The 57,671-nt window shown below is 39.6% G+C and carries 50 protein-coding genes, 1 other RNA gene and 1 pseudogene (1 of these 52 running past the window's edge); 21 read left to right on the plus strand and 31 right to left on the minus strand.

Annotated features, from left to right (window positions below):
• Window positions 1-127: 127 nt before the first annotated feature.
• Both PL9631_RS13515 and PL9631_RS13520 read right to left on the minus strand, forming a co-directional pair.
• Entirely contained in the window at window positions 128-1,711 is a 1,584-nt protein-coding gene (locus tag PL9631_RS13515; protein ID WP_083621082.1) for a bifunctional metallophosphatase/5'-nucleotidase, read from the minus strand.
• Between the two features lie 97 nt (window positions 1,712-1,808).
• Window positions 1,809-2,180, minus strand: a complete 372-nt coding sequence (locus PL9631_RS13520; protein WP_083621083.1) for a hypothetical protein — start codon at window positions 2,178-2,180, stop codon at window positions 1,809-1,811.
• 13 nt (window positions 2,181-2,193) lie between these two features.
• Between PL9631_RS13520 and PL9631_RS13525 the strand changes: the two genes are divergently transcribed.
• From PL9631_RS13525 to PL9631_RS13550, 6 genes are all read left to right on the plus strand, one after another.
• Window positions 2,194-5,799, plus strand: a complete 3,606-nt coding sequence (locus PL9631_RS13525; RefSeq protein ID WP_231516724.1) for an AAA-like domain-containing protein — start codon at window positions 2,194-2,196, stop codon at window positions 5,797-5,799.
• A 268-nt stretch (window positions 5,800-6,067) separates the two neighbouring features.
• Window positions 6,068-6,358, plus strand: coding sequence for a photosystem II assembly protein Psb34 (gene psb34 / locus PL9631_RS13530; protein WP_083621085.1), 291 nt, complete (start codon window positions 6,068-6,070; stop codon window positions 6,356-6,358).
• Between the two features lie 285 nt (window positions 6,359-6,643).
• The gene (locus PL9631_RS13535) at window positions 6,644-6,892 is read left to right on the plus strand and encodes a hypothetical protein (RefSeq protein ID WP_083621087.1); all 249 of its coding nucleotides are present in this window, start codon (window positions 6,644-6,646) and stop codon (window positions 6,890-6,892) included.
• A 2-nt stretch (window positions 6,893-6,894) separates the two neighbouring features.
• Window positions 6,895-7,068, plus strand: a complete 174-nt coding sequence (locus PL9631_RS13540; protein WP_156090564.1) for a hypothetical protein — start codon at window positions 6,895-6,897, stop codon at window positions 7,066-7,068.
• Window positions 7,069-7,259: 191 nt separating this feature from the next.
• Window positions 7,260-11,771 carry a chemotaxis protein CheB gene (locus PL9631_RS13545; protein ID WP_083621088.1) on the plus strand — a complete coding sequence of 1,504 codons (4,512 nt, stop codon included), beginning with the start codon at window positions 7,260-7,262 and terminating at the stop codon, window positions 11,769-11,771.
• A 76-nt stretch (window positions 11,772-11,847) separates the two neighbouring features.
• Window positions 11,848-12,888: an acyltransferase family protein gene (locus PL9631_RS13550; RefSeq protein ID WP_083621090.1), complete on the plus strand. Its 1,041-nt coding sequence runs from the start codon at window positions 11,848-11,850 to the stop codon at window positions 12,886-12,888.
• A gap of 481 nt (window positions 12,889-13,369) precedes the next feature.
• Here PL9631_RS13550 and cas7c read toward each other — a convergent pair whose 3' ends face one another.
• From cas7c to cas5c, 3 genes are read right to left on the minus strand one after another with little or no spacing between them, the layout of a single operon-like run.
• On the minus strand, window positions 13,370-14,218 hold the full coding sequence (cas7c, locus tag PL9631_RS13555; protein WP_083621092.1) for a type I-C CRISPR-associated protein Cas7/Csd2: 849 nt from the start codon (window positions 14,216-14,218) through the stop codon (window positions 13,370-13,372).
• Window positions 14,219-14,221: 3 nt separating this feature from the next.
• Window positions 14,222-15,916, minus strand: a complete 1,695-nt coding sequence (locus PL9631_RS13560) for a type I-C CRISPR-associated protein Cas8c/Csd1 (protein ID WP_083621093.1) — start codon at window positions 15,914-15,916, stop codon at window positions 14,222-14,224.
• Complete coding sequence (cas5c, locus tag PL9631_RS13565) at window positions 15,910-16,578, minus strand: type I-C CRISPR-associated protein Cas5c (RefSeq protein WP_083621095.1); 669 nt, start codon at window positions 16,576-16,578, stop codon at window positions 15,910-15,912. The genes PL9631_RS13560 and cas5c overlap by 7 nt, the downstream gene beginning before the upstream one ends.
• Before the next feature lie 45 nt (window positions 16,579-16,623).
• On the opposite strand from cas5c, the gene PL9631_RS13570 reads away from it, so the two are divergent.
• The gene (locus PL9631_RS13570) at window positions 16,624-18,603 is read left to right on the plus strand and encodes a CRISPR-associated helicase/endonuclease Cas3 (protein ID WP_083621097.1); all 1,980 of its coding nucleotides are present in this window, start codon (window positions 16,624-16,626) and stop codon (window positions 18,601-18,603) included.
• A gap of 94 nt (window positions 18,604-18,697) precedes the next feature.
• On the opposite strand, the gene proC is transcribed toward PL9631_RS13570, so the two are convergent.
• The 6 genes from proC to der all read right to left on the minus strand — a co-directional run bounded on the left by proC (window position 18,698) and on the right by der (window position 23,701).
• Window positions 18,698-19,504, minus strand: coding sequence for a pyrroline-5-carboxylate reductase (proC, locus tag PL9631_RS13575; RefSeq protein WP_083621098.1), 807 nt, complete (start codon window positions 19,502-19,504; stop codon window positions 18,698-18,700).
• Window positions 19,505-19,647: 143 nt separating this feature from the next.
• On the minus strand, window positions 19,648-20,256 hold the full coding sequence (locus PL9631_RS13580) for a cell division protein SepF (RefSeq protein ID WP_083621100.1): 609 nt from the start codon (window positions 20,254-20,256) through the stop codon (window positions 19,648-19,650).
• A gap of 119 nt (window positions 20,257-20,375) precedes the next feature.
• Complete coding sequence (locus PL9631_RS13585) at window positions 20,376-21,047, minus strand: YggS family pyridoxal phosphate-dependent enzyme (RefSeq protein WP_083621101.1); 672 nt, start codon at window positions 21,045-21,047, stop codon at window positions 20,376-20,378.
• 35 nt (window positions 21,048-21,082) lie between these two features.
• Window positions 21,083-21,352, minus strand: coding sequence for a transcriptional coactivator PipX (gene pipX, locus PL9631_RS13590; protein ID WP_083621103.1), 270 nt, complete (start codon window positions 21,350-21,352; stop codon window positions 21,083-21,085).
• 77 nt (window positions 21,353-21,429) lie between these two features.
• Window positions 21,430-22,335 (minus strand): energy-coupling factor transporter transmembrane component T family protein, encoded by a 906-nt coding sequence (locus tag PL9631_RS13595; protein ID WP_083621104.1) that lies wholly within the window; start codon window positions 22,333-22,335, stop codon window positions 21,430-21,432.
• A 1-nt stretch (window position 22,336) separates the two neighbouring features.
• Window positions 22,337-23,701 (minus strand): ribosome biogenesis GTPase Der, encoded by a 1,365-nt coding sequence (gene der, locus PL9631_RS13600; RefSeq protein ID WP_083621106.1) that lies wholly within the window; start codon window positions 23,699-23,701, stop codon window positions 22,337-22,339.
• A 162-nt stretch (window positions 23,702-23,863) separates the two neighbouring features.
• Here der and PL9631_RS13605 point away from each other — a divergent pair, with 162 nt between their 5' ends.
• From PL9631_RS13605 to PL9631_RS13630, 6 genes are all read left to right on the plus strand, one after another.
• Window positions 23,864-25,114 (plus strand): NupC/NupG family nucleoside CNT transporter, encoded by a 1,251-nt coding sequence (locus PL9631_RS13605; RefSeq protein ID WP_083621108.1) that lies wholly within the window; start codon window positions 23,864-23,866, stop codon window positions 25,112-25,114.
• A 146-nt stretch (window positions 25,115-25,260) separates the two neighbouring features.
• Window positions 25,261-27,024 (plus strand): sensor histidine kinase, encoded by a 1,764-nt coding sequence (locus PL9631_RS13610; RefSeq protein WP_083621110.1) that lies wholly within the window; start codon window positions 25,261-25,263, stop codon window positions 27,022-27,024.
• Between the two features lie 107 nt (window positions 27,025-27,131).
• Entirely contained in the window at window positions 27,132-27,953 is an 822-nt protein-coding gene (locus PL9631_RS13615; RefSeq protein ID WP_083621211.1) for a sulfurtransferase, read from the plus strand.
• A gap of 160 nt (window positions 27,954-28,113) precedes the next feature.
• Window positions 28,114-28,941: a thiazole synthase gene (locus tag PL9631_RS13620; protein WP_083621111.1), complete on the plus strand. Its 828-nt coding sequence runs from the start codon at window positions 28,114-28,116 to the stop codon at window positions 28,939-28,941.
• Window positions 28,942-29,005: 64 nt separating this feature from the next.
• Window positions 29,006-29,176: a photosystem II assembly protein Psb34 gene (psb34, locus tag PL9631_RS13625; protein ID WP_156090565.1), complete on the plus strand. Its 171-nt coding sequence runs from the start codon at window positions 29,006-29,008 to the stop codon at window positions 29,174-29,176.
• Between the two features lie 195 nt (window positions 29,177-29,371).
• On the plus strand, window positions 29,372-31,303 hold the full coding sequence (locus PL9631_RS13630) for a tetratricopeptide repeat protein (protein WP_156090566.1): 1,932 nt from the start codon (window positions 29,372-29,374) through the stop codon (window positions 31,301-31,303).
• Window positions 31,304-31,323: 20 nt separating this feature from the next.
• Here the strand turns inward: PL9631_RS13630 and PL9631_RS13635 are convergent, their stop codons facing one another.
• From PL9631_RS13635 to PL9631_RS13650, 4 genes are all read right to left on the minus strand, one after another.
• The gene (locus PL9631_RS13635) at window positions 31,324-32,316 is read right to left on the minus strand and encodes a permease (protein ID WP_083621115.1); all 993 of its coding nucleotides are present in this window, start codon (window positions 32,314-32,316) and stop codon (window positions 31,324-31,326) included.
• A 138-nt stretch (window positions 32,317-32,454) separates the two neighbouring features.
• Window positions 32,455-32,697: a thioredoxin family protein gene (locus tag PL9631_RS13640; protein ID WP_083621116.1), complete on the minus strand. Its 243-nt coding sequence runs from the start codon at window positions 32,695-32,697 to the stop codon at window positions 32,455-32,457.
• A gap of 93 nt (window positions 32,698-32,790) precedes the next feature.
• The gene (locus tag PL9631_RS13645; protein WP_083621213.1) at window positions 32,791-33,222 is read right to left on the minus strand and encodes a beta-lactamase hydrolase domain-containing protein; all 432 of its coding nucleotides are present in this window, start codon (window positions 33,220-33,222) and stop codon (window positions 32,791-32,793) included.
• A gap of 111 nt (window positions 33,223-33,333) precedes the next feature.
• Window positions 33,334-33,756, minus strand: a complete 423-nt coding sequence (locus PL9631_RS13650) for a heavy metal-responsive transcriptional regulator (RefSeq protein ID WP_083621118.1) — start codon at window positions 33,754-33,756, stop codon at window positions 33,334-33,336.
• Window positions 33,757-33,896: 140 nt separating this feature from the next.
• Here PL9631_RS13650 and PL9631_RS13655 point away from each other — a divergent pair, with 140 nt between their 5' ends.
• The 3 genes from PL9631_RS13655 to PL9631_RS13665 all read left to right on the plus strand — a co-directional run bounded on the left by PL9631_RS13655 (window position 33,897) and on the right by PL9631_RS13665 (window position 37,423).
• A complete protein-coding gene (locus PL9631_RS13655) occupies window positions 33,897-34,589 on the plus strand; it encodes a response regulator transcription factor (RefSeq protein WP_083621120.1) in 693 nt (230 codons plus the stop codon).
• 83 nt (window positions 34,590-34,672) lie between these two features.
• The gene (locus PL9631_RS13660) at window positions 34,673-35,353 is read left to right on the plus strand and encodes a response regulator transcription factor (protein ID WP_083621121.1); all 681 of its coding nucleotides are present in this window, start codon (window positions 34,673-34,675) and stop codon (window positions 35,351-35,353) included.
• A 90-nt stretch (window positions 35,354-35,443) separates the two neighbouring features.
• Entirely contained in the window at window positions 35,444-37,423 is a 1,980-nt protein-coding gene (locus PL9631_RS13665; protein WP_083621123.1) for a sensor histidine kinase, read from the plus strand.
• A 3-nt stretch (window positions 37,424-37,426) separates the two neighbouring features.
• On the opposite strand, the gene PL9631_RS13670 is transcribed toward PL9631_RS13665, so the two are convergent.
• The 3 genes from PL9631_RS13670 to rnpB form a co-directional block, all read right to left on the minus strand.
• Window positions 37,427-38,440: a Gfo/Idh/MocA family protein gene (locus tag PL9631_RS13670; protein WP_083621125.1), complete on the minus strand. Its 1,014-nt coding sequence runs from the start codon at window positions 38,438-38,440 to the stop codon at window positions 37,427-37,429.
• Window positions 38,441-38,677: 237 nt separating this feature from the next.
• Window positions 38,678-39,412: a ribonuclease III gene (gene rnc, locus PL9631_RS13675; RefSeq protein ID WP_083621126.1), complete on the minus strand. Its 735-nt coding sequence runs from the start codon at window positions 39,410-39,412 to the stop codon at window positions 38,678-38,680.
• A gap of 51 nt (window positions 39,413-39,463) precedes the next feature.
• An RNA gene (gene rnpB / locus PL9631_RS13680) (RNase P RNA component class A) lies at window positions 39,464-39,823 on the minus strand.
• 187 nt (window positions 39,824-40,010) lie between these two features.
• Here rnpB and PL9631_RS13685 point away from each other — a divergent pair.
• Window positions 40,011-41,954, plus strand: coding sequence for a CHASE2 domain-containing protein (locus tag PL9631_RS13685; RefSeq protein WP_231516725.1), 1,944 nt, complete (start codon window positions 40,011-40,013; stop codon window positions 41,952-41,954).
• Window positions 41,955-42,081: 127 nt separating this feature from the next.
• On the opposite strand, the gene PL9631_RS13690 is transcribed toward PL9631_RS13685, so the two are convergent.
• Complete coding sequence (locus PL9631_RS13690; protein ID WP_083621130.1) at window positions 42,082-42,702, minus strand: DedA family protein; 621 nt, start codon at window positions 42,700-42,702, stop codon at window positions 42,082-42,084.
• A 328-nt stretch (window positions 42,703-43,030) separates the two neighbouring features.
• On the opposite strand from PL9631_RS13690, the gene PL9631_RS13695 reads away from it, so the two are divergent.
• Complete coding sequence (locus PL9631_RS13695; protein WP_083621132.1) at window positions 43,031-43,375, plus strand: STAS domain-containing protein; 345 nt, start codon at window positions 43,031-43,033, stop codon at window positions 43,373-43,375.
• Between the two features lie 65 nt (window positions 43,376-43,440).
• Here the strand turns inward: PL9631_RS13695 and PL9631_RS13700 are convergent, their stop codons facing one another.
• Window positions 43,441-45,393, minus strand: coding sequence for a diguanylate cyclase domain-containing protein (locus PL9631_RS13700; protein WP_083621133.1), 1,953 nt, complete (start codon window positions 45,391-45,393; stop codon window positions 43,441-43,443).
• A 274-nt stretch (window positions 45,394-45,667) separates the two neighbouring features.
• Between PL9631_RS13700 and PL9631_RS13705 the strand changes: the two genes are divergently transcribed.
• A complete protein-coding gene (locus PL9631_RS13705) occupies window positions 45,668-46,357 on the plus strand; it encodes a matrixin family metalloprotease (protein WP_083621135.1) in 690 nt (229 codons plus the stop codon).
• A 172-nt stretch (window positions 46,358-46,529) separates the two neighbouring features.
• Here PL9631_RS13705 and PL9631_RS13710 read toward each other — a convergent pair.
• The 8 genes and pseudogenes from PL9631_RS13710 to PL9631_RS13745 all read right to left on the minus strand — a co-directional run bounded on the left by PL9631_RS13710 (window position 46,530) and on the right by PL9631_RS13745 (window position 53,645).
• Window positions 46,530-47,573, minus strand: a pseudogene (locus PL9631_RS13710) (RNA-guided endonuclease InsQ/TnpB family protein).
• A gap of 636 nt (window positions 47,574-48,209) precedes the next feature.
• Window positions 48,210-48,413 (minus strand): hypothetical protein, encoded by a 204-nt coding sequence (locus PL9631_RS13715; RefSeq protein WP_083621137.1) that lies wholly within the window; start codon window positions 48,411-48,413, stop codon window positions 48,210-48,212.
• Between the two features lie 113 nt (window positions 48,414-48,526).
• On the minus strand, window positions 48,527-48,847 hold the full coding sequence (locus PL9631_RS13720; RefSeq protein WP_083621139.1) for a hypothetical protein: 321 nt from the start codon (window positions 48,845-48,847) through the stop codon (window positions 48,527-48,529).
• Between the two features lie 414 nt (window positions 48,848-49,261).
• Window positions 49,262-50,308, minus strand: coding sequence for a sulfate/molybdate ABC transporter ATP-binding protein (locus tag PL9631_RS13725; protein WP_083621141.1), 1,047 nt, complete (start codon window positions 50,306-50,308; stop codon window positions 49,262-49,264).
• 74 nt (window positions 50,309-50,382) lie between these two features.
• Window positions 50,383-51,219 (minus strand): sulfate ABC transporter permease subunit CysW, encoded by an 837-nt coding sequence (cysW, locus tag PL9631_RS13730; protein WP_083621142.1) that lies wholly within the window; start codon window positions 51,217-51,219, stop codon window positions 50,383-50,385.
• A gap of 30 nt (window positions 51,220-51,249) precedes the next feature.
• Window positions 51,250-52,122: a sulfate ABC transporter permease subunit CysT gene (gene cysT / locus PL9631_RS13735; RefSeq protein ID WP_083621144.1), complete on the minus strand. Its 873-nt coding sequence runs from the start codon at window positions 52,120-52,122 to the stop codon at window positions 51,250-51,252.
• A gap of 43 nt (window positions 52,123-52,165) precedes the next feature.
• A complete protein-coding gene (locus PL9631_RS13740) occupies window positions 52,166-52,492 on the minus strand; it encodes an NIL domain-containing protein (protein ID WP_083621145.1) in 327 nt (108 codons plus the stop codon).
• 49 nt (window positions 52,493-52,541) lie between these two features.
• Window positions 52,542-53,645 (minus strand): sulfate ABC transporter substrate-binding protein, encoded by a 1,104-nt coding sequence (locus tag PL9631_RS13745; RefSeq protein WP_197046369.1) that lies wholly within the window; start codon window positions 53,643-53,645, stop codon window positions 52,542-52,544.
• Window positions 53,646-53,968: 323 nt separating this feature from the next.
• Here PL9631_RS13745 and PL9631_RS13750 point away from each other — a divergent pair, with 323 nt between their 5' ends.
• Window positions 53,969-54,760, plus strand: coding sequence for a Crp/Fnr family transcriptional regulator (locus PL9631_RS13750; RefSeq protein ID WP_083621148.1), 792 nt, complete (start codon window positions 53,969-53,971; stop codon window positions 54,758-54,760).
• Between the two features lie 48 nt (window positions 54,761-54,808).
• Here PL9631_RS13750 and PL9631_RS13755 read toward each other — a convergent pair whose 3' ends face one another.
• The 3 genes from PL9631_RS13755 to PL9631_RS13765 form a co-directional block, all read right to left on the minus strand.
• The gene (locus PL9631_RS13755) at window positions 54,809-55,051 is read right to left on the minus strand and encodes a lipopolysaccharide assembly protein LapA domain-containing protein (protein WP_083621150.1); all 243 of its coding nucleotides are present in this window, start codon (window positions 55,049-55,051) and stop codon (window positions 54,809-54,811) included.
• A 150-nt stretch (window positions 55,052-55,201) separates the two neighbouring features.
• Window positions 55,202-55,429, minus strand: coding sequence for a heterocyst-inhibiting protein PatX (patX, locus tag PL9631_RS13760; protein ID WP_083621151.1), 228 nt, complete (start codon window positions 55,427-55,429; stop codon window positions 55,202-55,204).
• A gap of 89 nt (window positions 55,430-55,518) precedes the next feature.
• The gene (locus PL9631_RS13765; protein ID WP_083621153.1) at window positions 55,519-57,300 is read right to left on the minus strand and encodes an FAD-dependent oxidoreductase; all 1,782 of its coding nucleotides are present in this window, start codon (window positions 57,298-57,300) and stop codon (window positions 55,519-55,521) included.
• Window positions 57,301-57,521: 221 nt separating this feature from the next.
• On the opposite strand from PL9631_RS13765, the gene PL9631_RS13770 reads away from it, so the two are divergent.
• On the plus strand, window positions 57,522-57,671 hold the beginning of the coding sequence (locus PL9631_RS13770) for an SLBB domain-containing protein (RefSeq protein ID WP_083621154.1). Its footprint extends 1,386 nt past the window's final position; 150 of the gene's 1,536 nt are visible here — the first part of the coding sequence; the start codon lies at window positions 57,522-57,524; its stop codon lies beyond the right edge, outside the window.

A 57,671-nucleotide genomic window follows, 5' to 3' on the forward strand; every position in this document is an offset into this window, starting at 1 on the left:
TCAGGACTTACGCAAAACAACCATATCTAGTAGGGGCGAACGGCCGTTCGCCCCTACAGATGGTGTATAATTGGGTATTCTGCGTAAGTCCTAGGATTGATATTAGGGGTCGTGGCTCAAGTCTCGATCATTGGGCTATAATGCGATCGCCTGATTTTAGATTAATCTCCCCTTGCCGTTTAATATAATCGATCACCACATCTGCTAATAAAAATCCGGTGTCAACTTGATTTTTTCCTGATTTCATCACCTCATAACCATCTCCACCAATGGACATAAAATTATTGGCAACCACTCGATAAATAGCGTTTAAATCTAGGGGTTTTTCTTGTCCTGATTGATCAATAATGGTAACGGAAATAACCCGCGAACCCGCCGGAGCTTTGGGGTCATAAATAAACCTTAATCCTGAGACTTGGGGAAATCTTCCCTCTCCTAATTCCACTTGACTGACACCATGTTCTAAGGCTTGTTTAAGTTGTTCTCCGGTTAAATCTAAGCGAGCAATTGTATTTCCAAAGGGCATGACTTCAATCACTTGACTCACGCTAATATTTCCGGTCGGAATACTAGAACGAATTCCTCCAGCATTTAATAGGGCAATTTGAGCCCCATCGGGTCTTAATTTATTTAACATGGCATCGGTAATTAAGTTGCCTAAATTAGTTTCTTGAGTTCTAACTAAATCTCGACTTCCTTCTAAGGGGGTAAGGGTTTTTCCAATAATAGTTTGGCGTAGGACTTCTAGGGAAGCGGAAAACTTTTCTAACTGTTTGGCAAAGTTGGCATCCGGCGGAATTTGATCATCAATAGGATGGGGTGTTCCTATCCAAGAAGTTACTTCCCCTCGGCGATTAAATTTAACTTGTAAATCCCCTAAATATTTGCCCCATTCCCAAGAGGTTAGGACTAAAACTTTCTGACCTTTCGGGGTGGTTTCCACCATGGGATAGGGTTGTTTAGCATTGGGCATGGAACCTAACGGCGTGTGGCTATGTCCCCCGATAATAATATCAATATCATTGACGGTTTTAGCCAATTCTAAATCCGATTCTAAGCCAATATGAGTTAACCCAATAATTTTATTAACTCCTTGTTTTTTTAACTCAGAAACCGCTTTTTTTGCCGCTTGAATAGCATCGGTAAAACGCACTCCTTCCCCGGGACTCGATAGGTTAGCTGTGGCTTCTGTAGTTAAGCCAAATACCCCGATTTTTTTGCCTTTAACCGATAGAATAACCCAAGGTTTTACTAACCCAGCTAAGGGAGAATTAGGGGCGATTTCCAGATTAGCTGAAAGCAGGGGAAACTTAGCTTTTTTAATAAAATTAGCTAAAACGGTTTGTCCTCGGTCAAATTCATGGTTTCCCAGGGTAACGGCTTGATAATTCATCTGATTATAAAAGGGCAAATCCGCTTGACCCAAATATTGATTAAAATATAAAGTGCCTTGAAAAATATCTCCGGCATCTAGGAGGAGAGTGTCTCGGGGATTTTTGGTTTTTAACCGATCAATTAGGGTTTTCCGTCGGACAATCCCTCCTAATTCTGTGTCTTTAAAGGTGACAGGTTCTAGGTGGGCATGATGATCATTGCTATGGATAATTCTCAGGTCAAATCCAGGATTGAATAGTCCTAAACTCGGAGGGGCGATCGCTAAAATTATGCCGACAAAAAATAGAATAAAACTGTATTTTAATATCCGTTTCATAAGTTTAATAAAAATTGGAATTTCCCTACAGAATGAATACTTTTAAACACTCTGTAGAGAAATATAGCATAATTGTGAGACAGTTTTAGCTAAAATTTTAACCGGGGGTAATTTGAGTTTGATGCTCCTCCTGATTGGGTTGTTCTACTGGGGTTTCTGAGGAGTTTGATTGTTCATGAACCACCTGGGGAACTTCATAACTAATATCGCCAAAAACCGAAATAAAATTACCCATTTCCGGGGTATCATTGACGACAGAAAACTGATCAGGATACAGAATTACATTCTCATATTCAAAACCCGATTCTCCGGTCTCACTGAGAATGGTCAGGTCAACCGCATATCCCTCTTTAGGACGTTCATAACATTCGATTACGGTTCCAATTGTTCCTTTGGGAATTAGGGATTTTCCAAAATCTGCGGGAATGTCCACTAATGTTTTAATCCGATCATAGGCTTGTGCTTTCATTTTAAATCCTAAAATGGAGTTAATCTATCATACCGGATCGGGCTTGACGACCTATAATTTTTCCCTTGTTCCCCATTACCCATTACCCATTACCCATTACCCATTACCCATTACCCATTACCTATTTTCCCTATTCCCTATTTCTATGACCTTATACAAAGTTGGTGGTAGCTTAGAAGATCATGATCCTACCTATGTGATCAGAAGTAGTGATCAACACCTTTATCATGCCCTAAAAGCCGGACAATTCTGCTATGTTTTTAATTCCCGACAAATGGGAAAATCTTCCTTAATGGTGAGAACTAAACATCAACTCGAAGCGGAAGGATATGCTTGTACAGTCATCGATATGACCCTAATTGGTAGCCAAGATACTACTCCTTTACAATGGTATAAAGGAATAGCGATGGATTTATTACGGGGATTTAGATGTTTGGATAAACTTAATTTTAAAGTGTGGTGGCAGGAACAAGAAGGAATTTCTTTATTACAAAAATTAAGTGAATTTTTAGAAATTTTATTAATTCAGCAATTTCCTAAACAGAATCTCTGTATTTTTATTGATGAAATTGATAGTATTCTAAGTTTAGACTTTCCCACGGATGACTTTTTTGCCCTAATTCGAGCCTGCTATAATGAACGGGCGATTAATCCCGAATATAAACGTCTAACCTTTGCCCTATTTGGTGTGGCGACTCCTTCGGATTTAATAGCCGATAAAAACCGAACCCCCTTTAATATTGGTACAGCGATTAATTTAACTGGGTTTACTTTAGAAGAATCTACCCCTTTAGTCCAAGGATTAACCGAAAGTTTTGCCCAACCTGAAGTTATTCTCCAAGAAATTTTAACCTGGACAAACGGACAGCCCTTTTTAACCCAAAAACTATTAAAATTAGTGGTTTTAAATCACCAACAAAAAAAAGATCTAGTTGCTCAAAATAGTCCCAGATTATGGATTAAAAAGATCGTGCGATCGCAGATAATTGAAAAATGGGAATCCCAGGACGAACCCGAACATTTAAGAACCATCCGCGATCGCTTATTTCATAACTCCCAACAGACCGGACGCCTGTTAGGAATTTACCAGACAATTCTCCAAGAAACCAAAATACAGACCGATGAGAGTCCCGAACAAGTAGAGCTTTTATTATCGGGTTTAGTTCTCAAAGATCAGGGATATTTAAAAGTCAGAAATCCAATTTACAAAGAAGTCTTTAATTTAGTTTGGGTACAACAGCAATTAGCAAAACTGCGTCCCTACTCCCAAACCTTTGATGTTTGGATTACGTCTTGTCAACAAGACGAATCCCGTTTATTAAGGGGACAAGCCTTAAAGGATGCTCAAATTTGGTCACAGGGAAAAAGTTTAAGCGATTTAGATTATCAATTTTTAGCAGCTTCAGTAGAAGCGGATAGAAAAGAAGTCCAAATAAGCTTAGAAGCCGAACGTGCTAAAGCCATTGAAGCCCAATTAACGGAGGAAAAACAAAGATTATTACAGGAACAAAAAACGGCTAAATTGCAACGCTTATTGTTAGGGGCGATCACTATGGCTTTTCTACTCGCTTCGGGCTTAGGATTATTCGCCTTCAAACAATACAAAGAAGCTAAAGTGAGTGAAATTAAAGCCTTAACTTCTTCATCGGAAAGCTTGCTCGGTGCTAATCGTCAATTAGATGCCATGATCGCCGCTATTAAAGCCAAACGCAAATTAGAAAGTTTAGGAGATGTCGATTACCAAACCACTAAAAATGTTGAAACTGTTTTAAATCAAGCGGTTTATGGCAGTTATGAATTTAACCGTTTAAACGGACATAAAGACAGTGTGATGGCGGTTGCTATTAGTCCCGATCTTCAGTTAATTGCCACAGGAGGGGAAGATCAAACCGCGAGAATTTGGAAACCCGATGGCAGCATTCTGCATATCTTAAAACATAGCGGAGCAGTCTGGCGGGTTGTATTTAATCCTGATAGTAATTTGATCGTTTCTGCGAGTTTAGATGGCAGTGTCAAACTTTGGCGGGTTGATGGCACATTAATCCAAAGTTTTCAAGCCCATCAAGGGCCAGCTTGGGGCGTTGCTTTTAGCCCGGATGGTCAACTTATCGCCTCAGCCGGTGGAGATTCTAAGGTAAAATTATGGACGTTAGATGGGCAACTTTTAAAAACATTTATTGGTCATCAAAATTTTGTGAGAAGTGTGGCTTTTAGTCCCGATGGCAAGATGATTGCTTCCGGCGGAGGCGATAATACGATTAAATTGTGGAGCGTTGATGGTAGATTACTCAAAACCCTAGAAGGACATCAAAAAAACGTCTGGCATTTAAGTTTTTGCCCCTCTAAAAATTTACTGATTTCTGCCAGTCAGGATCTTACCGCCAAACTGTGGAAACTAGACGGGACTTTAGTTAAAACAATTACCAATGATCGGTCATTTGTTGGAGTTGATTGTCAGGACAAACAGATTGCCACTATTGATGAAGAAAACACAATTAAAACTTGGAATTTTGACGGTACATTCATTGAAGAATTCAATAAGTTTCGCAGTTTTGTGGGATATGTGGCCATCAGTTTAAACGGTTTGATCAAAATTTCTGCTAATAACGAGGGCGTGATTAAACTCTGGCATCTCAAGCACAATTTATTAAAACTCCTCACCGGACATCAGAATACAATTTGGGATGTGGCCACTAGCCGGGATGGTCAATTAATTGCCTCAACCAGTGTGGATCAAACCCTGAAATTATGGCGATCGGATGGCACACTTTTGCAAACCCTCAAAGACTCAGGATCTCCGGTTTTTAGGAGTGTGGTTTTCAGTCAAGATAGTCAGATATTAGTCACGGGTAGCCTAAATCAAAAGGTGCAACTTTGGGATATTAGTAATCCTGAAACATCAAAAATCAAACTTCTAAAAACTCTAGTCGGACATCAAGCTCCGATTAATGCTCTGGCGATCAGTCCCGATGGAAAAATGATTGCTTCTGGAGATCATAAAACTATCAAAATCTGGAATTTTGAAGGGAAATTGCTGCACAGTTTTCCAGCCCATAATGAAATTATTTGGAAGTTAGCCTTTAGTAATGATGGTCAATTTCTCGCCTCTGCCAGTGCCGATCGCACCGCTAAAATTTGGCAACTTGAGGGTCAATTAGTAGCAACACTTCCCCACAATAGTTCAGTTTGGGGAGTGGCTTTTAGTCCTCAAAATAATTTTGTTGTCACTTCTAGCCGAGATGATACCCTCAAATTCTGGCAGTTAGATGGAATATTAATTAATAGTATATCCGGTGAAGGTAAAGGGTTTAACCGCCTCGCCATTAGTCCCGATGGTCAAACCATTGCCACCGCCGGAGTTGATACGAATGTCAAGTTATGGAGTGCTACCGGAGACTTACTCGCCACTTTACCGGGACATCAAAGGATGGTTTTTAGTGTGGCTTTTACTGCTGATGGAAATTCCTTAGTTTCTGGGTCGGATGATCGAACATTAATTATCTGGGATTTAAAAAATATTCGCGCTCTTAATCAACTTAATTATGCTTGTGATTGGGTCAAGGATTACTTACGAACTAATATTAATGTGGAGGAAAGCGATCGCTCTTTATGTAAGTAGGAATTACGAATTACGAATTACGAATTACGAATTACTATTACCCTGTTACTGAGCGAAGTCGAAGTATTACCCATTACCCATTACCCATTACCCATTACCTATTCCCTATTACCCATTACCCATTACCCATTACCCATTACCCATTACCTATTCCCTATTATCTATTCCCTATTCCCTATTACCTATTCCCTATTACCTATCTGATTTTGCAACACATTTATTGTTTAAATATGTTATAATAGTAAATGTAGATTTAATAAGAGGCAACATGACCAACTCCGAAACAACAGGAAAAAGCGTCAGCCCAGAGCATCGCAGCGATGGTAGCGAACTTACTCCCGCCGAAATTCACACACCTGATCCTCAGTCTGCTGATGTTGCCCCTGGAACTGGCTATACCACAGATGATGAAGGTCTGATTAATAACTTCGCTGTTGAACCTGATATTTACCCCTCGGAATATCCCTCACCCCCCCAACAAAAACGATATGTTTTATTAGGAACGGGGGCTGTTTTGTTAATTGTTATTTTGCTAATGATTACCTTTTCTGTTAGCTAAATATTAAGGGGTGATGGTCAATAGATAGTGGGCAATGCGCGATCGAGAATGGGCGGTATTCAATCTCAGAATAGGCAATAGGTAGTCTGTATAATTCTCATATAATTGGACTGTAGCCCACTCAATTGGGATCAAATCATGGAAACTATTACAATATCCACACCCTTAGAGTTAACTATTGAACTAACAGATGAGTAGTTTTTTCGGGTATGTAAAAATAACCAGGATTTGTATTAGATTTAAAAAATATTCTCTAAAATCTTGTATGAGTGAGGAACGCTTACCATGAATACTCAATTAGTAGAATCTTTGGCAACAATTATTAATACTTTGAGCGTAGAAGAACGCCAATTATTACAAAAAAAAGTAAAAATCAACGCTGAAATATCTCCAATTCTAGCTAATATTACTGTAGATAAATCTGCCCAAGATTGGATAGAAAAATTACAGAATTGGAGTATGAGCCATCGGCAAAATACCCCGTTATTATCAGATGAAGCTGTGAGTCGTCAAGGAATTTATGAGGAATATTAGCCGTGAATTGTTTAATTGATACTAATATTATTCTGCGTCTGAGTCAACCTCAACATCCAATGGCGAGTCAATCTTTGAATGCTTTAGCTACTTTAAGAAAACAGCCAGGAAATCTTTTAATACTTCTGATTTTATTCGTTATGCAGAAATTCAAGTTATTCACCCGCAGGAGGTAATAAATTCTGAGTCTGTTTAAGGAAAAAAACAAAACTCTGGCTAAAATAACTAAGAAAAGATTAAATATATTGACAAAACTGTTTATTTGATGTAAAAATTGCGTTCATTTAAAGCCAAATTATCAGCAATTCCTCGATTAACAAATAAATTCTAAGTCCTATACCAATCCTTTTTAATTACCCTCCCTAATATGACAGAAAATACCCAGAATAATAGCCCTGAACAGCCAGAAAAATTTTTTGTGGTAGCCATGGGTGCGTCGGCCGGAGGTTTACAACCTTTAGAAGAATTTTTTACCCATTTACCGAATAATCCCGGTGCGGCTTTTGTAGTTTTGCAGCATCTTTCTCCAGATTTTCCTAGTTTGATGCCCGAATTAATTCAAAGACGCACCTCAATGCAAGTTGAACAGATAAAAGATGGGGTACAGTTACATCCGAATCAGATCTATGTATTGCCCCCGCGTCACACTTTAACACTCGAAAAAGATTGCTTACGATTAGAAGAACATCTTTCTGATCGGGTAAATTATCCGATCAATATTTTCTTCAAATCCCTCGCCGCCGAATGGGGGGAAAAAGTGATCGGAATCTTGCTATCGGGAACAGGAAACGATGGCACAGAAGGATTACAAGCTATTAGTCAAAAAGGCGGAGTTACCCTAGTTCAATCCCCAGAAACCGCCCAATTCACGAGTATGCCAAGTAGTGTGATACCTTGTGATTGCTTGGATGGGATTTTATCCCCTCAAGATTTAGCCCAGGCGGTTTATAGTTTAGTCGGCTATTCCCTGAACTATCCTATTTCTCAAGTCAAAGGCGGAGATTTAATTCCCGTTGAACAATTTGAAGAAATCCTTAGTATTTTATCCAAATACGAAAAGATTGATTTTTGTCAATACAAAATTAGTACCCTGAGTCGTCGGATTCTGAGTCGTTGTGGTGTCACCCAATCGCCGAATTTACCTGAGTATATTGTCTTATTAAATCAATCAGAAACGGAAAGAAAATTACTCCGTCAAGATTTATTAATTAGTGTGACTCAATTTTTTAGAGATCCTCCGGCCTGGGAATTAATGGAACAGCAGGTTTTACCGGAGTTAATCAACTCTTTAGAACCCCAAGAACAATTGCGAGTATGGGTTCCCGCCTGTGCGACCGGAGAAGAAGCCTATTCCTTAGCCATATTAATTGATGAAGCGATTCAGGTGGCAAATAAAGAGATTACTGTCAAAATGTTTGCCACTGATCTCGATGGTAAAGCCCTGGAAGTAGCCTCCCAAGGAATTTATAACGAAAGCATTAAAGATAATATTACTCCTGAACGTTTAGAGAAACACTTTATCTATAAAGCTGGCTGCTATCAAGTCAAACGGCACTTACGCGAGATGTTAATTATTGCGCCGCATGATTTAACTAAAAATGCCGGGTTTTCTAGGATGAATTTGATTAGTTGCCGGAATGTGCTGATTTATATGCAGCCTCTACTTCAGCAACAAGTATTACGTTTACTGCATTTTTCTTTAGCTTCCCAAGGGGTTTTGTTTTTGGGAAATGCCGAAACCTTGGGACAAATCGAAACAGAGTTCATTGAGATTAATCAAAGATGGAAAATCTTCCGCAAACATCGAGAAGTTCAACTGGCTTTAATGCCCATACCCCAGCTACCCCTATTAGCTCCAGTCACCATACCACTCACATCTAAGCGCGAGATTTTTCAGTATGGGATTTTAGATTCACTTTTTAATCTTTGTTTTACAGAACAACGTTTGACCTGTATATTAATCAATCAAGACTGCCAATTACTGCATATTTTTCATAATGGTGCAGATTTGCTATCCTTTTCTACGGGCAAGCCTAAATTAGATATTACGGAACTGGTTCCCACCCCTTTACAATTACCCCTGAGAACAGCTATCCATCGAGCCAAACGGGAAAAACAAAATGTTCTGTATACAGGCATTAATTTGTTGAGGAATGGGGTGAATGAGATCGTAAATTTAAAAATAGCATTTCCCAATAAACAGACAATTTCAAATGAATTTTTATTGGTTTTATTGGAGATAAAAACCACAGTAGAAAATAAATCCCCTCAGATTAAGTTTGAGGTCGATCTTAAGACCGTAAAACAAATCAGTGAACTAGAATATGAACTACAACAAACCAGAGAAAATTTACAAGCGACGATTGAACAATTAGAAACGACCAATGAAGAACAACAGGCTACCAATGAGGAATTACTGGCTTCTAATGAAGAATTGCAAAGTACCAATGAAGAATTGCAGTCCGTGAATGAAGAACTTTATACGGTTAATTCAGAATATCAAATTAAAATTCAACAACTTACCGAACTCACTAGCGATATTGATAATTTACTCCGCAGTACCGATATCGGGGTAATTTTTCTGGATAATGATCTGAATATTAGAAAATTTACCCCCGCTACCAGTCTGATTATTAATATTCTTCCCACGGATATTAACCGACCCCTAAGCCATTTTACCCATAATTTAGACTGTCCTAACTTAGTTGAAATTTTATCGAATTTTGTCCTAACTCAAATTCCCTTAGAATCAGAAGTCTTCAACCACAGGACTCAAGAACAACTGTTGATGCGAGTAAACGCCTATCAAGGGGAAAATAATAACAATGATGGAGTAGTTGTTACCTTTGTCAATATTAACGAGTTAAAAAAAATTCAAAATCAACTCCAAGCTAGTAATAATTGGTTAGAGAATATTTATGTTAATAGTCCCGTGGGATTATGTTTATTGGATCAAAATCTAAAATTTGTGAGAGTTAATGAAAACTTCGCCAAGATTAATGATTTGTCCGTAGTAGAACATATTAGCAAAACTGGACAGGAGTTATTTTCTAAATGGGCAGATATTTATGAACCTTTAATGCGTCAAGTATTAGAAACGGGTGAAACCTTGAGCAATGTAGAATTTCAAACCCTAACCCCGGTCTTTTTACAAACTCGATATTGGGTCGGTAGTCTTTATCCAGTTTTATTAGAAGATGGACAGTCTGGAGTCGGGGGAGTAATTACAGAAATTACCGAACAAAAAGAAACTCAAAAAGAGATAAAAAGAGCAAAAGAGCGCCTGGAAGAAGCTCAAATTATTTCCCATTTAGGAAATTGGGAATTGAATCTCCAAACTCAAAAAATACGCTGTTCAAAGGAACTATTTAAGATTATTGGTTTTGATTTTAATTTAGGAGAACCCACATTATCCCAGTTAATTACTCGCATTCATGTTGAGGATCAATCTATATTTTTAGATGCTTTAGAACAACTCAAAACCCAAGGGACTATTTATGATCTAGATCTAAGAATTATTCGTCATAATGATGGGGTAATTCGATATATTAATACTATGGGTAAGCCGGGTTATAATCAACAGAATCAGATTACCGATATCTATGGCACAATCATGGATATTAGCGATCGCAAACAAGCAGAAATCACCCTATCCCAAGCAAAAAAAGCCGCAGAAGCCGGAACTAAAGCCAAAGGTGATTTTTTGGCTAATATGAGTCACGAAATCCGTACGCCGATGAATGGCGTGGTTGGGATCGCTCAACTTTTATTAATGACCGATCTTTCCCAGGAACAAACAAAATTAGTCAATCTAATTCGAGATAGCGGGAATCTTTTATTAACTATTATTAATGATATTCTCAACTTATCAAAAATTGAATCGGGGAATTTGCAACTAGAAGAACATCCTTTTGTTTTAAGAAGTGTCTTACAGTTGGTCTGTGATCTGCTCCAGAGAGAAATTTCAGATCGAAAAATTGACCTCACCTATTCGATTGATACTGAGCTTCCCAATGGTTTTTTAGGAGATAGTGATCGACTCAGACAAATCCTCTTAAATTTATTAGGAAATGCGGTTAAATTTACTCAGGATAGCAGTGTTTGTATTCAGGTAATGGGTCAACCTATTTCCGAGCAAAAATATGAGTTAATTATCTCGATTCACGATCAAGGAATTGGGATTAATCCCGATAAAATAAATGATCTATTTCAACCCTTTTCCCAAGCAGATACTTCTATTAATCGTAAATATGGCGGTACGGGTTTAGGGTTAGTAATTAGTAAGAGTTTAGTGAATTTAATGGGCGGAAGAATTTGGGTAGTAAGTATGGGTAAGATTGGGGGAAATCCACCCCCGGATTTTTTCTTAGATCCCGAAGAACCTCAAACCCAAGGTTCAACCTTTTATTTTACCCTAAAATTAAAAACGGCTTCTGAAAGTGAAATTAATTTAATCACAAATTCCGCTTTACCTCAAATCGAAAAAAATTATGATCAATCACCCTTAAAAATTTTGATCGCCGATGATGATGAGATTAATCAGGAATTTGGATTATTATTGCTGAAATTATTTGACTATGATGCTGATATTGCTAACAATGGATTAGAAGTATTAGAACTGTTAAAAAAACAATCATATAATATCATTTTAATGGATATGCAAATGCCAGAAATGGATGGTTTAACCACAACAAAAATAATTCGTGAATCCTCTCAAACCCAACCCTGGATTATTGCGGTAACAGCTAATGCTTTGGATCGCGATCGTCAAAGATGTTTAGAAATAGGGATGAATGATTATCTCAGTAAACCGATCATGATTGAAGATTTTAATAATGCTATTTGTAAATATCTGGAAAGTTTAGGGAATAGGGAATAATACTTCTGACTGTTTCATATCAGTATTAAAATGTTACAATCTCCGTCTGGCGCGTCGCGGATTGCTATAGAAAAATATGGAAAATCGATTAGTTGTTTTTGATTGGATGAGAACCGTTGCTATCTTCATGATTCTCATTCATCATTTACCGAAATATTATCTAGGGTTACACATCTTAGACCCAGATAAAATTGATATTAATTTATTGTCTTTTTATGAATTAAATAGATATTTTAGTTTGGGATTATTTGTTTTTATTTCAGGATATTTAATTAATCAAAAAAGACAACGCTTTCTGAACTCAAGGTCGCTGCTAAAGTTTTTATATAAAAAGATAATTAGAGTTTTTCCACTTTATTATCTAGCCTTAATCGCTTTTATCTATATGTATCAGGTTTTTGACCCGGTTTTGATCATTATTCATATTTTGGGATTACAGTTATTATTTGTTTCTGAAACTTTTTCGGCTTTACCCACCCTATGGTTTATTGGGTTAATTGTAATTTATTATAGCTTATTTATGATTTTAAATTATCAACCCATTCAACCCATTTATAAAATATTTTTAATCGTATTTTTCCCGATATTAATGGTAACTTTAGGGCTATATTTCAACATCACCGATCTGAAAATAATGTTATATTATTTCACTTTTTTATTGGGTATATTCTCGGCAGAAACATTATTTTTTGAATCTCAACTGTGGCAAAAAATTAACCTGATCATTCCGATTATATTTGGTTTTGTGTTTTTACTCTCATTTTTTATCTTTCGAGAATATGGCTTAAAAAATATTCATCCCCTTTACGCTTATATTCTGGTTAATATTATTCAATTGGTATTTATTCTATTTATTTATAAAATTTGTAACTCTCTCTCCCGAAAATTCCCATCGGCTAAATTAGTTAATTTAATTGCCTATTCTTCCTATTGTATGTACTTATTCCATCGACCGTTATGGTTTTTGATGGTATCAATTATGCAAAATAAATTACATATTGAAAATCAGAATCTAATCCTATGCGTTTTAATCGTTGTAGGATTTCCATTATTAATTATTTTATCCTATTTTTTACAGCGTTTTCACGATCTAATTTTTAAGATTGAGTTAAAATAACGTGAGTTAGATTATATTAGGAATTAGGAATTATGAATCAACAAATTGTTGAGGTTTCCAATAACAATCCCCATTACTGAGGATTGTTAGTGAGCGATCTGACAAGTAACAATAGCTTCCAAAAATTCGTTGTTTCAATTCTCAATCCCCATTACTAAGGATTGTTGTTTCAATTCTCAAACCCCTTGGAAGGGATTTGTTAGTACAGGCTCCCAGAACCCTTACCCTATTTAATTTTCAAGGTGCAATTTCGTGAACCTAGGTTGATCATAGCAAATATTTCTATTTTTTGTCAACTTTGTATTAAAAAAAAATCCTTGAACCGCCTTCAAGTCAAGGCTTAGACAAATTTCGTCAACCTATTTTTACAAAAACAGCCAGAACTCTTACAGAATAAGGGTTCTGGCATAAACGCCCAAAAACAGCTATAGGTTGTTTCAATTCGCAATCCCTATTTATTAATAGGGATTGTTATTATTATCTATTGATACCACAGATTCACACCATCAGGCATTTTCCCATCAATATTAATCTCGTAATCATCAACGCTTCGAGGTGGATTATCCTTATTTTTTTCAACTGACAGCAAATCAAACAATTTATGGGATGGATAATTACCCCATTTACTATCATGGGTAAAAATATACAACCCTTGACAATTCATTGAAGAACGTGCAGAACTCCGGTCAAATTCCCAACAATTTAATAATGATTCCCAGAACAATTTGAGATCATCACTGGAAACCTTACCACCCAAACCAGGGTTATAATGAATTTCAATCTTAAACAATCCATAGGGAATTAACTCCTTCCGTCCCATAGTTTTATTGTCTTTTTTCTCCTTAGCTTCCGTCGCCGCACACCGGGTAATAGTAGCAGAAATAGGCAAAACTGGATCATAAGAGCGCCCCCAAGAAATTTGTAATGGGCCCCAAACTTGACCCGCATTTAAACCCGTAGAAAGCACCGCCCCAAACATCCGAATATCATAAAAGTTTTCAATCATCCAATTCCGAGCTTTTTCCTGTTGCTCAGAGGTTGATTCCTTTTTCTTAACCTCAATTTTTAACTCCGAATAAGCTTTTTCAATCTTCTCATTCAAGACGCTACCTTCTTCGACAAAAATTTTATAATTTGCCTCTCCCTTTTTCGTAAGTCCCACATAGTTACGAACCTTACGTTTCATGCAGGCATCACTAATTAAACCATGTCGGGTTTCTGGGTCAATTCGCGGTTGATTTCCCGCATCTGGGTCGCCGTTAGGATTACCGTCCAGACAATCAACTAACAGAATCGCATCGTGTTTTTTAGAAGGATCAAAGTGTAACATAGTCTATTCTTCCTCGTTATTTTTAGAATCTGTTTCTGGATTTTTGTCAGCTTTTTTGGTGAAAAATTCAGCCCGTTTTTTAGCAAATCCCACAAAAAATAAAGATTGCTGACGGAGGGTAAAATTGTCGGGTAAATCTTCAGGAGAAATAGTTCGGAACTCCTCATCTAATAGAAATTTAATGTACTTAGTTTCTTCTTCCAAAAGGTGATGGGCATAACACCCTTGATAAAGTCGTCCGAAAACTTGAGAAGGAGTTGTAGAAAGTGTTTTGAGAGAACGGGTAACATTAGTATCTTCCTTGGTCTGTTTTCGGGCTTTCATTTGTGCCATGTGCATTAGGAAAGTTATCCGTCCTAACTGATAGGCAATCAGATCATTTGGGTCTTTCATATTGGGATGTTTGGTATAGAAAAATAAAGCTTTTGCCCGATCAAAAGATTCAAAAGTGTCCTGTTCCGCACAGATTCTATCAATCACTTTCTTTGCATAAATTTGAGGGAGTTCTTTCCCTAATAATGCAAATTGAATCAGGGCGGTGTCAATAACTTCCGTATGTTCTTTATTGGTATCAAAGAACGCCGCCTTACGGAAAACCCAGATCGGTTTTGTCCAGTTATCAAACCACTGTTGGAGTTGACAAAACTGTTCGACATTATCGGCAATTGCATCCGGGGAAATCGAGTCAATTCTATTGATAGCAACCCGCCCCTTATTTCCTTTGAGAATACCTAGATAGAACTTTTTGGAATAATGGCGGGTATCTAAACTTTTTCCAGTGTTAATGCCTTGAATTAACCCCTGTAAACGGCAGGCGGAAACATCTTGCCAAAACTCAGGATTGATGCCTTCTTGGTTCTGATCTCCCCAAAAAATAAACATCTGATTCCCCAACTTATGATGATGTCTGGGATTATTTTGCAGCATCTCCACACCGCCTAAAAACCCTAATGCGGTATCAATCCCAATCGGTGCATTCTGACAGTTATCCCATCCCCAACTTTGATAGGCTGACTTATCAAAACTGGAAATAGCAGAACCCGTTGATTGACCTCCTGGAATGCTTTTAAGTTTGCCGGGTAGGATATGGGTTAAAACTTGCGTTTCTTGACCCGTAATGATGCACTTACCCGCATTTGTCGTCTGTTTGGATAGAAAATATTTACTCCAAAACTCTTGAATTAATGGACGATTGGTTACAAGTTCAGCTTGTTCTGTTTCCGGGTTTTGATAATAGAAAACAAACCGCTCCGACTCACCGGGCTTTTTGCCCTTGGGTGGCTTATTTCCCAGGGTTTCAAGCTGAGAAATAACAGATTCCTGGCTAGATTTCTGAATAAATTTTAGAACCTTTTCCAGAACCGGGTCTGATGTCACTTGCCAGCATTCTTGCAGTAATGCTAAATAGCCAGATACTTTTTTAGGGGTATCTTTATTTGACCCAATCCCAAACAAATATTCCCCCGTATCAGCAATTAATAGAGGAGCTACGCCATTACGATTGAGATTAGGAAGAATCAGTTTTGCACCCGGCTTAAAGAAAACCTGATCTTCTTTCTTCCCAGTTTTAATTATCTTTGTTTGCAGGAGGGAAATTAAGCCCGTTTCCAGGTCAATACTATAAACAGCAGTATTAGTTGAATAACCCACCGCAGGAAGTTGAAGCTGTTTTGAAAACTGATAAAGTTCGGCTAACATCTTACCACCCCATCACGCATAATTGCTTCAAAAAATTCCGGCAAAACCCGACCTTTAACAAGCTTCTGAGATTCGTGATCTTTCCATTCCACATTCCCTTTAGGGTCTTGGACAAAGTGCATTTTCTTCAGGATTTGTCCGAAGTTAAACGTCCCCAAGAGTTCAGGATGAATTTGCTCATCCCCATCAGGAAAACTGAAATTAGCGGTGAATTCCCGCACACCCAAACAAGGTTGTTTAAAGCATTGCCCCCGTTCAATTCTTTTAGCACAAAGGGCGTGATATTTGTCTATAGGTTCTGTCGCTTTTGTTGTTAGGTGTAAACTAAAATCTATAATATAAGCCACATTTTTTAGAACAACATGGTTTCGCTGGGATCTATCTTCATTGATCAAATACCGTCCAGAGGGGTTTTGAGTTGCCCAGGTTTTGACCGTGGAAACAGCTATTTTGCTTTGTCCCATATTGCGGAATAGGGATTGATACCGAATCGGATTCAATACCGTGATCGCTTCGATACTGTAGGTTATTTCCGGTTTCCAGAAAATCGCCTTCAGGATTCCCTCTGCTGCCGAGGGCGTTAGAATTGGATAGGAATACGGCTCTGCTTTCGTTTCGGGGCGAGTAAACAATGCCAAGTCACCCCATACCTTTAATCTCATGTTCTATACTGTCATAGAATAAGTATAAATTATCACAGGATAAAAATGTTTGCAAGGAAGATAGAAGGGACAGAAATCAAACAACCTTTAATTGAACACCTAGAGGGAGTTGCAGCGAAGTCACGGGAACGCCTCCCAGAATTTCTCAAGGAACTTGGATACTATGGGGGACTGCTCCATGATTTAGGTAAAGCTAAGAAATCTTGGCAAAAATACTTATTAGAGGGAGGAAGTACAGTTTTTCATTCCTCTGAAGGAGCAAGAACAGTATATGAACTCACGGGAGAAGATGATACTCACCCCTTGGTCTACATCATTCGGTCACATCATGGGAAGCTAAAAAACAGTGCTGTAGATAGAGACTTTTTTGAAAATTCAAAATACTGGGATAAATGCTTAAAGCGGTTATTTCCTGAGCTAACTAATCTACCTAATATAACTCTTAATCCTTATCAAAAAGAGTTAGCAATCAGAATACTTTTTTCCGTTTTAGTGGATAGTGACAGATTAGATGCGATGGAATTTGAGCGAAAATCCCAAAACTCCCAAAAAGAGCGAGTTCAAGCCAAATCTAGTTTGCTTCAATTCGCAATTTTGCCTCGTTCTCAAAACCCGTCAAAAATTGTTAAGGAGAGAGAAAATTTCCGCTCTTTGGTCATTCAGTATACAACATCTAGTAAAAATATTTATCGGTTAATTGGAGTTACGGGAATTGGGAAAACTCTAACTTCTTTACAGTTTGCAGTTGAGCATTGTAACCATCATAATATGGATGGAATTCTGTACGTTGCACCGTTCAAATCTATCCTTGACCAATCAGCTAAAGTGTATCGGGATGTCTTAGGAGATGAAGCCGTATTAGAACATCATTCCGACTTTATTCCTAAATACGGAGAAGAAATAGCCTATCGTTTATCTTCTCAACGTTGGGATAGCTTGGTGATAGTGACTACTGCAATTCAATTCTTTGAATCCCTATTTTCTAATCATGCTTCCAGATGCAGAAAATTAGCAGGAATTATGAACCGAGTTATCCTGATTGATGAATATCAAACAATACCCCCTGAATTCTTACCTGCTATTGCTGATGTCTTGAATGAATTAGTTAAAAGTTATGGATGTTCAGTTGTATTAATGTCTGCTACAGCACCAAATCTAAAGGGCTTTCAACTCCCCCATATTGACATGATTCCCCAGGAAGAATTAGTTAATCAGTTTAAAACTTTATCCCGTTGTAGCTATCAATTTATCAACAAAAACATATCTTGGGAGGAAATTAGTTTTATTCCGCAGAAAAAATTAGTCATCGTTAATGTTACAAAAACTGCTCAGGAAGCCTTTGAAATATTCAATCATCAACAACCGGATCAATGGGTTCATTTATCCTCTAGGATGTGTGTAGCGCACCGCAAACAGGTTATTAATAGGATCAAGTCTTCTGATATCAATTGTGTTTCTACACAAATTGTAGAGGCAGGAATTGATATTGATTACCCAATTGTATTGAGTGAGGAATGTCCCCTTGATTCCCTGATTCAGAGGGGGGGAAGATGCAATCGAGAAGGGTTATTAGAAAATGGAGAAGTGTTAATCTTGAATTGTGATCATTTCCCTGATCAGATTTATCAATCTCTTGCTAAATATTCGTCTGAATTGATTAAAAAATATGGATTGAACTCTGACAATTATCTGAGTCTACTAAAGGATTATTTTGCCCAAAAAAATAGACAAACAGGTCAAGATGAGATTCAAAGATTAAGGCGAGATTTACAGTTTGAATCCGTAGCAGAAAAGTTTAATTTTATTAACAAAAAGCAACTTTCCGCCGTCTGTAGATGGGGTGAGGGAGCCGATCTAATTGATCATTTAAAAACCAAGGAAAAACTATCTTTGTCTGATTGGAAAAAATTGCAGCAATACACCGCAACCATTCCCCAGAAATGGAAAGACTTAATCAAGGTATTCCCCAATGGTTTATCAGTTTGGGATAGTCAATATTCTGATTATTTCGGTATTTTTTACTGAAATTTTATCATCACAATGACGATACTGATTGGATAATTTCCGTTAAATCTAGTGAGGCGTTCATGCCTCATTCAGCCCTAAAGGGCTTACTACACTAACTTCCTAACTCTTTTGACCGTTGAGTTGCAGCTTTCACCGCTTCAATTAATGCCGAACGAAATCCGGCTTTTTCCAGTTGGGAAACCCCAGCAATTGTTGTTCCCCCCGGACTGGTAACACGGTCTTTTAATTCTGCCGGATGTAACTTTGATTCTGATAGGAGTTGGGCTGTGCCTAATACCGTTGATAATGCTAATTTTGCCGCAATCGGTCGAGGTAGTCCAGAGGCCACTCCGCCATCGGCTAAGGCTTCAATTAAAATCGCCACATAAGCCGGGCCAGAACCCGATAATCCGGTGACGGCATCCATTAAGGTCTCCGCCACCTCTACCACGTCTCCAACGGCCTGAAAAATGCCTCTGGTGAGATCTAAATGGGAGGGTTGCACCAATTTTCCCGAGGCGATCGCACTGATACCCGCCCCAACAGTGGCCGGAGTATTGGGCATAATTCTAATTACAGGATGGTGGGGAAAAGCGGCTTCTAATTTATTTAAGGTAACTCCCGCTAAAATAGACAAAATCACAGTATTTTTTGATAGGGTTTCACCCTCGGCTAATTCCGTTGCGATCGCGCCAAAAATTTGGGGTTTAATGGCTAATAAAAGGGCTGCCGTTGCCTGGGTTGTTTGTTTATTATTATCTGCGATCGCCACGCCATAATGTTGGGCTAAATAATTACGACGCTCTAATTGTGGGTCACTAATAATAATTTCAGTAGGTTGATAAATATTGGCAGAAATTAAGCGCGATATAATAGCTTCTGCCATCACCCCGCCACCAATTACACCCAATTTAAACATAAATATTTATTCAGCAGATAGTATGAGGGAATAGGGAATAGGTAATGGGTAATGGGTAATGGGTTTAGATACTAAAAAAAACAATGGAAAGTCTTTTTTTCAGTTGCAGAGACGTTTGATTTAACGCCTCTACATCGGTTAATTTACTGAATAGCCTGCGCTCTTTCAGGCTGCCAGGGGGGGGCTGCCGGGACGCTGGTGCGGGGGTTGCGGGCTTGAGGGATGCCTTCGTGGACAACGCCGCCGCCTTGAGTTCTGACCTGAACACAACTGGGCGTAAATAGGAAAATGCTTTCGCCAATTCGTTCTTGATGGCCGTCGAGGGCAAAGGTTCCACCCGCGACAAAATCAACGGCTCTTTGGGCCTGATCAGGATCCATTAAAGTTAAATTTAAAACTACAGATTTGCGTTCTTTGAGGGCGCGAATCGCCGTCGGCATTTCCTCAAAAGTGCGGGGTTCCATGACCACGACTTCAGAAATTCCATTCAGAGCGCCAGGCATTCCGATAACATTACTCATTGTTGATCCAATTCCAACTTCAGACATTACACCAGTATTAATAGATCCAGCAGACCGTTGTGAACGACGAGACACCCTGGGATCTTCCGCCGCCACGGTCGGGGCGGGTTGTTCCTGTGGGGGGGGATAGTTACCGGGGTAGCGATTCCCCTCCGTTTCGTCGTATTCGTAATCGTATTCTACAGAGTCATTGAACCCTACAAAATCTTTGAGTTTATTAAAAATGTTCACGCTTTAGTCTCCCTATAGGACTTTAGAATTTCAACTCAACTTCTAGTTTAGAGGGGTTGAGGGTTGGGATTATATTGAATTTGTGTAAGACTCGCCCATTTTACTCCGAATTGTTGTATTTAACTCCTCCTTTGACCAAAAATTATCCGTCCTAGTCGAATCATGGTAGCACCTTTTTGAACGGCTAAAGGATAATCTTCCGACATCCCCATGGATAATTCTTGCATCCTAATATTAGTCCAATTTTGTTGTCGAATTGTTTCTGCTAATTCCCGGGTGCGGTCAAAAACATCTAGGGTTTCGGACTCGGTTAACCCCAAGGGGGGAATGGTCATTAAACCTTGAATTTTGAGATGCTGACAGTCATTTAACTGGGGTAATTCTGCCAAAAGTTCGGGGATAGTCCAGCCAAACTTATTAGGATCGGGGATAATTTTAACCTGAAGACAAACTTGGGGCTGACATTCTAAATCTCCAGCCAGATGATCCAAACGTAGGGCTAACTTTAGACTATCTACGGATTCAATCCATTCAAACAGTTGTAATGCTTTTGCAGCTTTATTGGTTTGCAAATGGCCAATTAAATGCCAAGTAATATCGCTAAGATCTTGGAGTTGAGGAGATTTTTCCGCCGCTTCTTGGACTCGATTTTCTGCGAAATCTCGAATTCCAGCCTGATAAGCGATTCGCATTGCTTCCACAGAAACCGTTTTGGTGACCGCAATTAATCGTACCGACCCAGGAATCGAGTCTCGAATTTTAGCAATTTGGTCGATAATCAAATCAGTCATGTTAATTGGGTTAGCGGTTGGCGGTTTCAGCTAAACTATTGAAACGTATTACGATGGACTTCTTGGAGTTTTTTATATTCTTCGGCCTGTCCAGTGCGGCGGAGCATTCTCAGGCGAATTTCCAGCAAGAGTTTGGCATCGGAACGACTAATCGGCTCAAATTTCAGTCCCGGTGGCCCCTGAGTCACTAAAAAAAATAGACGCTGGGCGTAAAGCGTTGTAAATAGTTCTTGATGATCCTCAACGGGGCATATTTTGAACAATAGCCCGAAGTTGGGATGATTCATGTAAGTTTCTGTGGTCATTCAGTTTCAAAACGAAGGAATTAAGGGCTTGATTTAGGAGACAGAACTATTTTAGGCGATCGGGTCAACTCAGACTCTCAAATTTCTCCTCCCCAAACCCACCGGACACTCCAGAATACCATCAGACAAATCAGAGCTACTCCATCCCAAGGTTTAAAGCGAAGTTGATGCCATTCTACCCGATGTTGATCGGGACTGGTGAACCCTCGAACCTGCATGGCGCTGGCAATTTGTTCGGCGCGTAATAATAAATTTTGTAAAAGCCGTTCCGCCAAGGTTAGCCAAACCTGAATGGTGCGTCGTAGTCCTAATTTTTTCCAATTAATGGCACGGGTTCTGATAGAACGGATTAAATTTTGAATTTCCTCTAAAACTAAGGGAAAAAATCGCAGGGATAGGGTCAGGGTTAAGGCAATTTCTGTAACGGGTAATTTTAACTTTCGTAGGGGTTCCATGAGGCTTTCTAAAGCCATGGCAATTTCTTCGGAAGCGGTGGTTAATAAATACAAATTTGTACTATAAACCAGGGTAAACAAGAGGGTACTCGTCCTAATTGCTAAATCAACGGAATAGCGGGTAATTTCTAGGGGCCCTTGGGAAAATAATACATATCGATAGGAGGTGGGTTGCGGTAGGGGTTCTGTTGATCCAGATGCAGAAAAGGTTAATTCCTGTTCAGGAAGTCGAGGTTGATGGTTAACTGCCAAACCATCGGGCATAATACAACTTAATAGAAACAACAACCCACAAAACATCAGTAACCACCCCATTTGTCGCTTCCAAACCCGGAAAGGAATGCGTGCCAATAGGGTGATTAAAATTAACAATCCAACTAAGACTAATCGCCACCCCGGATTAGCTAATAAAGGAGCCACTAAAAAGCTCATTAACCAAATTAACTTAACCCGGGCGTCGAGACGATGTAACCCGGTAATCGGTTGTTCTAAATATAATCCAATGGGAAGCGATCGGAGTAAGTCCATTTTACTTAACGCGGGTGGCTCGGTTAGCGGGATTTCGTTCGATTTCTCGGGCAGATTTGCCTCGCCAAATTAACTTAATCGGTGTGCCTTTAAAGCCTAATTGTTTGCGGAATTGACCATCAATATAACGACGGTAATTGTCATTAAATCGTTTGGGATCATTAACAAATAAAACCAACGTTGGAGGTTTACTACTGACTTGGGTTCCATAGTAGATTTTCCCCTGTTTCCCTTGGCGAGTGACGGGGGGAGAATGCCAACTGATGGCTTCTTCGATCACTTCATTAATTACGGCTGTTGAAACCCGTCGTTCATGACCTTCGGCGGCGGTATCAACTAAATTGAGAATTTTTTCCACCCGTTGGCCGGTTTTAGCACTAATAAAAATTAATTCCGCCCAATCCATAAAATAGAGTTTGGCTCGGACTTCTTTTTCATAGTCTAAAATAGTATAGGTATCCTTCTCGATCGCATCCCATTTATTCACCACAATTACACAGGATCGACCTTCTTCAATAATCCGATCAGCTAATTTTTGATCTTGATCGGTGACTTGATCAATGGCGTCAATTACGAGTAACACCACATCCGCCCGATTAATAGCTTTAAAGGCGCGATTAATCCCAAAAAATTCCGCCCCATATTCTACATTTTTCTTGCGTCGAATTCCGGCGGTATCAATTAAGCGATAGGTTTTTCCATCCCGTTCAATTACCGTATCAATGGCATCTCGGGTTGTACCGGAAATCGGGCTAACAATGGCGCGATTTTCCCCTAAAAAGGCATTCAATAAACTCGATTTTCCGACATTAGGACGACCAATAATCGCCACTTTAATTTCTTTTTCGGTTTCGATTTCATCAATCGAGGGTAAATGCTTAATTAAATCATCTAATAATTCCCCAGTTCCCGATCCATGAATCCCAGAAACCGGATAGGGTTCTCCTAGTCCTAGTTCCCAAAAATCGGCGGCTTGAATAATTCCGGTGGTGGGAGATTCACATTTATTTACTGCTAATAAAATCGGTATTGATTGTTCCCGTAACCAGAAGGCGATCGCTTCATCTCCACCCGTCAAACCCATTTGACCATCCACCACAAAAATGGCGGCGGTGGCTTCGGTTAAAGCGATCATTGCCTGTTCTCGAATCAGGGGCAAAAATTCCGTATCATCATCAAAGACTAAACCCCCGGTATCGACGACTTGAAATTCTCGATCCTGCCAAAAGGCGGGACGATAGGTGCGATCGCGGGTAATACCGGGCTGATCATGCACAATCGCTTCGGGATTTCCCGCCAAACGATTGGCTAGAGTTGATTTTCCGACATTAGGACGGCCAATAATAGCAACAATAGGTAGAGACATAAACCTGTTTGGTAAGACGTAATTAACGGTAGGGGTATAATTGCTTTTCTCCTACAGTGTGCTGGGGCTAACAGTAATGGGCAAAGGGTTGATTTTGGATTCTGACGCTTTTTGCACAGCATTTTAATTGTACATTGAAAATTTACATTAAATCAAACCTTTATGGAACGTGGGATTTCACTTTTGGGATTATTTGTTTTTGTAGGAATTTCCTATCTTTGTTCGGTGAATCGCCAAGCGGTGCGTTGGCATCCGGTATTATGGGGGATTGGATTACAGTTTATTTTAGCCGTACTCATCCTCAAAACTAAGCCCGGTTTTGCTGTATTTGAGTTTTTAGGAAAGGCGGTCAGTCAGTTTCTTAACTTTTCCGATCAGGGGGCTAAATTTGTTTTTGGAGAAGCTTTTCAAGACCATTTTATTGCTTTTAAAGTTTTACCGACAATTATTTTCTTTTCCTCTTTTATTTCTATTTTATATCACTATAAAATTTTACAAAAAGTTGTAGAAGCCGTGGCTTGGGTAATGATCCGAACTTTGAAAACATCAGGTTCGGAAACTTTATCCTGTTCGGCGAATATTTTTATCGGACAAACGGAGGCTCCGTTATTAATTAAACCCTATATTTCTACCTTGACAAACTCGGAACTTCATGCGGTGATGACTGGGGGATTTGCCACGATTGCCGGAGGGGTGATGGCTGCTTATATTTCCTTTGGGATTCCCGCCGAACATATTCTGGCGGCTTCTGTGATGTCGGCTCCTGCTGCTTTGGCAATTTCTAAACTATTCTATCCTGAAACAGAAATCTCTTTAACTAAAGGGAAAGTTAAAATAGAAGTTCAACCTACTTCTGCTAATGGAATTGATGCGGCGGCAACTGGAGCCAGTGATGGCATGAAATTAGCCTTAAATGTGGCGGCTATGTTAATTGCTTTTTTGGGATTATTAGCCTTAATTAATGGGATTTTACAGGGTTTGGGAAGTTTTTTTGGGATGCCTTCTTTATCTTTAGAAGGGATTTTGGGTTATTTATTTGCTCCGATCGCTTGGTTAATGGGAATTCCCATGGCAGATTGTTTACAGGTGGGAAGTTTATTAGGTAAAAAAACAGTCTTAAATGAATTTATTGCCTATTTAGACTTAAAACAATTGATCGAAAATTCTCAACAACTCGCTCAAGGTAAAGGGGTAGAAAATAGCGTTTCTACAATTTCTGAACGGGCTATAATTATTTCTACCTATGCCCTCTGTGGGTTCTCTAATATTGGTTCGGTTGCCATACAAATTGGGGGAATTTCTGCGATCGCCCCCGAACGACAAGCTGATGTTGCTCGCTTAGGAATTAGAGCCATGATCGCCGGTTCTATTGCCTGTTTTATGACCGCTTGTATTGCTGGGATACTACTATAATAAAAAATACCTGCCATCCTCTGAAAAAACGATTACTTTTTGTAAAGCAAAACCAAAAACTTGCAACACTATTTTACATTAAGTGAGTCGATTCAAAACTACAATATGAATAAAACATAGAGAGATTATTTGCTGTTGCTAGACCTATGAATTATTTATCTATTTTTGTTTCTCTTTACAAAATGATGGTTTGGGCAGGTTTGTTTTTTTTGCCTTCCCTGGGAATTTTTGCCTTATTAGTAATTGCCAACCCCACGGTAAAATTTGTTTTATTTACTTTTCATGAAATTTCTATTATTCTAGCTTGTTTAATATCTGCTTTAGTCGGTGTTGTGGCTTATCGTTCTTATCAAAAACAGGGAGTGCAAACCCTCCGCTATTGGTCATTTGCATTTTTAGGATTTGCAATTATTTATTCTTGGCATGGGATTCTTACCCGAACTGCTCTGTTTAACCCCGTTATCTTTCTAATTTTTGGCCCGACTTCTCGGACGATTTTAGCAGCTTATTTATTCTGGGGCATCGCCAAAATCAATGCTCATCCTGATCCAATTCACCTGCGATTTAAGGCATCTAAATGGCAGCCCCATATCGCTTTTTTTCTGGTTTTGAGTATGGTTTTATTGGGTTTGGTTTTTTCTGGGGCAGCTATTTCTATTTTTTATATTAAGTTATTAGAACGAATTTCCTTAGTGATTTTGATCTGCGTTTTAATCCGAATGTTACCGTTAATTCCGATTCGCTCATTTTTGCTCCTATGCCACTTTTTTGCCCTCAGTTTCTTTATTCAAGCATCGATTGCTTTTCTTTTAAGTCTGCCTTGGAATACGATGTGGTGGTATGCCCATGCCTGTTCAGGTGCAGGGTTTTTGATTTTGGGGTATGGTATTCTTCGAGGCTATGAAACCACAGAAACCTTTGATCAAGTTTATGATCTCAAAGAATTACAAGACAAATTATTTACAAGTGAAGCAAAACGCACGGAATTAGGGTTAATTATTGAGGAAAAAGAAAAAGCGCAGCAAGAGTTAAAAAATGCCTTAGAAGATTTACAGAAAACCCAGATCCAACTGGTACAAAGTGAAAAGATGTCTGCATTAGGTGCTTTAGTCGCAGGGGTAGCCCATGAGATCAATAATCCGGTCAGCTTTATTAGTAGTAACTTAGTTCATTGTGAAATGTACCTGAATGATTTAATGAACCATATTAAACTTTATGAACAAAATCTTTTTGCAAATATTGCTGACATCGAAAAGCATAAAAAAGATATCGATTTAGACTATATTATTGAAGATTGTCCCCGATTAATTACTTCCATGAAAGAAGGCACAACCCGCTTAATTGAAATCAGTCAAAGTTTAAGAACTTTCTCTCGTTCAGACCATCAATGTAGGGTTGCCTTTAATATTCATGAAGGGATTGATAGCACCTTAATGATTCTCCGTCATCGTTTAAAAGCTAATGAAAAACACCCGGAAATTAAGATTATCAAAAAATATGGTAATATTCCTCAGATTCTCTGTTATCCTGGGCAACTCAATCAAGTGTTTATGAATTTAATTGCTAATGCCATTGATGCCTTAAGTGAACCCAGTTCAGATCCAGAAAATCCATCCCAAAGAACAAAAAATCCTGAAATTTTAATCACTACTGAAACCAAACCTCAACAACAAAAGGTAATGATTATGATTGAAGATAATGGGGACGGAATGACACCGGAAATCAAAAATCAAATTTTTGATCATCTATTTACGACAAAACCTGTCGGTCAAGGCACAGGTTTAGGATTATCCATTTCTCGTCAAATTATTGAAGAAAAACATGAAGGTAAAATTTATTGTTACTCGGTCTTAGGAGAAGGAACTTGTTTCACCATTGAACTGGGAATTACCACTATGTTAGACACTTGATTCACGGCAGATCATTAATTTGTCTAATTTCTGTAAAAAAAATTAAATTCATTTGGTTCAGTAATCAGATATGATAATTTTACTGATAAATGATTACTGAAATTATTATGAGTGAATCTCAATTGATTGTTGCCCAAAAATGGTTAGGAGAACATCTCGAAGATCCGAATATTGTGATTGTAGATTGTCGGTTTTCCTTGGCTAATCCTCAACTCGGACAACAACAGTATCAAGAAAGTCATATCCCAGGAGCTTTTTATTTAGATTTAGACCAAGATTTATCGAGTCCGATTCAAAAACATGGCGGACGTCATCCCTTACCAAATCCAGAAAAAATATCTCAAAAATTATCGGAAATTGGCATAACTTCTCAACAAACTTTAGTCGTTGCTTATGATGATTCTCGGTTGGCTTTTGCCTCTCGGTTGTGGTGGTTATTACGTTATTTTGGGCATAATCAAGTCGTTTTATTAGATGGAGGATTTAGCCAGTGGAAAAATTCAGATTATCCAATTACTTCTAATATTCCTACGGCAAAATTAGGACAATTTACACCGGAAATTCAAGCGCAAATGCTGGTTAATATTGAAACAGTAAAAGCCCGAAAAGATTTGCCTGGAGTGGTGCTCATAGACTCCCGGGAACCCGAACGCTATTTAGGAAAAAATGAACCCATTGATCCCATCGCTGGATGTATTCCGGGGGCGGTTAATTATCCTTGGCAAGAGGTGACAGAAACCACAGGTTTTGTTAGAATAAACGAACAATCCCAACGCTGGCAAAATATTAAAGACGCAGAAGAAATAATCGTTTATTGTGGTTCGGGAGTTACCGCCTGTGTGAATTTATTTTCCTTAGAATTAGCAGGGATTAAAAATACCAAACTCTATGGAGGAAGCTGGAGTGATTGGTGTTCGTATTTAATATAAGCACAAAAATCATAAATCATATTCCCATAATATAATTCTAAATGATTGGTAATCATTTTAAGATATTAACCAAAAGTCTATTACCCATTACCCATTACCCATTACCCATTACCCATTACCCATTACCCATTACCCATTACCCATTACCCATTACCCACTTATGCAAACCCTAGAAAAAACTAACTCATCTTTCCTCGATACTCCCCTAACCATTGCCGGAAAAACCTTTAAGTCTCGGTTAATGACCGGGACGGGGAAATATCGTAACCTCCAAGAAATGCGGGACAGTATTAGCGCTAGTGGCTGCGAAATTGTCACCGTCGCCGTTAGACGAGTCCAAACCCAAGCCGCAGGACATGAGGGATTAGCCGAGGCCATTGATTGGACTAAAATTTGGATGCTACCCAATACCGCCGGATGTCAAACCGCAGAAGAAGCGATTCGGGTGGCCAGACTCGGACGGGAAATGGCTAAATTATTAGGACAGGAAGACAATAATTTTGTCAAATTAGAAGTGATTCCCGATAGTAAATACTTACTTCCTGACCCCATTGGCACGTTAGAAGCCGCAGAACAGCTAGTTAAAGAAGGTTTTGCGGTTTTACCCTATATTAACGCCGATCCCCTGCTGGCCAAACGTTTAGAGGACGTTGGCTGTGTCACGGTGATGCCTTTGGGTTCTCCCATCGGTTCAGGACAGGGAATTAGAAACGCTGCTAATATTGCCATCATTATTGATAATGCCACGGTTCCCGTGGTTGTGGATGCCGGAATTGGCGCGCCCAGTGAAGCGGCTTTTGCTATGGAAATGGGGGCGGATGCGTTATTAATTAATTCGGCGATCGCCTTGGCCCAAAATTCAACAGCCATGGCCCGAGCCATGGGAATGGCCGCAGAAGCCGGACGTTTGGCCTATCTAGCTGGACGCATTCCGGTCAAAACCTACGCCCAAGCCTCCTCTCCCCTAACCGGGACTATTACCAGTTAGATTTTCCTTTTGTCTAAATTTTTGTTATCGTTGATCCCAGATATTAACCTATGGATTTTTCATCATGCCTTATATCAATGAAGAAGGTGGACGTCTGAATAACTTCGCAGTCGAACCTAAAGTTTATACGGCCGAACCTCCTACCAATTCACAAAAACGCAATTATATTATTGGTGGTATTGCTGGGGTTGTTCTAGTCGGGGGTTTATTGTTCCTTGCTTTCACTGTCTCCTAAAATATCAATCATTTAGTCCGGGCGGGTTTTAGTTGTTTTGCGTTCGGTAAAAAGCCCCCCGGATTTGAACTAAACCACAAAGACACGAAGAATAGAAATAACCCTTAAAAACTTGTCTGTCTCCTGAACCTGAACCGCTAGATGGAAGAAGATAATTAGATATTCTAGCTGATGGTTTAAGGGTTGATTATGGGGATGGGCAATAATGGTTCTATTTTACTTTCGGAGACTCATCAGCGAACCTATAATCGCTTACAACAGGCACTGGCTTTAAAACTTCGCCGTCAGGTTTTTGTTGCGGTTTGTGATAACTTAAATTTGCGAAATTATCTGGCGTTGCAGTTAGAAACGGATTTATTATCTCAAAATCAGAGTGATATTGTCCCCGAATCTGTGATTTCTCCCGCTTTAATTAGTTTAAAATTAGATTTGAGTAATCCCAATCCCTTTCAGGCAATTACTCAATGGTATACTCAAAATAAATCCGATTCTAGTAATCAAGATATGATCGGATTTCAAATTTTAGGGGTGGAACATCTGACCCGTCAACCTCCGGCAAAGCAATGGTCGTTTTTAAGGTATTTGCGAACTTTAGAAAACCATGTTGATGGCTTAGAATTTAGTTTGCTGTTGTGGATTTCTTCTCCTTGGTTATATTGTATCCAACAATCTGCACCGGAGTTTTGGGAGCGACGAACCGGGGTATTTGAATGGATGAGTGATCCGACTCCGAGTGATGGGGAATCAGAGACGATTTCCTTAGATTCTACCACGATTTCCCAACCTGTTGAAAGTGTTCAAATATCTGATCCTGTGCAGCAAGTTCTCGATAAAATTCAACAATTTGAGCAACAGTCTGCCCTGTATCCATTATATCAATCCTATCGTCAATTAGGGAATATTTACCGCGATCGCATTATGGCTGGGGAACATTTAGAAGTTCACTATACCCTAGCTATTCAAGCCTATAAACGGGTTTTAGAAATTATTCCCGAACTTGATAAAAATTCTATTTCCTCCGATGTTCAGGATGATTATATTCATGCTTTTAACGATTTAGGTACTTTATATTGGATGGGATTTCGCCAAAGGTTTAAAGATAATTTAAACTCTCCCGATCTCCTTGATTATTTAGAAAAAAGTATTATTTTTTATCAAAATGCTTTAATGAGAACCGATCCGGAAATTCATCCCAATTTATATATACAAGTCCAAAAAAATTTGGGGACAGCCTATGTAGATTTAGCCGCTTTTCAAGATACTATTAAAAATTTAGAACAGTCAATTATTGCCTATACAGAAGCCTTATGTTATCTGAATTTTAACCAACCTGAAATTAATATTTCCCAGATTCAAGATTATGCTACAATTCAAAATAATCTGGGAACTATCTATTGGAAACTCGCCCAAAAAACCCAACCTATTCCCCATCTAAAAGCGGCGATCACTGCCTATACTGAGGCGATGGAGTTTTATACCCCCCAACAAGATCCCCTGAATTATGCCCTACTACAAACCAATTTAGGCACGGCCTATTGGACATTAAGCCAACACCAACCCTCGGCTAAATTGCTCTTACAAGCCATTTATGCCTATCACCAAGCCTTGACCTATCGGACGACCGCCTCAGCCCCGATCGCCTGTGCAGCTACTTATAATAACTTGGGTATCGTTTATTGGCATTTGGCGAATCATTATCAGAAGCCGGAAATTCGGGCTAAATTTCTGAAACGGGCGATCGCAGCCTATAAAAAGGCTCTCTCTATTGTTACCGATCTCAGTCCATCTCAACTCAATTTTGACCCCTTAGCAACCCAGAATAACCTGGGATTAACCCACTATCAACTGGCCACCGACTCCCATTTAAACCTCGAAAAAAAGACTCGCATGGCTTGTTTAAAAGCTGCACTTAGACATCATGTTAAAGCTGTTATTAGTGAGTCAAAACAACCACTCACAGATAATGTTATTTCTAATTCCAAAACTACCGAACATCACCAAACAACTTTAGGTTATTTACTGCGAACTATTCGGGCTTTCTATAATGAGTCAGGATTACCAGGACAAAATCAAGCGTTATCTCAAATTCCAGCCCATCTACTATCTGAAATCCTACCTAAAATTTAGGTTTAAATTTGTGTCCTAATTCAGCTAAGAATAGTATTAAATAAATAGCCGATCCCAATAATACCAAGGGTGACAATGCCAATAAATATAGCCAGCAGTTGGGGACGGAGTACCTTTTTCAGAATTACCATTTCTGGAAAAGATAGGGCTGTTACTGCCATCGTAAAAGATAATACTGTTCCCAAGGGCATTCCCTTATTAACTAAGGCTTCTGTAATAGGCATAACTCCGGCAATATTAGCATAAAGCGGTACACCTAGAATAACAGCAATGGGCACGGCAAAAGGATTATTAGCCCCAGCCCATCTTATAATAAATTCCGTCGGTACATAGCCATGAATTAGGGCTCCAATTGCAATCCCTCCCACCACATAGGGCCAGACTGATTGAACAATTTCAATTGACTGAAACCGCCCTTGTTCAAACCTTTCTCGCCAAGTTATTTGATTTAGATATAAGTCATCATTTTGGGAAATATTCTGACGATTTTTTTGTAACTCCCAAACAAAAGGCTCAACCCATTTTTCTAGTTTGAGTAAACCGATGAGATAACCCGCAGTAATCGCCAATATTACCCCAAAACCAATATAAAATAAAGTTACTTTTAACCCAAATAATGCCCATAATAGAATCACAGCGACCTCGTTGACCATCGGCGCTGAAATCAAATAGGAAAACGTCACTCCTAAAGGAACTCCTGCTTCTAAGAAACCAATAAATAAAGGCACAGCAGAACAAGAGCAAAAGGGGGTAATAATTCCCACCATAGCAGCAACGATATTCCCCCCTAATGTGCGTTTACCTTCTAACCAATTTCTGACTTTTTCCGGTTCCAAGAAACTTTGAAAAGTGCCTACTAGAAAGCTAATTACGATCAGCAAGGTTAAAACTTTAGGAACATCATATAGAAAAAAGTGCAGACTAGATCCCAGATGAGATTCCAGCGACAACCCAAAGATTTGAGTAACAATCTGAGTCGCTAACCAATCAAACGGATAAAAGGGATCAAACATATAGAAATCCTATTTGAGTTGTGTTTAAAATTTTGGGGTAAAAGGGAATAGGGAATAGGGAGCAGAGGCAGTGCGAGCGTCCTCGCTCGCTGAATATCACCCAAAACCTGTTCGTAATTCGTAATTCGTAATTCGTAATTACTTTTGCAATAAAGGCTTAATTTGATCGGAAGAAATTACCTTACCTTGACTGACAACTTTGCCATTAATTGCCAGGGCGGGTGTAGACATAACATGATGTTTGGCAATTTCAATCGGATCGGTAATGTGTAATAATTCGGCTTCAAGATTGAGAGTTGCGATCGCTTCTTTGGCATTGGCTTCTAGTTGCTGACATTTTTTGCAACCGGTTCCGAGTATTTCAACTTTAATTGTGTTCATGGCTGAATTTAGGGTTAAATTTTATAGGATAATTGATCCTGACTGGGTAGGGAATGAAAATAGAAGTTTTAGATTATTTTCACCCAATTAATATTAGTTTTGGCGATTAGCAAAATGTTGATGAGCAAAAGCCTCAATTGGACAGTTAGGCTTATGCTGAATACCCAAAGCATCCCGGCGTTCAAGATACTGTTTTTCTGTCCATTTTTCCTGATCAGCCAGCATTAATAACGACATCACCGCCGCCCTGACTCCCGATGCACAACGGACATAAATCGGTTTTTGAGCCGCGTCAATGGTGTCGCAAAAGGTTTGCAGAGTGCCCTGATTCAGATTCATAGGCGAAACTGGTACACTTGCGTATTTTAACCCCTGAACTTCGATATCAACGGCATTAAGTTGATTTCCTTCTGCTGTCGGGCAAAGATCGATCAGGCTTTGATAGCCCTGTTTGTGTATATTATTGATTTCTGTCAAATCCGTAATACTACCGATAGCCAGAGAGTCGTTAATCACTGCAAACATTTGTTTTCTCCCAAAAATAGGCCCAGTCATCACACAAATCATCATAGAGCCTATACTTTGGTATAAGGTCAAGGGGATTAAACAAATTTTTTTAGGGCTTGGGGTGTTTTCTCAACCTTGATCAGCAGATTGATCACTATTTTCCTCTAAGACAACACACTGTTTTTCTGGATGATTGAGATCAAGATTACGGTCACAGCGAGCAACTAAAGGTAGAAGTTCCTCTCGCAAAGCCTGTAATTGACGGATATTTTCCTCAATTGCCTTTAGTTTATTGAGTAGGCGATTTTGAACTTCCGAGCAGGTGAGGAGTTGTCCATCTTTCAAGGCCAAAATTTCTTTGATTTCTTCCAGACTCAGGCCCAAGGATTTAGCCCGAACAATAAACGCCAGTCTTTCTAAATCCTGTTGACTGAACAGCCGATAACCCGCTTCTGTTCTTGACGGTGGAGGAATCAGGCCAATGCGTTCATAAAAATAAACAGTTTGGGGATTTAGTCCTAAACTACGGGAAACCGCGCCGATTTGGAACATTGATTTAGTGATTGTGGGTTAAACTCTGTAAAGCAATACAACTAAATTGGTATTTTATTGGGTGTAAGTTCAACTTTTCCATTAACATTGAGATGTCTATTTAATATTCTGGCTCAACCTTCTGCTGAATATGCGTGGTTATGGCATCTGTAAAAATTCTCGTAGTTGATGATGATCCGGCAATACGGAATCTAATCAGTCGCTATCTTAGCCAACAAGACTATCAAGTCGAAACGGCGAGTGACGGCCATTCCGCATTGGAAAGGTTTGAACAGTTCAATCCTGACTTAGTGGTATTGGATCTAAATTTGCCGGATACAACAGGTTTAGCATTGTGTAAGGAAATGCAAAGTCGAACCAGCGTGTTTATTCTAATGCTAACCAGTGAAAAAGATCCCAAACTCGGGTTAAAGGAGGGAGCCGATGACTTTGTGACCAAACCCTTTGATTTAGAAGAATTAAACCTGAGAATCAAAGCAATTTTAAAGCGTCAACGAAATCCGGTAGATACACAACCCAAAAATTTAGTTTATGGGGATTTAACTATTGATCCCAATCGTCGTGAAGTTTATATTCAGGGTGAATTAATCGGACTAAGTGCGTTAGAATTTAACCTGCTCTATTGTTTGGCTCGTAAACCGGGGCGAGCCTGGCGACGCTCAGAATTATTGCAGGAAGTGTGGGATTATGAGTACGAGGGAGAGCAGCGCGTCGTTGATGTTCATATTGGTCAGATTCGCAAAAAAATCGAACCGGATGCGGATCAGCCTTCCTATATTAAAACAATTCGGGGTGTGGGATATATGTTTGATCGGCGCACAGGTGAACGTTAATTGTAATGGGTAATTAATTTTCCTATATTTTTAAGCGTTCATGCCCGATTATCAATCGTTAAATTCTCACGGGCTTTGTACTCATGACCTCAGCAAAGATTCTTGTCGTTGATGATGATCCAGCAATCCGAAATTTAATTAGTCGCTATTTGAGGCAAGAGAATTATCAAATAGAAGTAGCGGCCGACGGTGAGACGGCGTTGAAAGTTTTTGAACAGTTCAACCCCGATTTAGTTATTTTAGATCTGAATTTACCGGATACAACAGGTTTAGCATTGTGTCGAGAAATGCAAATTCAAACTCACGTTCTCATTCTGATGCTCACCAGTGAACAAGATCCCAAACTCGGTTTAAAAGAAGGAGCCGATGATTTTGTAACTAAACCTTTTGATTTAGAGGAGTTAAGTCTGCGGATTAAGGCTATTTTAAAACGCCGCATATCCATGTCTAATTCAGACCATCAGAATTTAATCTATCGAGATTTAATTATTGATCCGAATCGGCGAGAAGTTTATCTCAAAGGAGAATTAGTAATTTTAAGTGCGTTAGAATTTAATCTGCTTTATTGTTTGGCGAGTAAACCAGGTCGAGCCTGGAAACGTGCAGAACTTTTAGAAAAAGTTTGGGGTTTTCCAGACGATAGTAGCGAAGGTGGGCGGGTGATTGATGTTCATATTGGTCAGATTCGCAAAAAAATTGAACCTGACCCCAAAAATCCCTCTTTTATTCAAACGGTTAGAAGTGTTGGCTATCGTTTCGATTAATAGACAATATTATCAGTATAATATTTGTGGTTTATTCCCTACTCCGGTCTACCTGCTATCTAAGTCCCGTCTTCCGTCCCATGTTCTACTATGCCTAAGCTGGGTCAATCGTCATTCCGCCGGATTCTACTGTCGCAGATTTTACTGCTCAGTCTTCCCGTGCTGCTTGTAGGAGAATATATTACCTATAGAAAAGCACGTTCTGGTTTACTCGAAACGGCTCGGTTAAATTTAACAGAAAGTGCGAGTAAAAAGGCACAAACTATTAATCAATGGATTGATTTTAATAGGTCAAATTTGACGATTGTAACTAACAATATTATTCTACCACCCGCCAAACCTCAACAGTATTCGACTCTACTTTCCGAACTTCAAGGCCAGTTTTCTCCCTCTGTCAGTTGTCTTCAATTGACTAATCTACAAACGGAAAAACTTGTCACCAGCACCTGTGGCAAACAACCTATCTACTCGATTCCTAAAAACTTTTGGCCAGCAAAAAAGAATAAAACCCCTGAAGTTTATATTAATTATTTAGTTCCTAGCGCCGATCAAAAAAGTTTAGAATGGCGAAACCAACTTAAATTGGTATTCAACGCTCCAATTTATGTTAAGGAAAAAAATGAAAATAAATTAAAATATGTGTTAAGTCTGCAATCCACTTTATATTTAGAAGCCAAGGAGCGTCCTAAATCCTTAACCGGATTTACGGTAATTATTGATCAAGGAGGAACCTTTATTAGTCATCCTAACTTGACTAAATTAGGCCGCAATATTCAGGAACAAGCTGATGCCAACCGACTTATGAAATTATTGTCGAATGCGCTAGAGAAAGACAAAAATTCTTTTATTCATTTATTTTCTTTTGACCCTGCCGGGAAAGAACTTTTAGCCGGATATGATGCAATTCCTAGCCCACTGACTTCGGAAAAAAATAATCAATGGGTGGTTTTAGCTGTTGTTGATTTACAGCAAGCTCTATCAGGATTAAAAGATATTAAATCCTTGTTGATTGCGGTGATTTTATCTTTAGTAATTGCTAGTATTATTGCTGCGATTTATGTATCCAGAGATTTAGCAATTCCGTTAGAAAAGTTGAGAGATTATGCAATCAAAGCGAAGAATTTAGACAGTCCGGGTAGTGTTCCTAATAATCTCAAAATTAGAGAATTTAATCAGTTAGCTGAAGCTCTGAATACTATGGTATCAAGTCTTAGAGCTAGAGCGCAAGCCTTAGAATATGCGTCCAAAGAAGCCCAAGTTGCTAATCAATTAAAAAATGAGTTTCTGCGAGTTGTTTCCCATGAATTAAGAACTCCTTTAAATGGTATTATTAATTCAATTAGTCTGATTCAAGATGGTTTATGTGATAGCAAAGCAGAGGAGGAAGAATATCTCAAAATCGCCTCGGATTCCAGCCAACATCTATTAAATTTAGTTGATGATATTTTAGATATTGCTTTAATTGAAGAAGGCAAGTTATCGGTGATGCTTGAACCAACGGATTTAATGCAAATCCTCAAAGATGCGATAAATTTACAAATGTTGGATATTCAGAAAAAAAACTTGACCATCGACTTACCAACCCTCGATAAACCGATTATTGTTCAGGCTGATCCTGATAAGTTAAAGCAAGTTTTTATTAATATTCTCAATAATTCTGTCAAGTTTACCAAGTCGGGAGGAATCACCATTTCAACTCGGATTGAATTTGCTACAAATTCTCTGAAAGAAATGCAGAATAATACCCGCTCAAAATCCAGTTCCGTCCGATATCAAGTTGTGGTCACGATTGCCGATACTGGAATTGGTGTGGCCCTAGGACACCAGCAAAAAATCTTTGAACCCTTTGCCATGGCCGATGGTTCCACCACAAGAGAATTCGGGGGAATTGGATTGGGTTTAGCCATTTCTCGCAGTTTAATGCAAATGATGGGGGGTTGTATTACCCTGGATAGTCCAGGTTTAGATCTCGGAACCAGTGTGATGATTAGCATTCCCCTCTCGGACACAAATGTTAAATCCCCTTCAACTCAACGCTCTGTTTCTTCCCATCCCGTGATCGCTGAATAGGATTTAAAACGGCGATAAATTTATAGGTTGTCCCCCCTGTTTTAAAGATTCACTTAACCCGCACAAAATATTAACTAATTCCGCCCCCACCCAACCCGAAGAAATCGGGGAAGGTTGATGATTTTGGATACAATTCAGAAAATGATCACAAACTTGGGCTAGGGGTTCCCGGGGTTCAATCTCAATCACTTCTTGATTTAATCCGGTGGCTTTCCAAGTATTATCAATAACATTAAAATAACCATTTTGAATTGTTAGAGGAGATTCTGATTGTAGTTCATCAAAAATTAAGGTTCCTTGACTTCCTACCACCGCTAAACGCCGTTGTTTGTCGGGATTTAACCAACATAAATGTAGAAAGGCTTCAAACCCACTGGCATAGGTTAAATTAGCAATGACTAAATCCGATAATCCCGATTTAGGTTGTAACCAAACCGTTCCCGTGGCTTTCACTTGAATCGGTTTTTCCCCTAACCAACTATTAAGAATAACAATATCATGAATCGCTAAATCCCATAAGGCATCCACATCTTGCCGCACGGGTTCTAAATGGGTTCGGGTGGCGTAACCATATCTTAATTCCCCTAATTTTCCCGATTCAATTACGGTTTTTCCCCGTTCTACCGCCGGGTGAAATAAATAGGTATGATCAACAAAAAGTTGTAGCTGTTTTTGTTGTGCAAGTTCGCATAATTCCAAGGATTCAGTCACACTCAGTGTTAACGGTTTTTCGGTAAAAACATGACAACCCTGGGCTAAGGCGGCGGAAATTAAAGGAAAATGTGTGGTTGCAGGAGTGGCGATCGCAACTGCATCTAAATTCGGTAAATTCCAAATTGTTGAACCATCGGTTGCTAAAATAATATCGTCGGCAAGTTGAAACCTTTCTTTCACCGCTTGTAAACGGTCAGAATTGGGATCGGCGATCGCCACAACCCTAGAATTAGGATGTTGATGGAAGTTACGAATTAAATGAACTCCCCAACGACCAGCACCAAAAATAGCAATATTAATCATAGGAATAGGGAACAGGGAACAGGCAACAGGCAACAGGGAATGGGGAATGGGGAATGGGGAATGGGGAATGGGTAATACTTCGACTTCGCTCAGTAACAGGGGAATGGGGAATGGGGATTTATTCTTCCATCGTATTAATAATACCAACAATTATTCTAGTTTCCGATGGTAATTCATTTTTAAAGGATTCTATATCAGATCAATTGCTGATTGTTTATTTGGTGATTTTTCCTGTTTTTATCGCTTAATCTCGGCAGGTTTTTGAGTTTCTACTACAGAAAGAAAAGCCACTTCCGCCGCCGCCTGTTCCGCCGCTTTAATTGAACGTCCCGTACCCTCCCCCAGTTGACGACCTTGTAACCAAACCACCGCAGTAAAACGCCCCTCATCATTATGAATTTGGCGATTTTGTTGGACTTTATATTCAGGTAAAACTTTATAGTGGCTTTGTGTCCATTCCTGTAGGGCAGCTTTATAATTATTTCGGGCTGGATCACGAATAATTTTGGCAGCGCGATCGCGAAAATGGGAATCTAACCAAGGACGAATTAAGTTTAAATTTTGACTACTGAGATATAAACAGGCCAAGACCGCTTCAAAACAGTCCGCTAGACGGGATTCTTCCCCGGCTTTGTCCCGAATCGCACTCCCGGCGGCGAGTAAAAATTTACCAAATCCGTACTGATCCGCAATTTCTGCTAAAGTGCGATCGCTCACTAAAATAGAACGAATCGCCGCAAATTCCCCCACCGGACAGTCAGGATAAACCTCATAAAGTAACTCAGAAGCGGCTAATCTCACCACCGAATCCCCGACAAACTCCAATTGTTCATAATTCGCCTCAGCCGAGAGAGTCGGATGAGTTAGGGCTAAGTCTAATAAATCCCATCGAATCGGCAGATGGTCGGGGAGTCCCAAACGTTGAATCAGCTTTTGTAACTGGCGTTTTCGATTTGGATAACCAATAGTCATAGATTTGGGTTTTCACTCTTAAGATGAGCCTAGGCTCTAATAATTAGGGAGAGAAAGAGTCAGACATAAGCCGGGTTCTGTTATTCTGGCTAGAATTAGCACAGAACGGCGATTATCTATCTGGGATGCCTGTTACCAGACACCTCTAGCGGTACCACTATTCAACGAAACGGGGAAAAGACCAACCCTAGTTCCTCCGACCTTGCTCCCAACCGGGGTTTACCGAGCCAACGCCTCACGACGTTGCTGGTGCGCTCTTACCACACCTTTGCACCCTTACCCGAAGGCGGTATTTTTCTGTGGCACTATCCTCACGATCGCTCGCACTGGGCGTTACCCAGCAAGTTTGGTCTTTCGGGAGCCCGGACTTTCCTCAGACTCATCGAGTCCGTAATCGCCTACGCTCACTCTTTACCCTCCTTTCCCATACTACTGCAAAATCAGTTATAGCAATCCCTAATCCTTAGACCAGATGCGACATGGGGTTTCTGGACTCAGTTAGGGGTAATCTAAAGTTATAATTAATTAGAAAAGTCCTGATTTTATTTATTTCACTGATGACTGAATGCGGATACTTGTTTACTGATCACTGATTATTGTGAGTATTTTTAAAATTAATAAATTGAGTAATAAGTGGCTTGATCTATCGGAGATTTCTGCGGTAATTATCGCCACTATTCTGGTATTATCTGTACTCTTAGGAATTTATTATTTAGGTTGGTTACAACCCTTAGAATTAGTCGCTTATGATCAAATGGTCAGATTGCGTCCCGCTTTAGCAGCAGATCCTCGATTAGTAGTGATCGGAATTACAGAAGAAGATATTCAAAAACTTGAGCGTTGGCCCCTGTCTGATCAAGTGATTGCCCAATTATTAAAAAAACTATCTGAATATCAACCGAGAGTTATTGGTTTAGATCTTTATCGTGATATTAGATATGAACCTGGATATGATGAATTGCATAAAAAACTTCAAACCCATAAAAATATTATAGTCATTAATAATTTAGGATATAGTGAAATCAAAAGAATCCCCGCACCGCCGAATATCCCGGAGGATCGAGTAGGTTTTAATGATTTATTACTTGACCCCGATAATGTGATTCGTCGAAATTTGATGTTTGCTAGTACCCCAGATGGGACTTTTTATTCATTTTCTTTAAGAATGGCATTGCGGTATTTATTAGCTTTAGGAATTGCACCCGCTAATAATCAGGTAGATCCTAATTTTATCACTTGGGGAAAGGCGGAATTTGTGCCCTTATCTCGAAATTCCGGTGGTTATCAAACCATTGATGATCAAGGTTATCAAATTCTATTAAATTATCGCTCTGCTAATCATGTGGCTAGGATGATCGGTTTAACAGAATTTTTGGAGGAAACCATTCCCCAAAGTTGGATTAAAGATAAAATTGTTTTAATTGGGACATTAGCTCCTAGTGGCAAAGATTTATTTCTAACTCCCTATAGTCCGGCGGAAAAAAATGACTTTAAAATGCCAGGGGTTATCGTCCATGCTCAAATGGTCAGTCAAATTTTAGATGGGGTTTTAGGTGAGCGTGATTTATTTGTTTTTTGGGAACAATGGGGAGAATTTTTATGGATTTGTAGTTGGGGTTTAATCGGAGCAACCCTAGCTTGGTCAAGTCGAAATCCTTTGATTATTACCCTGGGAAATCCATGTTTAGTCGGTGTTTTATTTGGATTAAGTTTTTTCCTATTTTTACATAACCGTTGGGTTCCCACCACAACTCCGGGTTTAGCCCTACTATTTACCAGTGGTACTGTTACCGGTTATCGTGCTTTTCAAGCCCAACGTCAGCAACAAATTGTGATGCGATTATTAGGACAAAATACCTCACCAGAAATTGCCAATGCTTTATGGAATAGTCGCGATCGTTTATTAGAAGATGGGAAGTTACCCGGTCAAAAATTAATTGCCACTATTCTATTTAGTGATATTAGAAATTTTAGTACCATTTCTGAAGAAATGCCCCCAGAAATTTTAATGGAATGGTTAAATGAATATTTATCAGTTTTAACCCAATGTGTCCAAACCCACCACGGTATTATTAATAAGTTTACTGGGGACGGAATTATGGCGGCTTTTGGGGTTCCCCTAGCTCGCAGAAACGAGGAATCTATTGCCAACGATGCTTATAATGCGGTTGCCTGTGCTTTAGCTTTTGAAGACCATTTAAAACAGTTAAATCAAGATTGGAAACGTCGAAATTTTCCCGAAATTGCCATGCGAGTTGGGATTTTTACTGGCCCGATTGTCGCCGGAAGTTTGGGGGGAAAAGAACGGTTAGAATATGGTTTATTAGGAGATAGTGTTAATATTGCTTCCCGTTTAGAAAGTTGTGAAAAAGATCGACAATCGGGAATTTGTCGGATTTTAATTGCAGATCAAACTTTACAATATATTGCGGAAAGTTTTGAAGTCGAATCTTGGGGATTAATTCCACTTAAAGGTCGGCAGGAACTGGTGGACATTTATCAGGTTATGGGCTGGAAAACCAAATCTAAAATATCAAAATAAATGGCTCTTAGGTACGGAGTAGACTAGATGGGTTTTTGAGGAAAGGAACAGGAATAGTAGGGCAATCACCAGGGTTTTTTCTGGTGCTGTTCTCTATGGCCTGTTCCGTTGTTATATGATTTTTGGATTAAAGATTTTTGGCTTTACGAGTTTCCAACCACATGGGAACCACTAACCAAACTATCACTAAAATTAGAGCTACAAGGGTAAATTTGGCAACCCAAGCCACTAATTGTTCCAAAGAAATCACATTTCCCACAAAATAAGATAGACTCACCATTACCGATGCCCAAACCGTAGCCCCAGCCGCATTGCATAGGAAGAATTGCCAGTATGGCATTTGAGCAATTCCCGCTAAAGGCCCGGCAAAAATCCGTAATAATGCGATAAAGCGACCGAGGAAAACGGCTTTGGCCGCGTTTTGGCGGAATTGTTCCTTAACCTCATGGAGTTGTTCTTCCCGAATCCGAAAGAACCCGCCTAGACCGACTAATAGCGGCCAACCGCCCCATTTTCCCAGCCAGTAACCAAAGTTATCTCCTAAAATGGCCCCAGCAATGGCAGTGCCAAGGACAAACCAATAATTCAATTCACCACTCCCGGCTAAAAATCCACCCACGAGGGTAATAGTTTCTCCTGGGAGGGGAATGCCAGCGTTTTCTAGGGTAATTCCCACAAATACAGACCAGTAGCCGTATTGATGAGCAATTTCTCGAATTGTTTCTAAGGATACAAACTCAAAAGACATTCAATGCTGCCTTTATATTTTTTTGCAAAGCTTTATACTTCTCAATATATCTTGACGGGTTTTTAGCCGTTGTGTCAATCTCAGACGAGTTTAAGAACACAACAACAAATTTGGCCGAGTCTGTCTAAATCTAACAGTTGAATGTTCCTAAGTTATTAATGATGAGTTTACTCTAATGGAGAACAGCGATGATCCTTAATAGACCTTAATGGGAGTCAATATAAATTCTCCCTCACAATTGTAGCTAAGTTAAGATGGATTAAGATTGATTTGATCCCCATGGGTCAAACTTTCTGTCCACTACATTAGTAAGCGAGGAGCGATCACCATGGAATGGCAACAACTGAATGGGTATGTTTGGCTTCAACCCCAAACTCGTCTTGACTCCCAAGGAGGTTTGATCCTCAAAGAAAAACTGCCTCATATTCCCCTAGAGCCTGACAAAATTTGGGTGATGAATATGGCATCTGTAGACTTTATGGATAGTTCGGGTTTAGGAGCGGTTGTCACCGCCGTGAAATTTTCTCGCAGTAAAGGATGTCGTTTGGTGATGTGTAGACCTTCTGCGACGGCCCGGCTGATTTTTGAAATTACCCAGCTTGATCGAGTATTTGAAATTATAGAAAATATTGAGGAGATTTTCTCAAGCTCGGAAACCTTACTTTCGGCTTAGTTAAGGATTAAATCCTGTTTGGGTGGCTAGTTAATCAATAATTAGCTGTTGATCTGTGATCAAGTTTAGACGAATTGACCGATAGAATGGGAGAGTGCAGAAACCACATATTGATTCCGTCCTTGAGCTTTGGCTTGATAGAGTCCTTGATCTGCGATCTCGATCAAGTGTTTCGCATTCATTTTTTCCGAGGGCATGACTGTACCAATTCCTAAGCTACAAGTCATGTAATGGCTGACAGATGAACCCGAGTGAATAATTTTTAATTTTTCAATCTGGTTTTGAATACTTTGGGCAATTAAAATAGCATCTGCTACGCTTGTTTTTGGTAAAATTATAGCGAATTCTTCCCCACCATAGCGGGCGAGAAGATCCGTAGGATGTTTCATAGCTTGAGAAATAGCCTGGGCTATCTCTCGCAAAGCCTGATCGCCAGCTAAATGACCATAGGTATCGTTATAGAGTTTAAAGAAGTCTAAATCACAAAGAATTACTGATAACGGGGCTTGTTCTTGAGATAATTGCTCCCACTGATTCTTGAGGTATTCATCAAAATAACGACGGTTGGCAATTCCGGTTAAACTATCAGAAGTTGCCAAATCTCTTAATTCATGATTGACAATTTTTAATTGATGATAAAGTTCGGATTGTTGAATGGCGATCGCCAATTGTGCTGCTAAAGAAACTAATAGTTCCTGTTCCCAAACCTGCCATTTTCTGGGATTAGAACATTGATGAGCGACTAGCAACCCCCACATTTTCTGTCCATGCCAAATCGGAGTCACTAGATAGGCTCGAATTTGAAGTTTAATTAATAGTTCTTGATGACAACGACTTATATCACCTGTATAAATATCAGCAACGGATTTAACTTTATCGGTCTTTTCCAGACTTAAAGTTTCCTGGATGCAACCATCTTTATATCGATTACCTAACAGAGAAAAACATTCCTGAGCGTGGGATTCTGTTAAGACTTCTCCCTCTTGGTCACTCTCAAAGCGGAAAATAATCACCCGTTCATTTTTTAGGGCTTGACGGACTTCGGTAACGGTCGTATTCAGAATTTGACTTAATTCTAGGGATTCATGGATGCGTTGGGTCAGTCGGGTATTGAGTCGTTCCCGTTCGGCTTGCTGTTTAAGTTGTTGTTCAATTTCTAAACGCTCGCTAATATCCCGAGCTAAAGTATGAATTAATTGTTGTCCCCCCACCTGAATTAAACCCAGGCGAACTTCTACCGGAAAAGTTGTTTGATCTTGGCGACGGTAAATTCGTTGTATGGCTATGGGTTGACCCGGAACTAAACTTTGGAATAGGATCATAGGAATGGGCTCGGTTTCTATCTGTTGAATCGATAACCTTAAAAGTTCCTTTCTGGTATAGCCCAAACTCTGACAAGCAAATTCATTCACATCCAAAATCTGGCCATTAAAATCATGCAACAGAAATCCGTCCGCCGCCTGTTCCACTAACGCTCGAAAACGACTTTCACTTTGCATCAGGGCGATTTCCGTTTCCTGTAACCGTTGGGAGGCTAGACGCAAATCCAACTGTTCTATCACCAATTCCCCTAGAGATTGCAGAGTTTGCACTTCTAACTCACTTAATTCATGGGGGTGATGATCCATTACACAAAGGGTTCCCAACCTTTGTCCATCGGACGTACACAGAGGAGCAGCCGCATAAAACCGTAAGCCAAACTCTCCCTTGACTAAGGGATGATCACACCATTGGGGATCAATTAGGGTGTCATTGATGCAGTAAACGCCCTGATTATACATGGCAAAACCGCAGAAGCTGCCTTCGCGATCAACTGTAGGACAATCAAGTCCCTGGCGGGATTTAAACCAAATTCGATCTTGATCCACTAAACTGACTAAGGAAATCGGAACCCCTAGCAACCGAGAGGCTAATAGCGTAATTCGGTCAAATGCAGCTTCAGAAGCCGTATCTAGGACGTTGTAACGATAAAGTGTTTGTAATCGTTGATTTTCCTGAAAACTCGGAGATGGAGACATACCTAGAGGTAACTTAGAAAACTACTGATTATGTTGAGTTCAGATTAGCAGAAAATTAGAAAAGTTGGTGGTGAGTTAGGATTTAATTGATACAAGTAGGTTAAGAGCCTGATCATCTAGGAATTCGATGGGGAATAAATTTTAAAGATACCCATGACCCATTTTTGTGTTAAATGTTTGCAAAATAATATAATACTATGGAAAAAGAGAAAACTTACTGCTCAGGTTTTTGCTTCCATTGTAACACCTTCTCTGGAATGTGGGGAGATTACTAATGCAGCGTCATTTTATAAGTTTAATTAGGCTAATTTTAACAACATTTTTTATAGTTTTAATCAGTCAAATCCCAACTATTGCAACCGATGATAAAATTCCATTTCAACCTCACCCCTTACCAGAAAGTTTAGAAAGTTGGCAAGATACAAATAGTCAAGGTGATTATTTTGATAAAATTGAAGCCCCTAATTTTGGTCATTTAGTATTTTCAAACTTTCCGATTAAAGTTTATATTGAAAATTCCCTTTCTGATCAAAACTGGAAAGAAAGTGTTTCATCTGCTATTTTACAATGGGATAATTATTTGCCGTTAAATCTGGTTGAAGAACCGGAAAATGCCGATATTGAAATTATCAGAAAAAATCCTCCCCTAGACCCACAGAAAAAACGCGCCAGTTCCGCAGAAACCCGTTATAAAGTTTCAGTTAAATATACTCCTCAAGGTTTTCCCTATTTATCCCATCGCTTTACGATTTGGTTGAGTCCCACCCAAACCGGAAAATATATTCAAGCCGCCGTCCTTCATGAATTTGGTCATGCTTTAGGAATTTGGGGTCATAGTCCTGAACCCACAGATGTCATGTATTTTTCCCAAGTTCGAGAACCCCCGCCTATTTCTGCTAGAGATATTAATACTTTAAAACGGATTTATCAGCAACCTACTCGTTTAGGATGGCCTGTATTATAGTTACGAATTACGAATTACGAATTATGAATTATGAATTATGAATTATGAATTACGAATTACGAATTACGAACCAGTAATGGGTAATGGGAGGGGAAGAATTCTCGGTCAGATTTGCTGGATTAGTTTTGATCAAATACCACCAAAAGCGCGACTAATTTGACACTCCCTGTGCCTAAAGGCGTGGGGATTCTTTGTTCATAGAGCCAACTTGCTCGAACAGGATTTCTCCAGCCTGAGCAGAGGTCAATTCTCCCAAAGCGTTGCTTGCGTACTTCGCAAAAGTTCCCGTATGCCCTACGGTACTCAATCCTCGACTAAGGATATTTCTAGCTGCATTTTCATCTCTATCCATGACACAACCGCACCTACAAATATGGGTTCTAGTGGATAGCGTTTTCTTAACAATTTCACCACAACTAGAGCATTCTTGGCTGGTATATTACCGTGCTAATTTCACAGCATGGTCTTTACGTTGCCTACTTATTTTGAGGTGGCGTTTCCCTAAAATCTGTCTAGCTTTGCCTCGATTTTTTGAACCTTTGACTTTTCTGGCAATCCGACGTTGTGAACGTTTAAGAACCTTTTGACCTTGACGAAGAAATTTAGGATTCTCAACCATTACACCATTAGAGTCGGTGTAGTATTCCTTCAAACCCACGTCTAGTCCGATAGTATTGCCAGAAGGCTTTGTATTTTCTTTCCGGTCAACATCGACACAGAATTGAACATACACGCCGTCTGCACGTTTTACTAATCTCACCCGTTCTATTTGGCTAATTTGGTAAAAGTGTAAGTCGCGCGTGCCTTTTAACTTGAGTTCACCAATATTTTTTTTATCGGTAAACTTTATTGATTTTCGATCATCTGCAAGTTTCCAACCCGTTGATTTATAATCAACAGAACGGCAGTTTTTCTGGAATTTTGGATATCCTTTTTTACCAGGAATTGACTTTTTGCAGTTCTCGTAAAAACGGGAAATAGCAGACCAGGCTCTTTCGGCACAAGATTGTCTGGCTTGAGAATTGAGTTCATTAGCAAACGGAAAATTCTTAGCAAGCACGGCGCAATATTTGTTTAGATCATACTTATCTATTTTTTGATTATCTATCCAATAGCGTAAACAGCTATTGCGGACAAATTGTGCTGTACGAATTGCTTCCTTTACTGCTTCAATCTGACTGGCTTTTCCGTAAGTTTTGAACTCAAATACTAACATTGCCTTACCTCTTGCCTGATTTCTTATGCTATATCTTTGGGCACAAGATTGGTTGATATTGCAACAAAGGTTTACAATAAAAAGCCGTCGTAGAACGACGGGGTTTTAAACCCATTTTTCCGATAAGGCAAAAATTCAGTTCCAATGATTAAGGTCTGGCACAGAATAACCAGACCCTAATCGTTACAAAACAAACTAAGCTGACTCAAGCAAATCTCAGATAAGTTAACGAAAAAAGCAAAACATTAAACTAAGGCGGACAAGGAATTGCAACCTTTCCAATCAGAAGTATTGCACTAGCAAAGTCGATACAGACCTTTGTTCTGATATTGACCCCAAAGCTAATTCAGTCGTCATCGTTTTTAAGCTCCAGGCGAGTCCTTGACCCTCTACAATATCAACAGTTCGGTAGTTCACAGTGCTACTGATGGCGTTGCAATGGGATTAAAGCGGAGTGGACACAAGCATTTAATCCGGTGGGGTTGTTATCAACAGTTGCGTTTTGTTGAGTGGTGTCCTATACCTATTAAGTTAGCATGACTTTTGCGATCGCTAACCCCCAATTTACTAAATTTTACAGAGTTTAATATTTCGCAATAATTAATAATAGCAGTTGCCATCAATATAAATAATATTTTAATCTATGACTTTTAACCATCCGTTGTTTAAACGATTAATAATTTCACTGATTTGTTTACATTCGCGTAACCCTAAAACTTGGTCAGAACAAACTAAGGCCATTAACCCGTCTTGGTCAGCGCGAGTAATTTTACCTGTGGCGTAAATTTTGCTGACGATATGCTGAATATCTGTAGATGTTCCCGATAATACCTTGTTCATGCTTCCATCCGGTGAGGTCAGTGTTCAATCTATACAGACCTGTTAACTGACAATCAGGATGATTTATTGATTATGCGTATTATTCGAGATAAACAACTTAATTTAATGAGGGATTAATGGGTAGAAACGTAAGTTGCTAATCCTCGGAATTTTAGTCCTAAAATAATATCATTCCATTCAGAACCCAAATAGTTTCCCGTCTGAGTAATAGCATTAATAAAGTAGAATCCATCTAAATCCGTGGCTTTTTCTGCCCAATTATTAATATCAAAAGCGTCAACTTTGTTAAATACCGGTACGGTTTTAGTATTATTTTCATCGGGTAATACATAGATATGATCTCCATATTTCTCCACAATCGTTACCCCTTTAACTTTACGAATCTTCATCGGGGAAATGGTTTTTGATGGGTTGTATCCTTGAATGATTTTCATGTCAACCTCGTAGGTATGGATTAGATTGAATTATTGGGTGTGAGTCCGAGCAGAATGATGTTGATATTGCTACTATCTCTAGTAAAGTCGGTGATCACAGGGTAGATTGTTCCACTTGTTGGCGCGTCCGCAAAATCTTTGCTCCCCATGCACAAAAGACGAAATCCATTATGTAACGGATATGACAGTTGAGCAAGTGGTTTTGCTATTCTTGTTATGTTTTGTAAAATTTCCGGTTTCTGATTATCCTTTAGCGAATAAAAAACCCCTCTCTGAAAAAGAGAAGGGATAGGAGGCTGTTAAACAGGACTTACGCAAATTGGGGGATGTAACCCTAGATGTAGGGGTAATTCATGAATTACCCCTACTATTGATAGCGGTGATGCGTAAGTCCTGTTAAAGCGATTTGGGGTTTTAGTGGACTGCTACGGCGGGTTCTTCTAATACAATTTCGCAGGTATCGCCGTTATATCCCCGTTTAGGCTGAACAAAAACTTTATCACCCGATTGAAGTTCTAGTTTGGTCAACTGTTCCTTACTTAAATGGGCAACAATTTCACCCCCATCGGCGAGGGTTAAATCCACTTGAATATCCCAGCCCAGATGAGTCACCCGTTTCACCTGTGCTATAGCACTAGGTTGTTGATAATTACTGGTATGTAATTCCAGATCATGGGGACGAATAAAAATATTAGCAGCAGTAGAATCTAAATCAAAATCTTGAAACAGTGTGGTATGACGGGGTAACACATTAACTGTGCCGATAAATTGCATGACAAAGGGGGTCGCCGGGTGGTCATAAATTTCTGAGGGGCTTCCCACCTGTTCAATTTTGCCATGATTCATGACCACAATCTCATCCGCCACGGCCATGGCTTCTTCTTGGTCATGGGTGACAAATACACTGGTAACGTGAACTTCATCGTGTAGCTGACGTAACCAACTCCGCAACTCTAAGCGAACTTTGGCATCTAAAGCCCCAAAGGGTTCATCGAGTAATAAAACCTGCGGCTGTACGGCTAAAGCCCGGGCTAAGGCCACCCGTTGACGTTGACCACCAGAAAGTTGAGAGGGATAACGATTTCCTAATCCGGTTAACTGAATTAAGTCTAATAATTCCTCAACTCTGGTCTTAATTTTTTGTCGAGGATGTTTGCGAATTTCTAAACCAAAGGCGATATTTTGCCGGACAGTTAGATGTTTAAACAGGGCATAATGTTGGAAAACAAATCCAATATTGCGGCGTCGGACATCTAAATAAGTAGTATCTTGACCGTTGATAATAATTTGTCCACCAGTGGGGGGTTCTAATCCGGCAATCGCTCTTAATAAAGTAGACTTTCCTGAACCAGAAGGCCCTAATAATGCGACTAAGGTTCCATCTTTAATTTCCAAGTTAATATTATCTAAGGCTTGAAAATTACCGAATACTTGAGAAACGTTTTTAATGATAATACCCATAGTACCTCTAAGAATTACGAATTACGAATTGAGGAATGATTAAAACAATTCGTGTTCTCTAATTTGTAATTAATTTATCCGTGACTGGTTTTTCTTTCTAATATCTCCTTGAGAACTAAAGTAACTAAAGCCAGTAACGCTAAAATAGTGGCAGCACCAAAGGCGGCTTCGGTTTGATAATTTTTGTAGGCTTGTTCTACAAAGGTTGGTAAGGTTAAAGTTCTGCCTGCAATTAATCCAGAAACAACCGCCACCGCTCCAAATTCACCCATAGCTCTCGCATTAGTTAAGAGCACACCATAGAGCAAACCCCATTTAATATTGGGGAGGGTAACACGCCAGAAAATTTGGAAATCCTGAGCCCCTAAAGTGCGGGCGGCTTCTTCCTGTTCTGAACCTAATTCTTCTAAAACTGGAATCACTTCTCGGGCTACAAAAGGTAAAGAAACAAATAGTGTTGCTAGTACCATTCCGGGGAGGGAAAATAACACTTTAATATCCAGGTTTTCTAACGCCGGCCCAAACCAACCATTGCGACCATATAACAGCACAATCATTAACCCGGCTACCACGGGAGAAATCGCAAAGGGCAGGTCAATAATACTAATTAATAAGGTACGACCTCTAAATTGATTTCTAGCAATTACCCAAGCGGCGCAGAGTCCAAAAACCGTATTGATTGGAACGACAATCAAAGCAATAATTAAGGTCAGTTGCATTGCTTTTTGAAAGTCGCTACTATTAATAGCAAGGATAAACTCTTGGGTTCCTTTATGAAAGGCTTCGTAAAAAACAGCGATGGCTGGAATAAATAAAACCAGAGCTAGATAGAGTAAAGCAATGCTAATCAGGAGCCATTTAACCCAAGGGAATGACTGAGATTGAGTTGGATTTGTTGGCGAAGATGACATAAAAGCTAACCAATTAAAGAGTTAAAAATCCTAACTTTTCAGAGAATAACGCCGTCCCCACTGTTGCAGCGCATTGATTAATACTAATAAGAACAATGAGACAATTAAGAGGACTGTACCCACGACCGTCGCACCTACATAGTCATATTGTTCTAAGCGCTGAAACACTAAAATCGGAGCAATTAAATCTTTAAATGGAATACTTGAAGAAATAATTACTACTGAACCATATTCTCCTACTGCGCGGGAAAAACCCAGGGCAATTCCGGTTAAAATTGGCGGCATTAAGGGGGGAAGTAAAACCCTGATAAAAGTTTGAAATTCAGTTGCACCCAATGACCAAGCTGCTTCCTCCGTTTCCCGTTCCATTTCTTGCATAACCGGTTGTAAAGTTCGTACCACAAAGGGTAAGGAAATAAACAACATGGCAACAAAAACCCCTAAACGGGTGAAGGCTATTTTAATGCCAAAGGGAGCAAAAAATTGTCCAATCCAACCGTTATTGCTATAAACCGTTGCTAAGACTAAACCAGCAACGGAAGTGGGTAAGGCAAAGGGTAAATCAACGGCGGCATCGATTAATTTTTTCCCAGGAAAGCTATAACGAACTAATACCCAAGCGATTAAGGTTCCCATCAATCCATTAACTACTGCGGCGGCTAAACCGGTTACAAAAGTAACGTTATAAGCGCTCATGGCAACAGGACTAAAGGCAATTTTCCAAAATTCCTGGGGGGATATGGTTAAGGATTTTGTAATTAATGCTGCAAAGGGCAGAATTAACATAAAAATCAGATAGGAAAAGGTAACAACCCAGGGCAAAGAAAGCCGCCCCCAAAGTTCTTTTAATGGGTTATTAGAAGCGGGTCTATGGGTTTTAAACTGGTCTACAGAAGTCACCATTAATGTTTAATACTCTAGGGGTAATAGGAATTGAATTGATTGTTTACCAGCCATCTACTTCTGATTGGGAATCCCGCCAAATTTCAATATCCAAATCGGAAAGATAAATTAGGGCACTATCGATTTGTTGGGGAGTTCCTTTCAGGAGTAAATCAAACCAACCATCTTCCCGGGCATTCTGACCTAAAATTGCTCCACTAATGTTCACTTGTAAACCATAATCGGAAGCTAGGCGAGAAATCACGGGTTCTTGGTGGTATTCCTTGGGAATTCTGACTCTAATTCGGAAATCAGATTGATATTTTTCTCTAGCATTTAATCCAGATAATTCTGTATTTTCTTGATCAATATTCGGAGAACTTAAAGACATTTTAATCTCCTCAAATAAATGACTAGAATTTTAGGGACTGAATCAATCTCTATTTAGATTGGGCAATTTTGGCTTGGATTTGATCAAAAATTGCTCCATCGGCAAAAAACTGAGTATCCACGTCTTTCCAACCGCCTAAATCCTTAATGGTGAACAGTTTTTCAACTTTAGGAAATTGGGTAGCAAATTCGGCTTCTACTGTGGGTTCAACGGGTCGGAATCCTACTTTGGCGAACTCTTTTTGAGCCTCCGGTGTAAACAAAAACTTGGTAAAAGCTTCTGCCACTTCACGGGTTCCATGTTTGTCTACATTTTTATCGACAACAGCAACGGGATTATCAATGGAAATGTTATAATCCGTCGGCACAATATAGGGTTGTTTATCCCCTTTTTGAGCCGCTAAAATCACCTCGTTTTCATAATTAATTAAGACATTGCCTTGACCCTGTTTGTAGAACACATCACTGGCTTCCCGGGCATCTTTAGGCAGAACCGGAACTCGACGAAAGACATTTTCCAGAAAGGTTTGAGCTTCTTCTGGCGTGCCTCCGGCTTGGGTGACGGAACCCGACAAAACCAGGACATTCCACTTAGCTCCACCGGAGGTTTTGGGGTTGGCGGTAATTACCTGAACATCATCGCGGGTTAAATCAGACCATCCTTTGATATCGGTATTCGCGTCCCTAAGCACCAAAGCCGCGACGGATTTATGGACAATCGACTCATTGGGAAGTTCCTGTTCCCAACCCGGTTCGATGAGTCCGGCTTTTTCGATTTTGGCGGTATCTCCGGCTAGGGCTAAGGCCACCACATCGGCATCAAGTCCATCAATAACCGCACGGGTTTGGGAGCCTGAACCTCCATAACTTTGTTCAAACTCCACAGTTTGTCCGGTTTGGGCTTTCCACTGTTCCACAAACTTAGGAATGATGTTTTCATAAGCCGTTTTTGTGACTGCGTAGGATACGAGGGTTAATTTAATCGGTTTGTCCGTTTGGGCGGCTTGGGGTGCAGGAGCATTCGTGGCCGTAGGAGATTGATTGTTGGGTGAGGAGCAAGCTACCACCATGCAGTTGAGTGCAAGTCCAGTCAGGACATAACCGATAGACTTGGCAGAGAAAGGTTTTGGGGGTAACGGTGAACGGATTCGCATGATCACACTCCTGAAATTCGTCTGGAATTTATTTACACAGTCTTTTGTTTTTGACTGTCTTTGTATTCTATACTAAGTTAGTTTGAATTTCAATACATCTGCATTACAAAAATTAAAAAATTGAATTTATCATTCAATGCGTTTGCCATGTCAAAATACATATAGGTTGATCCAGTTGTGCAGTCAGAAGCAATCCAATCGGTGCTATCCTCCTCTGGTGTTCAGTCCCCAAATGCTGTTCTAGGAAATGTACGTCTGGCATCGCCACCCCTGGGCCAGCCACAACTATTCAATCCGGTGGAGTCAAACTAGGGAAGTAAAATATGGCAGCACAAGCGCCCTCAGCAGATGAAGCAGAGTTAGCAAAACTTTTGATTCAGAGTAACTACCTGTTTCAAGACCTGGAAATTAACTGGCTGGCTCAGTATCTTTCCCCAGACCTGACTATAGAAAAACTGTATTCTAGTCGTCCTGTCTATACGGCTTTTCGTCCCAATATCTTTTTAGATGTTCTCTATATCATTATTAGTGGCGGGCCAATTATTACTCGCAGTACGCCCCTAGACCGGATTATCGCTATCAGTTATCCGGGGGGATGTTTTGGGATGAGGAATCTTCCCTTTAGTTTTGGCCAGATGAGTCGGGCTTTTCCCAGTTTAGTGGAAGCCTACAAAACCACTGATGTGATTAAACTTCCCCTGGATACCCTGAAAGAAATTTATCAGGATAGTCCAGTGGTGCGGGAACGCTATGATAAATTCTTTGAACTGCGGGAAAAATTTCAGTATCATCTACTTAATTGCAGTTCCTATCCTCCTCAAGCCGTGGCGGCACTATTCAGGGCATTGGTTTATCAAGAACGCAGTTTGGGGAATCAACCTCAGTCCGACGGAGTTTATACCTTTGATTTACCTATTGATGTGATCGCCCGTTCCTGTCAGTTAAACCACCGCACCGTTGAACAAGTCCTGAAGGGAATGCAGAAAGTCAAATTAATTGAAGCAGCGAAATCCAGTGATTCCTCGGAGGATACAATTCGAGTCATTGACCCGGAAGGATTAAAAGAAACCTATAGTGCCACCCGGGATAAGGTTGCGTGGTGGCCGTTGAAGTAGGTACGGGGGAGCAGGGGAGGTAGGGTAGGGGAGGTAGGGGAGAGATAATTAGTTTTTGATTTTTGGGTTTTGAGGGGTGAGTCCTAATTGGGCAAGGGGTTTGAATAGGGCGCCGCCCAGAACTCCCAGGGAAACACTAAAGGCGAGGATCACACCGACGGGAAGTTGAACAGATTCTAAAAAAAGGAACCTCAGAGTTATGGGTGTGGCATTTTGGATGGCAAGAATTGCGATCGCACTCATCCAAAACGCGAGGATAAAACTGGTGACAATGGCAGGGGCATTAGGCATAAATAATCACAATGTATCCAACGAAAAAACCTATTGTTTAATTCTAATCAATTTTCCCGTTGCCTGATAGATATAAAATACCCTAGCTTTTATTTTTCGGGGTAAAAAGCTAGGGTTTGGGTTATGAAAAAATCTAAATATTTTCAATAATTAGAGTTCAACGTTAACATCATTAGAGTGGGTGGTATCTTGGAAATCCCGACGTCCGCCACCTCGGTCGGGTTCGTAGGGGCCATTGAGTCCAGTGCGGGCGGAAAGCAATTGTGAGTTACCCAGAATATCTGATAATTGATTAGAAGTAGAACTCGCGGCCAAAGCGTTAGTAGTAAGACCAACCAATAAACAAACTGATAAAACTAAAGATGTATAGGTTTGCATAATAAAGTGTCCCTGTAAGTCTGTCCACTTCCTTATACAAACCGTTAATATTTAGATCAGGATGAGTGTCAAAAGTTTTTTAAATCCGGCTATAACCCCTCTAAAATTAACCACTGACCGGATAAGTTTAAACGTCCGTAAACTTTTAGGGGGGAAAGAGTGGGAATATTTTGTAATTGTTCGTTAATTTCTGGGTATAGGGTGACTAATTTCCAGGTTTGACCTGTAAACTGTCCTTGAGTTAGGGTAAAACGATAGTCTTGGTGACTCTGACGCTGGAAAATACCCTCGAAGGCGTGACTATTTTTAGCAGGATGACAAGGGTTTGGGGATGCCGGACAATAGCCATCAATGGGATATAATTCGGGATGATTTAAATAATAAGATTGCCAGTATAACCAATCGGGATGATCGGGCGGTAAATTAAATAAAGGAATTACCGCTTGAGGAGCAATATTATCGGTTAACAGGGCATTTTGTAAGGTTCTAATAGATAATTCTTGGGGTTGTATTCCCTGTTCAATACATAAAGCGGCAGCCATTCCTGCAGCTTGTCCGATGCCTAAAACCACAGGTTGTAAACGGGTTGCACCGTTGGCAATATGGGAAACGGAAATATTTTTTTCACAGACTAATACATTCTCGGTATTAATCGGAATTAAAGCTCGATAGGGAATAGTAAAAGGAGTTCCTGTCCAGCGTCCTCCCCAACGTAAACTTTTAGGTTGCAGGGTTAATTGAAATTGGGTATAATGATGATCGTTAGCGTAATTTCCGATCGCGATCGCTTCACATTCTCCAGTTTCATTAAAAGGTAAGGTCGCAATACAACCCGTTTCAATTGGTAAAATATCCTGTTCTATAATGGTTGTTAATCCTTGAATTCGGCGACTTTCTCGATAGTAGGGATGGAGGGCAAAAGCTGATAAAATATCGGGATTACTATTAAAATTAGGTCGATTTTCTAGGGGAAAAGTTCCCATTGCTAACCCATATCTCCGTCCTAATTTTGTTTGAATAAAACGAGCAAAACTCAGGCTATGGTAAAAACTTTCCTGCCAGAATTGCAACCTCTCAGAGTTTGAAGTGATTAATCGATCTAAATTTTGATCATAATCATTGCCCTGGATTGGCCAGTTAATCATAAACTTATTATTGGGTAATCTACCATAATTTAGGAAGGATTCTATATCATAATTTTTCCAAGCATTAGTAAATAATTCCGGGGTATCAATGGGAGGAATAGGAATTTCTGGGGCGATGTTACCTTCTCCAAAATCTTCCATAATAAAAACCCAGGTGGGAGCTTGAACCGGAGTCGTTTTCATTAATGTTGATAGCTCAATTGGGGCGCTAGGTTCCTGCCATTTCCCTTGCAGTTCCCACCCCCAACGATAGGGAATTTCTGCGAGTTCTAAAAGGTCGCCTAATTCCGTCCCATCTATGATAATTTGAGCTTGAATAGTACAGGAATTAAATCTAACCTCTGTAATAATATTTCCTTGTTTAATAACTTCTAAAGGTTCTTGTTCAGGTATCCATAATAAATTCGGTTCTGCTTTCACCCAATCGGCAAAAATATTTGCTCCTATTTGGGGATGATAGGTAAAGAAACTCACCCAACCATTATCTAAACCTTCGGGTTGACGGTGGTTTAGTTCCCGTAAAAATGCCCCCCAAATTCCGGTTTGAAAAGCGACTAATTCATTCCCATCCGGTGCAACAACGCCCCCAGAAGTTAACATTCCGCCTAACATTGACCATGGACTCACTAAAATGGTTTTTGCGCCCCGACGGGCAGCTTGCAGTGCGGCGGCTGTCCCTCCCGTCCCGCCTCCAATGACTAAAACATCAGCTTGTAAATGATTCATAGCTATTTGTTAACAAAAAAACAATCCAAAAATTATCGGTTAAAATAGAACCCAGTAGTAAGCCCGACCGGGCTTAATCGAGTAAAAGTTTAGTAGTAAGCCCGACCGGGCTTAATCCACTAAAAGTAATCACCAACGGCATCTATATAACTCATGTTTTTTGCATAATCTTTGGGAAGAAGCCCTTTAGGGCTTACTACTTTTATATTTATTGGGATGCAATGGTAAAGATTCTATCTTCAAAATCTAAAATAACTGCTCATTTCCTGGGTTTATGGGGGGTTTGGCTTCCAGTTGTGGTCATTTTGGGACATATTCCCATCGCCCAAGCCCAAGAGGTCATCACTCAACCGATGATAAATCTTCCTACG

The sequence above is a fragment of the Planktothrix paucivesiculata PCC 9631 genome, assembly GCF_900009265.2.
Taxonomy (GTDB): Bacteria; Cyanobacteriota; Cyanobacteriia; order Cyanobacteriales; family Microcoleaceae; genus Planktothrix; species Planktothrix paucivesiculata.

What these genes read in the sequence shown, in the direction of transcription:
- PL9631_RS13515 (WP_083621082.1), bottom strand. Translation starts at nt 1,711, where the DNA reads ATGAAACGGATATTAAAATACAGTTTTATTCTATTTTTTGTCGGCATA.
- PL9631_RS13520 (WP_083621083.1), bottom strand. Translation starts at nt 2,180, where the DNA reads ATGAAAGCACAAGCCTATGATCGGATTAAAACATTAGTGGACATTCCC.
- PL9631_RS13525 (WP_231516724.1), top strand. Translation starts at nt 2,194, where the DNA reads ATGGAGTTAATCTATCATACCGGATCGGGCTTGACGACCTATAATTTT.
- psb34 (WP_083621085.1), top strand. Translation starts at nt 6,068, where the DNA reads ATGACCAACTCCGAAACAACAGGAAAAAGCGTCAGCCCAGAGCATCGC.
- PL9631_RS13535 (WP_083621087.1), top strand. Translation starts at nt 6,644, where the DNA reads ATGAATACTCAATTAGTAGAATCTTTGGCAACAATTATTAATACTTTG.
- PL9631_RS13545 (WP_083621088.1), top strand. Translation starts at nt 7,260, where the DNA reads ATGACAGAAAATACCCAGAATAATAGCCCTGAACAGCCAGAAAAATTT.
- PL9631_RS13550 (WP_083621090.1), top strand. Translation starts at nt 11,848, where the DNA reads ATGGAAAATCGATTAGTTGTTTTTGATTGGATGAGAACCGTTGCTATC.
- cas7c (WP_083621092.1), bottom strand. Translation starts at nt 14,218, where the DNA reads ATGTTACACTTTGATCCTTCTAAAAAACACGATGCGATTCTGTTAGTT.
- PL9631_RS13560 (WP_083621093.1), bottom strand. Translation starts at nt 15,916, where the DNA reads ATGTTAGCCGAACTTTATCAGTTTTCAAAACAGCTTCAACTTCCTGCG.
- cas5c (WP_083621095.1), bottom strand. Translation starts at nt 16,578, where the DNA reads ATGAGATTAAAGGTATGGGGTGACTTGGCATTGTTTACTCGCCCCGAA.
- PL9631_RS13570 (WP_083621097.1), top strand. Translation starts at nt 16,624, where the DNA reads ATGTTTGCAAGGAAGATAGAAGGGACAGAAATCAAACAACCTTTAATT.
- proC (WP_083621098.1), bottom strand. Translation starts at nt 19,504, where the DNA reads ATGTTTAAATTGGGTGTAATTGGTGGCGGGGTGATGGCAGAAGCTATT.
- PL9631_RS13585 (WP_083621101.1), bottom strand. Translation starts at nt 21,047, where the DNA reads ATGACTGATTTGATTATCGACCAAATTGCTAAAATTCGAGACTCGATT.
- pipX (WP_083621103.1), bottom strand. Translation starts at nt 21,352, where the DNA reads ATGACCACAGAAACTTACATGAATCATCCCAACTTCGGGCTATTGTTC.
- PL9631_RS13595 (WP_083621104.1), bottom strand. Translation starts at nt 22,335, where the DNA reads ATGGACTTACTCCGATCGCTTCCCATTGGATTATATTTAGAACAACCG.
- der (WP_083621106.1), bottom strand. Translation starts at nt 23,701, where the DNA reads ATGTCTCTACCTATTGTTGCTATTATTGGCCGTCCTAATGTCGGAAAA.
- PL9631_RS13605 (WP_083621108.1), top strand. Translation starts at nt 23,864, where the DNA reads ATGGAACGTGGGATTTCACTTTTGGGATTATTTGTTTTTGTAGGAATT.
- PL9631_RS13610 (WP_083621110.1), top strand. Translation starts at nt 25,261, where the DNA reads ATGAATTATTTATCTATTTTTGTTTCTCTTTACAAAATGATGGTTTGG.
- PL9631_RS13615 (WP_083621211.1), top strand. Translation starts at nt 27,132, where the DNA reads ATGAGTGAATCTCAATTGATTGTTGCCCAAAAATGGTTAGGAGAACAT.
- PL9631_RS13620 (WP_083621111.1), top strand. Translation starts at nt 28,114, where the DNA reads ATGCAAACCCTAGAAAAAACTAACTCATCTTTCCTCGATACTCCCCTA.
- psb34 (WP_156090565.1), top strand. Translation starts at nt 29,006, where the DNA reads ATGCCTTATATCAATGAAGAAGGTGGACGTCTGAATAACTTCGCAGTC.
- PL9631_RS13630 (WP_156090566.1), top strand. Translation starts at nt 29,372, where the DNA reads ATGGGCAATAATGGTTCTATTTTACTTTCGGAGACTCATCAGCGAACC.
- PL9631_RS13635 (WP_083621115.1), bottom strand. Translation starts at nt 32,316, where the DNA reads ATGTTTGATCCCTTTTATCCGTTTGATTGGTTAGCGACTCAGATTGTT.
- PL9631_RS13640 (WP_083621116.1), bottom strand. Translation starts at nt 32,697, where the DNA reads ATGAACACAATTAAAGTTGAAATACTCGGAACCGGTTGCAAAAAATGT.
- PL9631_RS13645 (WP_083621213.1), bottom strand. Translation starts at nt 33,222, where the DNA reads ATGTTTGCAGTGATTAACGACTCTCTGGCTATCGGTAGTATTACGGAT.
- PL9631_RS13650 (WP_083621118.1), bottom strand. Translation starts at nt 33,756, where the DNA reads ATGTTCCAAATCGGCGCGGTTTCCCGTAGTTTAGGACTAAATCCCCAA.
- PL9631_RS13655 (WP_083621120.1), top strand. Translation starts at nt 33,897, where the DNA reads ATGGCATCTGTAAAAATTCTCGTAGTTGATGATGATCCGGCAATACGG.
- PL9631_RS13660 (WP_083621121.1), top strand. Translation starts at nt 34,673, where the DNA reads ATGACCTCAGCAAAGATTCTTGTCGTTGATGATGATCCAGCAATCCGA.
- PL9631_RS13665 (WP_083621123.1), top strand. Translation starts at nt 35,444, where the DNA reads ATGCCTAAGCTGGGTCAATCGTCATTCCGCCGGATTCTACTGTCGCAG.
- PL9631_RS13670 (WP_083621125.1), bottom strand. Translation starts at nt 38,440, where the DNA reads ATGATTAATATTGCTATTTTTGGTGCTGGTCGTTGGGGAGTTCATTTA.
- rnc (WP_083621126.1), bottom strand. Translation starts at nt 39,412, where the DNA reads ATGACTATTGGTTATCCAAATCGAAAACGCCAGTTACAAAAGCTGATT.
- PL9631_RS13690 (WP_083621130.1), bottom strand. Translation starts at nt 42,702, where the DNA reads ATGTCTTTTGAGTTTGTATCCTTAGAAACAATTCGAGAAATTGCTCAT.
- PL9631_RS13695 (WP_083621132.1), top strand. Translation starts at nt 43,031, where the DNA reads ATGGAATGGCAACAACTGAATGGGTATGTTTGGCTTCAACCCCAAACT.
- PL9631_RS13700 (WP_083621133.1), bottom strand. Translation starts at nt 45,393, where the DNA reads ATGTCTCCATCTCCGAGTTTTCAGGAAAATCAACGATTACAAACACTT.
- PL9631_RS13705 (WP_083621135.1), top strand. Translation starts at nt 45,668, where the DNA reads ATGCAGCGTCATTTTATAAGTTTAATTAGGCTAATTTTAACAACATTT.
- PL9631_RS13715 (WP_083621137.1), bottom strand. Translation starts at nt 48,413, where the DNA reads ATGAACAAGGTATTATCGGGAACATCTACAGATATTCAGCATATCGTC.
- PL9631_RS13720 (WP_083621139.1), bottom strand. Translation starts at nt 48,847, where the DNA reads ATGAAAATCATTCAAGGATACAACCCATCAAAAACCATTTCCCCGATG.
- PL9631_RS13725 (WP_083621141.1), bottom strand. Translation starts at nt 50,308, where the DNA reads ATGGGTATTATCATTAAAAACGTTTCTCAAGTATTCGGTAATTTTCAA.
- cysW (WP_083621142.1), bottom strand. Translation starts at nt 51,219, where the DNA reads ATGTCATCTTCGCCAACAAATCCAACTCAATCTCAGTCATTCCCTTGG.
- cysT (WP_083621144.1), bottom strand. Translation starts at nt 52,122, where the DNA reads ATGGTGACTTCTGTAGACCAGTTTAAAACCCATAGACCCGCTTCTAAT.
- PL9631_RS13740 (WP_083621145.1), bottom strand. Translation starts at nt 52,492, where the DNA reads ATGTCTTTAAGTTCTCCGAATATTGATCAAGAAAATACAGAATTATCT.
- PL9631_RS13745 (WP_197046369.1), bottom strand. Translation starts at nt 53,645, where the DNA reads ATGCGAATCCGTTCACCGTTACCCCCAAAACCTTTCTCTGCCAAGTCT.
- PL9631_RS13750 (WP_083621148.1), top strand. Translation starts at nt 53,969, where the DNA reads ATGGCAGCACAAGCGCCCTCAGCAGATGAAGCAGAGTTAGCAAAACTT.
- PL9631_RS13755 (WP_083621150.1), bottom strand. Translation starts at nt 55,051, where the DNA reads ATGCCTAATGCCCCTGCCATTGTCACCAGTTTTATCCTCGCGTTTTGG.
- patX (WP_083621151.1), bottom strand. Translation starts at nt 55,429, where the DNA reads ATGCAAACCTATACATCTTTAGTTTTATCAGTTTGTTTATTGGTTGGT.
- PL9631_RS13765 (WP_083621153.1), bottom strand. Translation starts at nt 57,300, where the DNA reads ATGAATCATTTACAAGCTGATGTTTTAGTCATTGGAGGCGGGACGGGA.